Source organism: Spirosoma sp. 48-14, assembly GCF_001898575.1.
Taxonomy (GTDB): Bacteria; Bacteroidota; Bacteroidia; order Cytophagales; family Spirosomataceae; genus Spirosoma.
Genome location: NZ_MKUD01000049.1, coordinates 1 through 56,561, shown reverse-complemented (window position 1 = coordinate 56,561; position 56,561 = coordinate 1). Strand labels below are relative to the sequence as shown.

Genomic DNA, 56,561 nt, shown 5'->3' with positions numbered 1-56,561 from the left:
CGAGCTACCAGCATTGGCAGCGGCCTGGATGGCGAACACCGACTCTGAACCGTTGTCCTTGGCAGCATTGAAGTTGTCCGAATAGTTAGCCAGCAGAGCGTACTTCAAGCCATTGCTGGTCACGCCATTGGCAATCACCTGATCAAACAGAGCCTTGGCCTCGGTGTACTTCTTCTCATAGAGGTAGGTCTTGGCCAGATAGGCCATGGCGGCCCACTTGTTGGCCCGGCCTACGGACGACTGGGTAGCAGGCAGGTTATCCTGAGCGAATTTGAAATCGGCTTCGATCTTGGGCCAGATGTCGGCGTTGTTGGCTACTTTCTCGATGCCGGTGCCATAATCGACGGTTTCATCGATGAAGGGCACCATGTTGAAGTTGCGCTTGAGCTCGAAGTAGTAGTGCCCCCGCAGGAAGCGAGCTTCGGCCTGAAGTCCCGTTTTCTGAGCAGCCGTTACATCCGAACCAGCCGAGCCGAGCGAGCGCAGGACGGAGTTGCATCGGGCGATGCCTTCGTACATGGCATTCCACTTGGCGTTGACTTCACCACTGGAAGGCAGGAGCTGGTAGGTTTCGTAGGGGGTCAGGGCGTTGAAGTCACCGGAGTTGGAGCCTTTATTAGCTTCGCCCCCCGAGACGCTACCCCGCACCCAGTTGAAGGAGGAGGCTGACTGGGAGAAGCCCCGGGCGTTGAGCTGGGCGTAGGCCCCCATCAGCAGACCATCCAGACCCGCTTTGGTTGTAAGCTGGGCACCGGAAAGTTGTCCGGTGGCGGGCACTTCCAGGAATTTGTCGGTACAGGCAAAGGAGACGGCCATCAGCAGGGTGGCGGTCAGTGTGCCTTTGGTAATCAGTGTTTTCATTGTGCGTATATGCCTTTGAAAGAATATCGGTTGAATCTTTGGTCGGTTCATTACTTTTTATTGCAAATAACGAACCGACTCATTGCCTATTAGAAGCCAAAGCTTAAGCCTACGTTGTAGCCACGCTGAACAGGGTAGTTACCCACATCGATACCGAAGTTGGTATCCGCCGAACCACCTACGCCTGGGTCCATACCCGTGTATTTGGTGATGGTGAACAGGTTGGTAGCTGACAACGATATCCGCAGCCGATTCATGTTGATCTTGTTGAGGATCGTTGATGGGAAGGTATATCCCAGGGTCAGGTACTGCATCCGGGCATACGAACCGTTCTCTACGTAGTAGGAGTTGGGCTGGGTGTTGGTGCTGAAGTTAGACGCACTTTCGAAAATGGGCACCGTCGTGTTGGTGTGCGTAGGCAACCACGAATCTTTCACCCGAGCTCCCATAGCTGCTCCCGTGAAGGAAGGATAGAAGTCGGTGAACCAACGCTGGTTGTTGAAGATCTTGTTGCCCAGCGAGGTGTACAGGTTGGTGTTCAGGTCGAAGCCTTTGTACTTCAGCGTCAGGGTGATGCTACCCGTCATTTTCGGGATCGGGCTGCCCAGATACTGCCGGTCATCAGCCGTGATTTTGCCATCCCCGTTCGTGTCGGCATAGCGGAACCGACCTGGACCAGCGCCGTCTTGCTGAGGAGCAGCGGCCACTTCTTCCTTGCTGTTGAACAGACCGATCACTTTGTAGCCATAGAACGACGACAGGTCATGACCAGGCTCGTTACGCACTACGTTACCGCTCAGGCGGGTACCGCCACCGTAGAAGTAAGGCACTAATGGGTCGATTGCCACGATCTTGTTGTTGAGGAAACCGGCAATCGCCGTCACTTCGTAGCTCAGATCGCTGTTGATGTTACCCCGGTTAGTCACTAAGATGTCGATCCCTTCGTTGCGCATGCTGGCCAAGTTTTTGAACGGAGCACCTGAACGCACGCCGACTACACCGGGCAGGGCCAGTTGGTAGAGCAGGTCTTTGGTGTCACGGCGCCAGAAATCGAGCACCACTTCAAGTTTGTTGTTGAAGAAGGCTCCATCGATACCGATGTTGCTGGTCACGTTGGTTTCCCATTTAGCACCTGGGTTACCAATCTGGCTCCGGTAGAAACCAGCGGCAATGGAGTTGTTGGTTCCGTTGATGTCATAACCTTGACCAGCGCCACCAGCATAGAGGCTAAACTGGTTGGTCGCATTCAAGAAGTTGGAGTTACCCATGGTACCGTATCCCCCCCGAACTTTCAGGTCCGACACCCAGGGCAGGTTCTTCATGAACTCTTCCGACGACAGACGCCAGGCGGCCGACACGGCGGGGAAGACCCCGTAGCGGTTAGCAGCTGCGAACTGCGAAGAACCATCCCGACGAACTACGCCCGTGATGATGTACTTATCGTTGAAGGTGTAGCGCACCTGACCGAACAGCGAGTAGAACTTGTTACCCAGGCTATAACCACTACCAACGCCACGCGTAGCTCCGGGTGTGGTAGTGCTGATGGTGACGTAGTTCGGGTCGGTTGAGAAGGGGTTCTGACCCGATCCATCAATATTACGGCCTAATCCGGTGTTGAGGGCTTCAATACCCGCCAGGGCGTCGATGTCATGGATACCAAACTTCTGCTTGAAGTGGGCCGTGTTGGTAAAGGTCCACGCTAGAGCATAACCAGCCCCTTCGTTATAGGTATACGTCGTGTTGTTTTCCGAGTTCTCATACTGCACCCGACCATAGCTATTATAGTAGGTAGAGACAAAAGTACCACCCAGGCTACTGCGCAGGGTCAGGGAGGGGATCACATCATACTCCAGGTAGGCATTACCAAACCCGAAGATGTTGAATCGGCTGTCGTTCTGGCGTGCCTGACGATCAGCAACTGGGTTGCGAGGGTTGTTGAAACCCGGTGCAGCCGTACCCGCATACCCACCAAAGGAGTTGTACACCGGAATGATCGGAGGCATCCGGTAAGCGGACAGTACTTCGTTTTCATCGGACGATGACGACGAGTTGTTGTTGGTCGAGTTACCCAGGGTGCTACCAACGCCACCTAGAAGTCCCTTGGTTTTAACATAAGCGAGTTGGAAGTTTTCGCCGAAACGGAGCTTCTTGGTAATGTCAAACTCGGTGTTGGCCCGTAGTGTATAGCGAGTATAGTCGTTATACAGCACGATACCGGCCTGTTGCTGCATACCCAGGGCTACGTAGTACCGGCTCGATTCGGTACCGCCCGAGAAACCAATGTTGTGGCGCATCAGGGGAGCAACCCGGGTGATTTCCTTGTACCAGTTGGTACCCGCTTTGTTCGACGGAATGACGTTGTAAATCGCGCCGTTAGCAGGGTTTACGTTGTATTTGGCAGCTTCTGCCGTCAGGTCCACCTGCGAAGCCGACAAGCCTGAACGACTGCCCACCAGCAGATAATCGGGCAATACGGGCGTAGCGCCTTCCCCATACTGACCTCCGGCTAAGCCTTTGAAGTCGTTGGTGGGGTAGGTGCCCTGGTAGATGTCATTTTTACGGGCCTGCCAGGTCCAGTCAGCCTGTTCCTGCGGGTTGAGGATGGGCAGGCTTTTGCCCGGATCGGTAGCACCATAGAGACCATCGTAACTTACGCTCAGTTTTTGGGCCCGACGCTGACCTTTGCGGGTGGTGATAACAATCACCCCAGAAGCGGCCCGCGCTCCATAGATCGACGCCGAAGCGGCATCTTTCAGGACCGTGGTTGATTCAATATCATCAGGTGCCAGGAAGGCAATCGTCTGAGTAGGTACGCCATCCACCACATACAGCGGCTGGTTACCCCCGAACGAACCAAAGCCCCGAACCCGTACCTGAGAGGAGGTACCCGGCTGGCCATTGGTGATAACGGTGACCCCAGCCACGCGGCCCTGCAACTGCTGTTCGACGTTGGTGGAAGGGACGACTTTTAATTGAGCCGGTTTAACGGTGGATACGGCTCCGGTCACATCCCGGCGATTTTCGGTAGAGTACCCGGTAACGACGACCTCGCTTAGCGCAGTGGCTTCGTCTTCGAGTCGGACGTCAAGATTGCTTTGATTCCCCACATTAACTTCCTGGGTTTTGAAGCCGATTGCTGAAATCACCAGCACTGGGCTGCTGCCCCGGACGTTGATTGAAAAGCTACCACTGGCGTCCGAGGAAGTACCTGTTTGGGTTCCTTTGAGGACGATGTTGGCGCCGGGTACGGCTCCATCGGCCCCCGTAATTTTACCCGTCACTCGACGGTCTTGGGCTGAAGCATGGAGGCTCCAAAGCAGTAGGACTGCACCCAGAAAAGCGGTCTGCAGAAACCTGTAGAACGATGCTTTCATGAAGATTAGGTTGGTTTGAAAAATGAGTAAACGCATCAATATTAGGTTAGTTAAATTATATTTCAAAAAGAAATCGTAATAAAAAACATGCCTAAAAAGTGGTTGAATTAATTTTTTATTAATAAAATTATATTGTATATTATATTAACTTACTGATTATCAATATATTATTTTAAAATAATTATATAGTATATTATTTTAGTTATATAAGTGCTGAGTTTTCGTGAGTTTTTTAAAAAAATTGCCTCAAAAAAAACTTGAGCACTTCTAACGTTACTTTTGTAACACTATGCATACAAACTATTACTTTCTGCGGCAACTTACTCAGGCTCTTCAAGTACGGCTGATAGGTAGTTTTACCCCCTATTTTGATGGTGTGTCAGAAGAGAAAACACCATTACGATTTATGGAATGTTATAGCCAGGATCGGGATGAAGTCGTACTGGTTTTCGCAGAAGCTAAGGGCAAAGTCAATTACTATAAACCGTTTTATATTAAAGCTACCCTTCGACCGGATTTCTCAGGGATGATGTTTCCTGATCGTGTACAGCGCGCCCGTAACAACAGCGTTGACCTGTTTGAAACGGTGATTGGAGATGAAGGTAGCGAACGGGCTGTTATTGGCGTTCGGTCTTTTTTAAACGAGCGCTGCCTAGCCATTGAACTGGAGGATAACTTCACATTGGTATTCAAATTTTTCGGCAACCGCCCAAATCTACTCGCCTTTCATCATGATAAAGTTATAGATCTGTTCAATCGCCAATTGTTGACGGATGAGAAGTTGATACTTTCTGCATTTGATCGACCAATCGACCAATCTTATGAAGCGTTTGAGCAGACTGGGTTTGAGTATCGCAAACTGTTTCCAACGTTTGGTAAACTGGTAAATCGATGGATTGACGAGCAATGGCAACAGTTGACTCAGGTTACCCCTCAAGACAAATGGGCTATTATTCAGGATGTGCTTCGGCAGTTGGAAAAGCCGCAGTATTATCTTACCCGCTTCGACCATAAGCCTGCGCTTAGTTTGTTACCGTATGGCCATGTGGAGCAGGAGTTTTCAGACCCGATTGAAGCCGCTAACCGATTTTATAGTCGTTATAATGGCCTGAGTGTATTTGAAGCCGAGAAAGCAAACTTACTTCGGCTACTCGAAAAACGTCAAAAACGGGCCGAAGCGCAAATGGAATCGACGCTTCAACGAATGATTTTGCGGGAAGACGGCATTAGCCATGAACAGATGGGACATATTCTGATGGCAAATCTGCACGATATTCCGCCAGTTCCTGGTGCCAGATCGCCTGAACGAGTAACCTTATACGATTTCTACCACGATCAGCCTGTCACACTCAAACTCAAGCCCGACTTAAGTCCTCAGAAAAATGCAGAAAACTTCTACCGTAAAGCGAAGAATGAAAAAATAGAGGAACAACATTTGACGGACCTGATAGCCACACGGGAGGCTGATGTAGCCCGGATCACTCAGCAAAAGCAGGACATCCTGTCTGTGCAAACACTAAAAGATCTGCGTCGGTATGTAAAGCAGCACGAACTGCTGGCGGATGGATCAGAAAAGGCTGGGACACCGCAAGCTATTGACGCGCTTTTTAAGCAGGTAACTGTTGACACGTTTCGTGTTCTGATCGGTCGAAATGCGAAAAATAATGATCTACTAACCCAGCGGTATGCCTATAAAGATGACCTTTGGCTACACGCTCGTGATGTGGCGGGGTCGCACGTAATTATTAAATACCAGGCAGGTAAACCGTTTCCTAAAAATGTGATTGAGCGAGCTGCTGAGTTGGCTGCCTGGTACTCGTAACGACGGACTGACAGCTTATGCCCGGTGACAGTAACTCCCAAAAAGTTCGTACGTAAACCCAAAGGCCTTGCCGAAGGACAAGTGATTATCGAAAAGGAAGACGTCGTATTAGTTGTCCCTCGGGGTGAGTAGTAGTGAGCATTTAATGCTTGGCATTACTCACTTACTTAGCCCGAATCGCAATAACGGGGTCCATACGTGCAGCCGAAAAAGCGGGGATAATTCCCGACAATATGCCAATGACACTCGATACGGCCAGTCCCAGCGTAATATTGCCAGGAGTGAGCTGAAGGTCAAGGCTTCCTAAATCCATAAATGATAGTAGGTATACCAGAAAAATACCTGCTATCCCACCTACTAAACTAAGAAGAACTGCTTCGAACAGAAATTGGCATAGAATAAAGTAATTCTTGGCTCCCAGCGATTTCTGAATACCGATTATGTTCGTTCGCTCTTTCACACTGACAAACATGATATTGGCAATTCCGAATCCGCCAATCAGGATGGAAAACCCGCCGATTATCCAACCGGCTATGGTTAGAACGGAGAAAATACCACTGATGGCCTGGGCGGCTGCTTCGGGCCGATTAATCGCAAAATTATCTTCCTGTAATGGGCGCAGACCGCGTCGGGTACGAAGTAAGCCTCGGATTTCGCTTTCCAGTTCTACCAATCCTTCGTCGGTGTCGTAACCTTTGATAGCAATATCAATGTCGGGTTGAACGGAATGGAACATCTTGGCAAAAGCACCGTAAGGAATCAGGCATTTAATATCGGGATTGCCACCCACGTTCAGGATGCTCTCTCCTTTCTTTCGCTGTACCCCAATGACGGTGAAATTATGGCCACTGAGTTTGAAGGTCTTGCCAACGGGATCTTGGCCAGGAAAGAGATTTTCGGCAACATCGGCTCCGATGATGGCTACGTTACGGGCAACGTCGATCTCCTGCTGGGTGAAGTAGCGGCCTTGCTCGATGGGTACCTCCGAAATCTTGTTGTAATCCAGCGTGGTTCCCTGAATAAGCGATGCCATGCTGTTATTGTCGTGCTTTATGGTTACTCGCCCTTTAAAATCCATAGCCACGATGGCTTCGGCACTTTCGAGTCGATCACTCAGAAAACGGTATTCAGAATAAGTAGGTACAGGTCGCTGGAAGTATTTCCACCATTGAAATTCCCCGCCGAAAATCCAGGGCCATTTCTGCACATACACGACTTTGTCGCCAATAAAGGATAGGCTATCCTTTATGTTTCGTTCGAGCGAATCAACCAGGGTAAACACGGCAATGATGGCGAAAATCCCGACCGTTACGCCCAGTAAGGAGAGCGTGGTACGAAGCAGGTTTGAGCGCAGGGCCTGCCAGGAGAACCGGAAGCTTTCAAATATCTGACGAAGGAATCTCACCCAGGTAAAGCGTATAAGTGTGAACGAACAGAAGAGCGTGTTCAGTAATAGACTATTTCATTTGGTGAATGTACTCGCCCTGTCGGCGTTCACCAACTTTTTTCGGATAAGGGTCGGGTTATGAAGGATAAGTGGTCGATTTGGTGATCTGCCGCCGTCGGTTATTTTTGTAGTTTGCCAACCGATTACGATTTAACCTGAAACATACCTATGAACCAACGTATTATCCGATATGCTCTGTGGCTGCTTGTTGCCGGTGGCTTGCCAGCTTGTAAGACGCAGTCTCCGTCGACCACTGCGAGCACCAAAGTCAGCCAAAGTCAGGGCGTTTATCAGTACCGTGATGAAGACCCATCCGTAAAGCCATTCTTCTCCGATCGAGTGGGGATTATTGGGCGTAACGGAATGGTCGCGTCGGCACACCCCGAAGCATCGCAGGTGGGGCTAAACATCCTGAAAGTAGGCGGTAATGCGGTCGATGCAGCTGTGGCTGTGCAGTTTGCACTGGCTGTAGTGTATCCCGGTGCGGGTAATATCGGTGGAGGGGGCTTTATGGTGTATCGCGACCAGACGGGCAAAGCCTACACACTCGATTATCGGGAAAAAGCCCCCGGCCGAGCTACACAGAATATGTACCTCGACTCCCTGGGGAATGTAATTCCCGGACTGAGTATCAGCGGACATCTGGCCAGTGGCGTTCCCGGATCGGTCGATGGCATGGTCGAAGCCCATAAGCGATTTGGCAAACTAACCTGGGCGCAGGTGCTGCAACCCGCTATTGATCTGGCCGCTAAAGGATTTGCTCTAACAGAGCGGGACGCTCTCGGCCTGAACCGCATCAAAACCGATCTGCTCAAGATTAATCCGGGTAAAAATTACTTTTTGAAAAGTGTTGTTCCTGCCGATACCATAAGCTGGCATAAGGGCGATCTGCTGGTGCAGACGGATCTGGCGAAAACCTTACAACGGATTCAGGCTCAGGGCCGGGCTGGTTTTTATGAAGGTGAAACGGCTAGGCTACTGGCCGAAGAAATGGCGCGGGGAAAGGGATTTATTACCGAAGAAGATCTTAAAAACTATCATGCCACCTGGCGGGAGCCTATTCAGGCAAAGTATAAGGAATACAATGTGATTACGATGCCACCAACGTCGAGTGGGGGAGTAGCTCTGTTGCAGATGATGCGGTTTACTGAGCCTTACCCCTTGCGTAAATGGGGCTGGAACCGGGATAGTACGGTACAGGTGATGATCGAAGCTGAACGACGGGTGTATGCCGACCGTGCTAAATTTCTGGGTGATCCCGACTTTGTGAAAGTGCCCGTCAGTCAACTGATTAGCCCGGACTATCTGCGTAATCGGTGGACAGATTTTTCGTGGGCCAAAGCGACTGATAGCCGAAATGTAAAAGGCGGAACCATTCCTGGTTACGAAAGTCTCGAAACCACGCACTTCTCTATTGTCGATAAAGAGGGGAATGCAGTCAGTATTACCACAACGCTCAATGGGGGGTATGGGAGCCGTGTGGTAATTGGTGGAGCGGGCTTTTTTATGAACAACGAGATGGACGATTTCAGCGTGAAGCCGGGGGTGCCAAATATGTTTGGTCTGATCGGTAATCAGGCAAATGCCATTGCGCCCGGTAAGCGGATGCTCTCGTCCATGACGCCAACCATTCTGGAAAAAGATGGCAAGCTCTTCATGGTTGTTGGCACGCCCGGTGGTTCAACGATCATTACATCGGTTTATCAAACGATTTTAAATGTAATTGAGCATGGCATGACTATGCAGCAGGCCGTTAATGCACTTAAATTTCACCACCAGTGGCTGCCTGATAAAACGACGTTCGAAAATGGGGCTTTCTCCGAAGCCACAGTTCAGGCACTCCAAAGCCGGGGGTATATTCTGGAAAAACTTACCAATACGCTCGGACGAATGGACTGTGTGCTCGTCCGACCCGACGGGGCCTACGAAGGCGCATCCGATCCTAGAGCTGATAATACAGCGCGTGGCTATTGAACTCCCAATGTGGTTAACTGGTCTTTTACTAGGCTGGAAAACGGAAGAGAGCGTCAATAACATTAAACTAAGGCCAATAAAATTAAGACGTTGTACACGTAAATGACTAGATCGTTTATTGCTAAATGGTTTCCTGTAATACAGGGAGCGATTATTTTAATCAATGGCTATTTCTTCCTCAAATATCCTTTGGTATCCTTACCAGGAGTTTTGTTATCTCTGCTTTTCGCTTTGCTATCTGTTATTTACTACAGTCATAATGGTATTGTAATTTATAGCCTGCGATGTGTAAAGAGCTATACATATCAAGAGTTTGTTTCAATACGGCCATATGCTGATGGTGTTAATTTATACAAGATTATATTCACGGACGGCATGGAATATTTAATTGGTAACGGGGGTAAGTACCTCTTTTCAATTGATTCTGTTCAAACAGCAATGAATATGGAGAGGAAGTTACGCGTATTTTTTGAGACAATGGATAGTAAAATAAATTAGCGCTAGGCCGGCTCAAGAAACTGATTGGGTGATGTTTTACGACTTCGTGCTTCGTTCGGTTTTGAGAAACCTCACTATGTCAGATGTGAGTATCTGACACCACTGCGGAGCGGACAATATAGTAACCTGTATCAGTTGTTCATAAACCGCGAGGACGCAACAGGCGCAGAAGTAAACTACTCTTTGCGTCTATTGTGTCCTCGCGGTTTGTATAAAAATATTGTTGAGAAGGAGGGCGGTTAAACAACGGCCTGCTCAGCTTCCAGATAGGTTAGTACGCCCTGCATCGTAGCCAGTTTGTGGTGGTCCTCATCGGGAATGCGGATACCGAATTCCTGCTCTAGTTGCATAATCAGGTCAACGCTATCGAGACTATCTAAACCAAGATCACGCGAGAAATGGGTCTGCTCTGTAACCGATGATTCAGAGACGCCAAATTGCTTCAGGATATCAATCACTCGTTCTTTCATAACATGGCTCTTTGTTTAGTTCAACCTACTATACGCTTATAAAATCCTTTTTTGGGCAGTTTAGTATGTGGATTTATGAAATTTTAATGAAGCCAACAGTATCAAAGCAGGCTCTCGCCCAGGAGTCGTTTTAATTCCAACTGATTGAGCAGTAATTGATACTGGAAATTCAGACGGCCTAATTCAGCTTCTTCTACACCCGTTTCGGCGCTTTGTAGCTCCACATTGGTGATGACCCCATTTCGTAAACGAGCGTTGGCAATCTCAAGCGCTTTTTTCGACTGGATGACCTGCGTTTCCAGATTGGCTAGCCGCGTCAGGTTGCTTCGGATGTCGGCATTGAGCTGGGCAATACTCTGGCGTACCTGTGCATTTGCGCTTTCCAGAGCATATCGGCTCGCATTCAGGTTCAATTGGGCTGCCTGGTTCTGTAACTTATAACGGTTTCCTGAGTAAATTGGTACAGCTAGTGATACGCCAGCCGCAATATTGAACCGAGGGGTATTGATTTCGGGTAGATAGCCGTTTCGGTAACCCGCTGATCCCGAAAAACTAAGATTCGGCCGACCCGATAAGTTGTTGGCCAGGATATCGGTTTCGGCCTGGCGAATTCGATCCTGTGCTAGTTGCACCTCTTTATTGCCTGCCAGTGCCGATTGGGCATCATTGGCCAGCGTGTAAGGTTGCGTAGTTACATTACTGCCTGCTGTTTCCAGATTGAACTGATTCACAGCCTGACTAATATCGGGATTCGGATTGCCGGTCAGATAAGTTAACAGAGCGAGTTGCCGCTCCAACTGGTTCTGAATCTCAATTTTACGGTTTTGAGCCGTTTTTACCCGAACCTGTTGCGTTAGTACATCATATTGAAGCGCATCGCCATTTTGCAGGCGGGTAACCAGTAGTTGTACATTCGCGCCCGCCGTGCGGATCACCGAATCCTGAACACTCAGGCTCCGTTGCAAAAACCCTATGCCATAATAGGCAGCGGCAACCTGATAGGCCAGCGATTGCTGGGTGATCTCCAGGTTTCGGCGGAGTACTTGCACATTATCAGCAGCTTGTTGTACCGAGGCTTTGGTTCGGCCCCAGTCATAAATGGTTTGGCCAACGCCAACATAGGCATTTACGTTGTGATTCGGCTGAAACTGAATGGTTCGGTTTACACCATCGACCGGCAACGTGGCCTGTGCCACGGGCGTAAGGTATTGATAACTCGCATTACCGGATATGTTTGGTTTCAGGGCCGATCGGGCGATATCGGTCCGTAAATCACCCGCCTGAATTTGCTGCTGTTGCTGTTTCAGCACCGGGTAATACGTATTAGCCTGCTGGATCAGGGCGCGCAAATCGTCAGGAACTGGCTGATTCTGTGCCTGAGCCACGCCGATCGCCAGCAACGAAGTCACTATTAGAAGTTTGGTGTTCATGCTTTGAGAGGTTTACAGTTTACGGTTTACGATAGGCTAACGAATGCATTTTTTTGCACAGCAACCTACCGAAAATCGTAAACCTGAAAATTAGTGTGCTGACTCGGCTACCGCTTTGGCGGCTGCAGCGTCCATTTTTTTCTTTTGTAGTAAAAACAGAAGTGGGAACGAAACCACGAAGAATAGCCCCGCGAGCCGGAAGGTATCAAGGTACGAAATCATCAGTGCCTGTTTGGTAATAATCAGGTCAAGATTTTTATACGCACCTGTCACGGCATCCATTGCATTGATCCCTTTGGCAACCAGGGCTTGTGTCATGACATTTACGCGTTCGGTGGTCAACATCTCGCCCGGTTGCAGATTCGACACCAGATCCCCGCGATGAACAGCTGTGCGTTGCGTAACATAGGTGTTGGTAATGGCTACTCCGAACGCACCCCCTATTTGCCGCATCATGTTCACAATAGCGATACCGGTAGGCATCTGGCGGGGTTCCAGCGACGAAACCGACTGGTTGATGAGCGGCACGTTTACCAATGCCAGGCCAATACCCCGAATGATCAAAGCCGTGATGAAATCGCCATTAGACGCATTCATATTGTAGGTCGACATCAGGAAACAGAAAGAGGCAAAGGCGACATAACCCAGCGTGACAATGAGCCTGGGCGAGACCCCTTTAGCCAGCATTCGACCCGTAATGGCAAACATCGGAAGTGTTACCAGGCCGCCCGGAATCAGCAATTTACCCGTTTGAGTTGCCGTTAAGCCAACAATACGCTGGGCAAATAGCGGGTAGAGCAGGACAGATGTAAATAGCCCATACCCAACGACGACGACCAGAATCGACCCGATAAATAGGTTTCGATTTTTCATCACACGCAGATCCACGACAGGCTCTTTGGTGCCTCGCAGCTCCCACCAGATAAAGGCTGGAATAGCAAAGACTGATAGGGCTGTTAGCCAGCGGATTACGCTATCATCGAACCAGTCATCGGCTTCACCGCGCTCCAGTACATATTGCAATGCACCAATGCCCACGGCCAGCAGCAAAATGCCGATCTGATCAATTGGAATTGATTTTCGATCGATGTTGATTTCGTCTTCTTTTTTCTCGATAAAGGTCAGGCTAAGTAGAACGGCAATAATCCCGATCGGAACGTTGATGTAAAACATCCAGCTCCAGTGGTAATTATCGATAATGTAGCCTCCCAGCGTTGGCCCGAGCGTTGGCCCCAATACGATTCCCATGCCAAACAGCGCTGAGGCTACTGCACGTTGCGAAGGTGGAAAAGCATCGTACATAAGCCCTTGTGAGGTCGAAAGTAAAGCCCCGCCCCCGATCCCCTGTAGGAACCGGAAGAAAACCAGGGTCCATAGATCACTGGCGAAACCGCACCCATAAGAAGCCAGGGTGAATAAAATAATGGAAGCGATGTAGTAGTTTTTGCGCCCAAAATACCGTTGCAAAAAGCTCGTCATGGGAATTACGATGACGTTGGCAATGGCATATGACGTTACAACCCAGGCCACATCTTCGATCGTTGCGCCCAGATTGCCCGCAATGTCATTGAGGCCGACATTGACAATCGACGTATCGATCAGTTCCATGATCGCTGCAGATACGGCCGTGATAACGACGATCCAGCGACCAAAGCCACTTTGTTGTGCCATAAATTTTTTAAGTATTAGGAGCGAGAAATGAGGAGTGAGAATGCTGATGCGAACGGGCTAAACAGAGTATTCTCACTCCTCGCTTCTCGTTCCTCACGCCTAATACTGATTAATTAGCTACCCGAACTTCAGCGTCTACACTTAAGCCGGCACGCAGTTGATTTTTGTACGTTTCGGGGTTGAGGATTTCGATCTTCACCGGCACACGCTGGGTGATTTTGACGAAGTTACCCGATGCGTTATCGGCAGGAAGCAGGGCAAAGCGGGCACCAGTCGCGTCAGACAGCGATGCAACACGGCCTTTTATATCCAGTTCAGGATACGCGTCCAGTTTGATATCGACCTGCTGACCGACCTGCATCTTCTCCAATTGTGTTTCTTTGAAGTTAGCCACGACCCAGAAGGTGGAGTCGGCTACGATTGTAAACAGGTTTTGCCCCGGTTGGACGTACTGACCTACAACCACATTTTTCCGGCCGATTTTTCCGGCAATTGGGGCTGCAATGTGTGCATAGCCTACTTTCAGCTTGGCATTGTCGATAGCGGCCTGCTTTACTTTCAGCACGGCCTGTATCTTCTGAATGTTCGCCTGGGCTTTAGCGATACCTGCCTGAGCGACTGACTGCGACGTTTGGGCGAGGGTAATCTGCTCGACGTTTGCATCGTACTGCCGACGTTGTACTTCGGCATTGTTTTGAGAATCTTCTAACTGCTTGCGCGTCAGCGACTGTTCTTTGTAAAGGTTTTGATCACGTTGTAAATCTTGTTGAGCTTTGTCCCGACGAGCCGCCTGTACCTGTGCGTTCGACTGCGCTACGCGGGCATTTTGGGCTACATTACGGGCGTTCGCCTGTGCGTTTTGCAGGTCGGCGCGGGCATTTTCGAGGTCTGCGAGTGACTGCTGATAATCGGCCTCAGCCTGAGCCAGTGCTACGTCATATTCCTGAGGATCGATGGTTATTAATTGTTGACCCTGTTTAACGGTAGCATAATCATCAACGTTGACAGCGGTGACATATCCAGCTACGCGAGCCAGTACGGGGGCTGAGTTGCCTTCAACCTGTGCATTGTCTGTTGTTTCATACTGTTGGCCATGCCGATACGCCTGATAACCAAAATACCCTCCTACCAATAACACCACACCAATAATGATGCGGGGTAGAAAAGTACGAAGGCCGCTTTTTTCTTCCATTGTTGTTTGTTCCTGAGTTAGAGTTGCCATATGTACTGCGTTCAATAAAGTGATAGGCAATCGATTTGGGTACGTAGTGGATGTCGAACCATTCACTTAGTCAACTTGTTTGACTATCGAGGCAAAAGTAAACTAGGTTGACTATAAAGTCAAGCAGGTTGACTATATTTGTACAATATTTTGTAAAGAATTGTTTCTGATTTTCCTATTTTGCTTTCATGATAGTGGAAACGCATAAGAATTCCTTTGATTTTAACCAATTTCGGCTAATTCGGGAGCGGTCGGTAGGACGGTTGTTCTGGCGACTAAAACGATTTACGTCTAGTTACATAGAACCCCGCCTGCACGCGCTTGGTTACACGGATTTCAAAATGAGCTACCTCATGTTCCTCTCGAATATCGAAGAACAGGGGACTACAAATAATGAATTAGCCAAGCGAGCCTGCGTAACGAAGCAAATGATGAGTAAAATCGTCGGTCTGCTGGAAGAAGAGGGGTACATTTATACGCAGAAGAACCCAAGCGATTCCAGGTCCAGCATTATTTTCCTGAACGCACGCGGCAAAGAGTTGTTCGTGGCGCTGGAAGGCTGTATGCAGGAAGCCCGCACTAAATTTGATTCGATTGTTGGCCACGACCGCATGGAGCAGGTAATCGAAACTATGTATACGCTGGTTACTGAATTGGAAAAAACAGACCAGTGACGTAGGATGTATGATATAATTGCCTCTGATGAACTACATCATACACCTTACATCCTATATCATACATCCTACGTTCTTACTCAGGAATCTTTTCCGTTTTTTTTTCATTGCGGGCATTCAGATACCCTTTTACAACGGTAAACGTGGTGATGGCCAGGAAGAAAATGATGATGTACTGCACATAATCTACGATCCAGGGAAAGCGTTCGCCAAAATAAAAACCGCCACCTACTAGCGTCAGTACCCAAATAGCTCCACCAATAATATTATAAAGCATAAAATACTGAACGGGCATATGGATAAGCCCAGCCAGAAGAGGAGCAAACGTACGAACTACCGGCAGAAAGCGTGAGATGATTAAGGCGCTGTTGCCATACCGCATGAACGCATCTCGTGTGTTATCAATGTATTTCTGCTTGAAAAATAGGGAGTCTGGTCGATTCTTGATTCTGGCGCCAAAATAATAGCCTGTCAGATAGCCCGTCGCTGATCCCAGCACTGCTGCGCCAAAAATGCAGGTAAGCAATAACCAGAGGGGAACATTCAGTAGCTTGGTACCGGCAAACACACCCGATAAAAACAGCAGATAGTCGCCGGGGAGGAAGAAGCCGAAAAAGATACCATTCTCAACGAAAATGATAAGCGTGATCAATACCAGTCCGCCCGTACGAATAACTTCCTCGGAATTAAGTAGGTAGCGAAAAAACTCAAGAATCTGATCCATGTCTAAAGAGTGAAAGAGTGAAAGAGTGAAAGAGTAGTGGGTTAGCTTTTCACCCTTTTCGCTCTTTCACTCTTTCGCTCTTTACATATATTCTGCCAGTTCGAGCCATCGATCCGATTTCTCGGCGATGCTTCGATCGAGCTGTTCAATTTCAAGAGCCCAGGCCATGAGTTGTTCATGGTGACCACCCGCGTTCAGAAGACCCACTACCTCGTCTTTTCGTTGCTCCAGCGATTCGATTTCTTTTTCAAGAGTTTCGTATTCGCGCATCTCTTTGAACGACAGTTTTTTCTTAACAGTACTGGGCTGAACCGTTGCGGAAGAAACTACAGCCGAGGGAGATTGGTTCTTTGAACTACTCGAAGTAGGTTTATCATTTTGTAAAGTTGATTTTTTGGGCTGGCTATCCCGCCATTCGCGGTAGTCGGTATAGTTGCCCGGAAAGTCACGGACTTTCCCTTCGCCTTCCAGCACAAATACATGCTCCACGAGTCGATCCATGAAATAGCGGTCGTGGGTTACGATGAGTACACAGCCCGAAAAGCTCTGTAAGAAATCTTCCAGAACGTTCAGGGTTGTGATATCGAGGTCGTTGGTTGGCTCGTCCAGAATCAGAAAGTTGGGGTTCTGCACCAGTACCAGCAACAGTTGCAGCCGTCGTTTTTCACCACCACTTAATTTGGAGACGTAATCGTATTGTTTATGACGATCAAACAAGAATCGACTTAGCAACTGAGAGGCTGTAACGGTATCGCCATTTTCCAATTTCATGACCTCTGCTACTTCCTGTACTACGTCGATGACCCGCTGGTTTTCGGGCATGTCTAGCTCCGACTGAGTATAATAGCCGAATTTGACCGTACCTCCCGTTGTAATCTTGCCCGAATCAGGACGAAGTTGATTAGTAAGCAGGTTGAGCAGTGTGGTTTTACCCATGCCGTTTTTGCCAATCAGCCCTGCCCGGTCGAACCGTTTGAATGTGTAATTAAAGTGATCGAGCAATACCTTATCGCCGAAGCGCTTGCTTAGGTTTTCGACCTCCAGAATTTTGCTGCCTAGTCGGGTCGTGCGCAGATTCAGATCGAGTTCACCATCGTTGCGCCGTCCGCTTGTTTTTTCTTTTAATTCTTCAAAGGCATCAATTCGATACTGAGCTTTAGTGCCCCGCGCTTTGGGTTGACGACGCATCCATTCCAGCTCACGACGAAAGGTATTCCGGTCTTTAGACAGTTCGGAAGCCGCTGCCGTTTCACGCTCGTCTTTCTTCTCCAGGAAATAAGCGTAGTTGCCCTTGTAGGTATAGAGCTGGCCGTTGTCCAACTCCGCAATCTGATTGCAGACCCGATCCAGAAAATACCGATCGTGCGACACCATCAGGAGCGTACCATTATTAATATTCAGGAAGTTCTCTAAGTATTCAATGGCTTCCAGGTCGAGGTGGTTGGTGGGCTCGTCCAGAATCAACAGGTCGGGACTCTGGATCAGTACACGGGCGAGGGCTACCCGTTTTCGTTGCCCACCCGATAGCGAACTAACAGGCTGTTCCACATCATGAATACCTAACTCACCCAGAATTTGCCGGATTTGGGCTTCGTAGTCCCAAGCTTCGAGTTTTTCCATATCGACCATTGCCCGTTCCAGTGCTGCATGATCGTCATGGGCAAGGGCAAGTTCATAGGCACGAACGGCGTCGAGCTGGGCACTTTCACCAGCTAATACCACCTCCATAACGGTGAGGGCATTATTCAGATCGGGTTGCTGATCGAGGTAGCCGATGGTAATATCTTTCCGATGGCTCACAATGCCGGAGTCGGGCGGAACGGCTCCGGCCAGAATGGAGAGTAACGTCGTTTTGCCAGAGCCATTAGCGCCTACAATCGCAACTTTATCGCCCCGATTGATACCAAACGTCAGGTTTTTAAACAGAATACGGTCGCCGTACGACTTCGTTAAATTTTCGGCTGAGAGATAATTCATAACAGATAATTAGGTGCCTGTTGCAGAAAGCGTTAATTGTCTGGGAAAAGTATTTTCTGAAACTGGGCACGCGTTCGCACAGGAATGCGGGGGAACGGAATTGTTTCCAGGATTTTATAATGACTATCTTCTGTAATGAGAAAGTCTGCTCCACAGGCTACAGCACAATCTACAAACTTGTTGTCGTCAGGATCTTCTGTAATTAATGACCAGAAATAATAGGGTGAAACTTTCAGGACATTAGGGCGATTGGCTAATGTTTCCAAAACGTTTTTTGCCAGTGTTGGTGAATTATAAAATGTACCAATGATTTCCTCATACTCTTCTAAAATATCAGTTGTTACGGCCATTTCGACGATTCCCGCCAATATGGCGTCAAATAACCAGCGGCTTTTCGCTATTTTCGGAATACTGACCAGTAAGCAGTTGGTATCGATAACTATCCTCATCGTTTAACATGATAAGGCGTTCGGCGATGTACGGTTGCTTCTTTTTCTAATTGGTCGGCTGTTATACCTTGTTCCGCCACAATATGATCCATTTCATCGTCAACTAATTTGGCAAAGTAATTCGATAGCAATAACCGAATTTCAGTTTCCTGTTGGGGCGATAATTCCCGGTCAAACAAATGCAGCATGTACTGTTGCATCGAATTAAGTCGGGTTGGCTGATTGTGCTCCATAAGGCATAGGTTATAATGATTGACTTCGCAAAGGTACAAGAAAGAAAATCGTTCGTACTTTTACCGGTCAATGATGGTTTCTTTCTACATAACCAAAAATGCTTCCTAAACATCTCCTGTCCATTCTGGCATTAACAGTTGGGGTAAACAGTCTGACGAGTGCCCAAACCACTACTGAGTTTAAATCATACACCCAAATCGTTCCTGGAAGTGACCAAACGTATGCGATGGTGGCAATTCCGGGTGGTAAGTTTCTGATGGGTAGCCCCGCTTCCGAAAAAGGCCATAAACCCGACGAAGGTCCACAGCATAGTGTAACCATTGAGCCGTTTTACATGGGTAAATTCGAGGTGACCTGGGACCTTTATGACCTGTTTGCCTTTACCAATATGGAAAAGGAAATGGCTGCCAAATACCCTCAGACCGATGCCAATCTGACGAAGACTGATGCAACAACACGGCCTAGCCCGCCCTATGTCGATATGTCGTTTGGTATGGGAAGAGCAGGCTATCCGGCTATCAACATGACTCAGTATGCGGCCATAAAATTCTGTGCCTGGCTGTATGCCAAAACGGGTATATTTTATCGCCTGCCGACCGAAGCGGAATGGGAATATGCCTGCCGAGCGAATACAACAACGCCCTATTCGTTTGGCGCGGATGTGAAAAAATTAGGCGAGTACGCTGTATTTAATGGCAATAGTGGGGGAGGGTATAAGAAAGTCGGGACGAAAAAACCAAATCCATTCGGGCTATACGATATGCACGGTAATGTAATGGAGTGGACGAAAGACCAGTACATCGAGGATTATTATAAACAGGTTGCCAGTGGTAAAGTTAAGGAACCATACGCACCAACGACTACATTATACCCGAACGCTGTACGGGGCGGCTCCTGGGACGATGAACCGGACGTGTTACGATCAGCTGCCCGAACGCCTTCGGCCCCAGCCTGGAAAATCCTCGATCCACAAAGCCCTAAATCGGACTGGTGGCTCACGTCGGCTTCCTTCGTGGGTTTCCGGATTGTACGGCCAGCTAAAATGCCTAGTGAGGATGAAATTAAGGCCTATTACGATATTAAAGTGATCAAGGACTACTGAGAATGTATGATATAGGGTGTATTGACGTAATCGCCTTATATCATGCATCTTATATCATACAGCCTACATGATACTGCTACTTCTCGGGGCCAATTTGGGTGACCGGATAAAAACTTTACATCGGGCTAGTGAGCTACTTGCCGACCGGGTAGGGGATGTAGCCAAAAGGTCAGCTATTTATGAAACGGCTCCCTGGGGCGTAACGGATCAGCCGACTTACCTGAATCAGGTTTTAGGGGTGGAAACAACCTTACCGCCTGACGAACTTCTGCGGCAAACGCAGGCTATTGAGCAGGCCTTGGGTCGGGTTCGGTTGGAGCGATGGGGTGCCCGCTTAATCGACATTGATATGTTGTATTATGATCAGCTCATTATACAAACTCCACAACTGACCATTCCCCACCCGTATTTACATCAACGTCGGTTTACGCTCGTACCACTTGCCGAAATTGCCCCCAACTTTCTCCATCCGATTTTGCAGAAAAAAACGCTCGAATTACTGACGGAGTGCACAGATACTAGTGAGGTTAAAATTTTTAATTCTTAAATAATAGAGCCGCTCCAATGAAAACATAGTACCTTTGCTGCCAGTTTGTTATCATTTTATTAAAACTACAACAAATTTATGTCTGCCACGCTTGACACCGTGAGTTTATTAGCCGACCGCATCAACGCGCTGGAAGAATCGTCCACGCTGGCGATGACCAAGAAAGCTCGTGAATTGGCTGCTCAGGGCCACAAAGTAATTAGCCTGAGCGTAGGAGAACCGGATTTTAAAACCCCACAACACATTTGCGAAGCCGCTAAGAAAGCCATTGACGACGGCTTCCACGGGTATTCGCCAGTTGCGGGCTATCCTGACCTTCGTAAAGCCATTGCTGATAAATTCAAGCGCGACAATAATATAGACTGGAAGCCTGAAAATATCGTTGTGTCGACGGGTGCCAAACACTCGCTGGCCAATGTGATCCAGGTGCTGATCAATCCCGGCGACGAGGTAATTATTTTTTCGCCGTACTGGGTTAGTTACTCCGAAATGGTGAAGCTGGCCGAAGGTAAGGCGGTTGTCGTTGACGGATCATTTGAGAACAACTTTAAAGTGACCCCCGAGCAGTTTGAGGCCGCCATTACGGATCGGACTAAAATTGTGATGTACGCGTCGCCCAATAACCCAACTGGCTCTATTTACTCCGAGGCCGAGTTGCGGGCCATTGGCGAGGTAGTGGCCCGTCATGAAAATGTTTATGTACTGGCCGACGAAATTTACGAATACATCAACTTCACTCCCGAAGGCCATTTCAGCATCGGATCAATCCCGGAGATTGCTGATCGGGTTATTACCGTAAATGGTGTTGCTAAAGGTTTTGCCATGACGGGTTGGCGTATTGGGTACATCGGTGCTGCCAAGTGGATTGCCGATGGCGTTGAGAAATTGCAGGGGCAGGTTACGTCGGGTACGAACTCTATTGCTCAGAAAGCCACGGTCGCTGCTCTGACGGGCCCACTAGAGCCCTCCATGGAGATGACCAAAGCATATCACCGACGTCGTGATCTGGTGGTTAAGCTGTTGAAAGAGGTACCTCACTTCCGTACGAATGTTCCCGAAGGAGCGTTCTATGCATTCCCGGATATTAGCTACTACTATGGTAAATCGGATGGAACAACCACGATTGATAATTCCGATGATTTTGCCTTATGGTTACTGAATAAAGCCTTTGTTGCTACTGTGGCGGGATCGGGTTTTGGGGCTCCTAATTGTCTACGTATCTCGACGGCTGCATCCGATGAGTCGTTGGTCGAAGCAATCCAGCGTATCAAAGAAGCGGTTTCTACCTTGAATTAAGCAAATCTGGCGAAAAACCATCCCTACAGGGGCCAGCTTGACTAGTAATTGACCTGATTACTAGTCAAGCTGGTCCCTGTAATTGTATACAGGGAGGCTATATAAATAATCCACTGAATTTATATGAATTATAGGATAATGGCGTGATGATGTATAGTTTCTAAAATAATTTAAGAATAATTAACCAACGACAATGAATGTTCGCTGTAGATTAATTAAATTAGGAAAGGATATAATATTGGCATTAAAATTGACAAAGGGTAAGAGTAGGTTAGGCAATTGACAGCACATTAACTATAAGAAACCGTAATCCCCTTTACGTGATAGAAAACTTTTTCATATTGATCTTGTTTTTGTATTAAGTCAAGTTTAATTTTGAATAAGAATAGAATGGCGGATTAAGTGTTTAGTGAGTAAGTTGTTGATTTGTCCGTAGCCGTAACTTTAATCGTTAAAATTATTCCTTAAACCAATGAGAAATTTTCGCTTATACATGATTTTTCAATGGGTTTTCTTTCTGCCCATTATATTACCGCTATGCATCATCTTCGGAGCGTTGCGTGGGATCGTGCAGATGATTGAGCGTGTAATGGAGCAGATTATCCTGGATGTTGCCCCTACGGAACAGCCAACTACATCGACGGTAACAGAGCCCTGATTTATTTATACAGACTGACGAGTTGGTGTGGTAAGCACGCACCTGCTTTCAACATAAACGGCCGCATTTTCTGGGGATCAGAAGGTGCGGCCGTTTCCTTTCAGGTAATATCTGCTAAGAACGTTATTCAAAAATGTAGTCGAGATTCTTGTCTTTAAAGTTCTCATCATCCAACTCCAGAAACTCTTCCCAAAAAGGATCGTTTGGGAGCCCTGCTTTGCAAATGAGGGGCTCTTTTCTGACGGGATGAATAAAGTAAAGTCGGCGTGCGTGTAAATAGATTTTTTTGTCGGCCACAGCCCGATCGTAACCATATTTAACATCGCCCCGAATCGGGCATCCCATGTGTGCCAATTGGGAACGAATCTGGTGAGGGCGGCCAGTTATTGGGTTTACTTCCAGTAAATAGTGTTCGTTAATTTTGCCCAGTACCCGATACGATAACTCAGCTTTCTGAGAATTTGCTACTTCATAATCGTAGACCGTTACCTGGTTTTTCTGTTCATCTTTGACCAGCCAGTTGACGAGCTTATCCGCATTTTTGGGAGGCTTTTGGCGGACTACAGCCCAGTAGGTTTTCTGTACCTGCCGCTTGCGAAATATTTCGTTCATGCGCTCCAGCGCTTTCGAAGTTCGGGCAAACACGACCAGACCACTAACCGGGCGATCAAGTCGATGCACAAGCCCCAGAAATACCTCCCCTGGCTTATTATACTTCTCTTTAATGTAGTCTTTCAACACGTCCAGCAGCGTAATATCGCCGGTACGGTCGCCCTGTACCAGGATGCCCGGCTCTTTATTGACGATCAGCAGGTGGTTATCTTCGTAAACTACCTGATATGGTTTTCTTTTCATGTGTAACGTGGGTGGAAACCCGCATTTTTTTGTTACTACGGGTTTCCACCCGCGTTACATAACTCAATACGCTTCTTTCTCGTTCGGAAAGTCGTTCGCTTTTACATCATCAACATAATGAGCAATGGCCTCAGTCATGATCTGGTGCAGGTCGGCGTATCGACGAAGGAAGCGGGGTTTGAACTCATTATTGATACCCAGCAAATCATGAATAACCAGTATTTGCCCATCGGCATCGGGTCCTGCACCAATTCCGATCGTCGGTATGGTCAGGCTGGTCGATACGGTTTTGGTGAGCTTAGCGGGTATTTTTTCGAGAACTAGGGCAAAGCAGCCCAGTTCTTCAAGCATATGGGCATCGGTCATTAACTTTTCAGCTTCAGCCTGCTCTTTAGCTCGTACGGCATAGGTGCCAAACTTATAAATGGACTGAGGAGTTAGCCCCAGGTGACCCATTACCGGAACCCCAGCGCTTAGAATGCGAATGATCGATTCCTTGATTTCGAGGCCGCCTTCCATTTTAACAGCGTGGGCCCCCGATTCTTTCATGATGCGAATAGCCGATTGTAAGGCTACTGACGAGTTGCCCTGATAGGAACCAAACGGCAGGTCGACTACGACCAGTGCTCGCTTGACGGCTCGAACAACAGAACTGGCATGATAAATCATCTGGTCCAGTGTGATCGGCAACGTAGTTTCGTGCCCAGCCATGACATTGGAGGCCGAATCGCCAACCAGAATCAGTTCAACACCAGCCGCATCGACTACCCGCGCCATCGAATAATCGTAGGCGGTCAGCGCCGATATTTTTTCACCCTTATTTTTTAGTTCCTGAATGGTGTGCGTCGTGACGCGCTTGATATCGGGATTATGAACAGACATTTTTGAGTGGTAGAGTTATAACGCTGTAAAGTTATGGACCGAGCCGACGATTCGCTTCTGACTAGTTAAGAATACACGACACAATTCGATTATGTTATGACGTTACAACGTTATGCTGTTTACCTCGGAACCAGCCAGGACTCAGGGTTAAGCTTAGTAAACTCTTTCCAGATTTGAAACTGCATCTCAGAAATGCCGTTTTTGTCGGTGGCTACCGTACCAATGTTTTCCCGCGCTTTTATGCGTTGTCCAGCCCGGACAGATACGCTTTTCAGCTTAGCGTAAATGGTGAAGTAATCGCCATGTTGAATAGCCACCACATTGTTCATACCAGGTATGTTGGTCACATCCTGAACAATGCCATCATAAACGGCCCGGACGTCTTCTCCTGCATTCGTTTGAATATCAACGCCTTGGTTCTCAACATAAATTCCTTTCAAGACGGGATGGGGCTTCCGGCCAAAATGGTCCGAAATAAAGCCTTTAGTTACCGGCCAGGGCAAATGAGCCCTCGACGCTGTAAATGAGGAGGCCAGTGCTGTCTCTTCGTCGTTCAGGTTGTTATTCCGTCGCTCGTCGGGCTTTTTGGCAACGGGTTCGGGTTCGACCGGACGTTCTACTTTGGCTACGTCGGCCGGAGCGGGTTTTTCACCTGCTTTTTCGGCAGCTGCTATCGCTTCTTCGGCTCGTTTGCGTTCGGCTGCTTTTCGGGCGGCTTCCACACGCGCCAGGCGTTCGCGTTCAGCGCGTTCACGGGCTTCTCGTTCGGCACGTTCTCTGGCTTCCCGAGCAATCAGCCGGGTAATCATAGTTTCCAGTCGGTTGATGGCCCGTCGACTTTCGGCAAGCTCAGCCTGTAACTCAGCTTCTTTCTTACTTAGTTCTTTTACAACGACATTTTTCTCCACCTTCAGCGTTTCAAGCTTTTGGGCTTCTTTTACTTTGGCGCCTAAAGTGTTTTTTTGCTCAGCGCGTTTGTGTTGCGTTGCTTTTTGTTTACCCTGCAACATCGTCTGAACGTTATTCATCTGCCGAACCTGACTTTGCCGGGCATCCGAATACTGGCGTAAATACCGATACCGAGCTACTAACTGATTGAAATTGTTGGCGGCAAACAAAAAACCAAGAGGGTTGACCTGCTGCCGTCGTTTGTCTGCTGCATAGACCATAGAGCCATATTCAGCTTTTAACTTGTTCAGATCGTTCGTTAACGCCTGACTCGCCTGACGTAATTCGGCAATTTCGGATTCCGTGAGTTTAAGGTCTTTATTCAGAAGGCCGATCTGCCGGGATTGTGTCTGAATTTGTTGCTCAATGGCTTTTAACTGGCCCAGACCGACCTGCTTTTCCGATGCGGTTTGCTTCAGGATGGTGCGGATCTGGTTCATCTTTTCCAGATTCTGCTTTTTCTCTCGTTCGAGCACCTGTCGATTCCGCTGCGTCTGAGGAGCCTGTGCTATAGCAACAAACCAACCCATACTAAACAAGATCAGGTTAAATACTGACCAGTATAGAGTACGGGAATGGGAGGGGAATTTGGGGAACATGGCTGTTAAGACCAACAAATGTGCAGTGGGTTAAGGTCGACGAGTATACGAAGCCGGGATCGAAAAAGGAAATCCTGGGCTTTTATCAACTAGTTCAACTTTGTTATGCTTAATACGAAGTAAGGTCTGATAGAATTGCCCGTCGGTTTTCGATTGATAATCGAGGGTGACTAGACTTGTGTATGGAAACAGGAAGTTATTGAGCGAGGTAAAGTCCTCATAATCCAGTCTGAGTGTGTTTTTGGTTGGCTGCTCTGTAACCATCAGTTTTTTCAACTTTCGATCGTTTTCGCCAATATAGTTTTCGACTAGTACCTTGCCTTCGCTCTGACGGAGCAGCAGGTAATCCCGTTCGTTTTTGATCTTTTGCGCCGGGCGTTTAGGAAGGGGTAGATTCCCAACAATCAGCGCCTGGAGCAGCTCAAAATTCATATTAAAGTTAAACTGTCGACTCAAGGTCGGGAAGTCGTAAACAGAGTATTCTTTATGAATCTTGTCGATTATCGTGATGGAATCCTTTGTAATCTCACCGCGAACAGCTTCGATGCCCAGTTTCGAAACGGATACCCAGATCAGGCTGTCTTTCCGAACCCGAATTGTTACGTTGGCATTGTCGATATCCTGCTGCTGGCTCTTGAATGAAATCTTCGATTTAGCCGTGAGGTAGCGGAAATCAATTTCGGCTACATTAGCCCTGGCTTCTTCAATACCCGGACGAGTTGGCCGGGTTATCGTACTTGAATCAGTCAGCGTGGTTGATGAAGGGCGGCTTGCCAGAGTCGAGTCAGGTTGGGATGTAGAAACTGACGTGGGAGAACTAACCGGATTGGCAGTGCGCGACATATGCTGCCGTCGACAACCTTCCGAAAACAGTACGACAATCAGTGATGCTATGAAGCACAAAAAATTATTCATTGGGACTAGTTTCGATTTACGATGTACGGTATTCGGTTAACGGTGGGCTGATACAAATGCTATTGGTGCGTCAGCTATCCGAAAACCGAATACCGTACATCGAAAACCGTTTTACAACTTTCCTGTTGCGATCTTCTTATCTAAATCAGGACCAGCACCACCTTTGGTCTTGGCCTGTTTCCACTGTTCAATGGCTTTGTCGTGCTGGCCGAGCTGATACAGCACATCACCATAATGTTCAATAATAGTTCCGCTGATATTTGCCGGATCGGCCAGAGCTTTTTCCAGGTATTGGCGGGCTTTTGCATAATCTTTCGAGACGTACAGCACCCAGGCGTAGGTATCTAAATAGGTAGCGTTGGTTGGGTTCCGTTCAACGAGTTTCTGTGCCAGCTGTAAAGCACGTGGCAGGTTTTCTTTCCGTAGCGACAGAAAATAGCTGTAGTTGTTCAGTACATGATCGTTTAGCGGATCAACTTTCAGGACGGATTCGTAGGCTTCGTCCGATTTGGCATGATCGCCCAGACCGTTGTAGGCGTCGCCTAATTGGGCATCAATGCCACGCTTCAATTCAGTATTTGAGCTGGCTGCCAGTAGTTTCTTGCTTTCTTCAAGCGCATCGACGGCTTGCTGATACTTTCGCTTATACAGATTAGCCGAACCATTGGAATACCAGAATAAGCCTTGTGTAGGGAATACTTCCAGCGCCTGTTCGGAGTGTGCCAGTAAACTATCTACCTGATTTAGTTCGCCATCCAGTTGGAGTAAAGCCCCCCATACTTCATAAACGGAGCCATCCAGACGGGCAGCTTTGGCATAGGCATCGCGTGCTTCTGCCTTCTTGCCTTGCTGCATCAGCAGATCGCCCAGCATGACCTGCGTTTTTGGGTCATTGGGCGAGGTTTTAGCTAAGTTTTGAGCCATCAACAACGCATCTTTCTGGCCATTGGGGCTTTCACTGGTCATCCCCACATAGCTCGATAAGACGCGGGCTTTCAACCCTGCTTCCAGATTCGGATTGGATAGGACAAGGTTCAGTTCCTGACTGACACGAGTCATATCACCTTTCCTGCGATAAATGTCGGCCAGGAGCACATGGGCCTGGGGTAAATCGGCATTGAGTTTAAGGGCTCGTTCAATCCAGCTAATCGCCTGATCGGTGCGGTCGTTGGCAACCAGCAATTCGGCCCCTTCAAGTAAGTAGTCAGGCTCGGTAGGCTCCGAAGCCACTAATTTTTCGGCCTCCTCAACGGCTTTGTCAATCTTATTCTGTTTGAGATAAATGCGCTGTTTCTGCCGGATAATCTCTTCGTTAAGACCTAGTTCGCGTTCGACATTGTTATACGCTTCCAGTGCTTTATCGGGCTTGTCATTAAACAGATAGATCGCGGCTAACTCAACGCCATATTCGGCATTTTCAGGGCCCTTTTTCAGGAGCTTTTCGTATAACTCCTCAGCTTCACTATACCGCTTCTGTTTGACGTACAACTCGGCCAGCAACAGGGCATAATATTTATTCTGATTATCCAGCGAGTAGGCTTTTGTTGCGTGCGGCAGAGCTTCAGCAATTTTTCCGGTTTTTTGCAATGCGTTGGCAAGCGAATACTGGGCTGCCGCATTGGTAGGTTCTTTCTGGAGCAATTTATTGAACTGAGCAATGGCTTTGGCGGGCTCATCGGTCATCAGGTAGCGGACACCTTCGGTAAACTGTGTTTCGGCCTCAATGCGGGCGGTAGTAGTGGTAGCCGCTTTGGCTAACGTCGTATCTGGACCAGCTTTTTCGCGTCGTCGCTGAGCGGAGACTGGTAAGGTGCTGAACCAGAAAAGCAGACTAATACTACCAATGAATAGTCGACTCCAGAAAAATTTATATAACGTGTTCATACTGGTCGGCTTATAAGCAAACATACTTACCAAAAACGTGCTCTACCTCGATCTATTGCAGCTTAAGTCTGAGTAAGTTGCTTAGACAAAGGTAGTTCAAAATACGAAACGATTTGCATTGGACAAAGGGGCAGAGCATTGGACGGACGTAAAGCCTATCCGATGCCCTAACCCGATTGATCGCATGCAAATAGTTTGCCCTTCTCTGTAAAGATGAGTCAAATAATGCAAGGTTGCCTGTATAATCCATGAATAAACATCTAACTTTTCGGTCAGCAGTACGTTTACCTTGACATAGCCTAACGCTACGTAGTTTAAAACAGATTATTCTATTCATGGAAACAGTATACACTGCCACCGTCAGCAATGTTGGGGGCCGCGATGGGGATGTGAAATCGCTCGATGGAATTTTGGAGATGGATCTCCGAAAGCCAGTTGAAATGCACGGCGAGGGGAAAGCCGCCAATCCAGAAATGCTCTTCGCTGCTGCGTATAGCTCATGCTACAACAGCGCCCTGATGACGGTAGCTTCCCGTCGAAAAATTATCCTGCCCGAACACGCTGTTGAGGTTAGCATTTCGCTCAACAAAGATGGCAACTCGATGTTTCTAGCGGGCAAAATTGTGGTGAAAGCACCGGGTATGGACCACGATGAATTACAGCAATTAGCCGAAACGGCCCACGCGGTATGCCCCTATTCGAAAGCCATAAAGGGCAATATGGAGATGAAGATTGAAGTGATGGTGTAGAGACGCAATACCTTGCGTCTCCTGAGCGTCAGCTAAATATCTTGCGTCTCCTGAGCGTCAGCTAAATATCTTGCGTCTCCTGAGCGTCAGCTAAATACCTTGCGTCTCCTGAGCGTTAGCCAAAACCATCCGGTCAGGAGACGCAAGGTATTGCGTCTCTACTCGACCATGTCATACACCTGCACACGCTGCCACAGATGGGCACACTGGTCGACGAAGGCCAGGTGGATAGGGTGGGTTTGGTAAGTATCGTGAGCGGCTTTATCGGCAAAGACAAAGGTCAACGAGAAATCGTACGTGTGGTCGATAACGGGCCGACGGGTTTCGGCGGGTGTACCGATGTAGGCAGCCGAAATGTCGGTAACGGCTTTGAGGGATTCAAGTCCTGCACGAAGAGCGTCGTGGTCGGCCTGGCTTTCAGGATGGTGAAGCCAGAAAAAGACAGTATGTATAAACATGAGATTAATTGGGAGGAACTGAATTAATGTTCCGTAAAAGTAAGAATACTTTCCAGAAGCGTAAGGCAAAGGTCTTAGCTCTCTCCGCCCCGGCCCATCAGTTTCTCTGCGAAATGCTCATCAGCTAATAGCTTCCGAATAATATCCAGATCACTATCATTCAGCAGATCACCAAGGCTAACCTGGTATAAATTCGCCAGATCTTCCAACTTGTTGATAGGGGGTTGGGTTTGGCCACTTTCCCATTTGCAATAAGCCGGCTGGGTCATTCCAATGTTGAAGGCAATGTATTCCTGCGAATAGCCGAACAATTGGCGTAACCGACGAAGCTTCTCTGATAGTACTGGCATATACTTACTAATTTATGAATTGAGGTACACAAATAAGTAAAGCGTCGGAGCATAGGTATAGTATTCTATGGTAAATCGGTAGGTAAACTTACGAACTTGGGCCGTGGTTCAGATTTATTTTTTTGCAGATTTCTCGAAAAACCTTGTACTATGCTGGTTATGAAGTTATAACTGAGAGCTATTATTTTATAAAAACCAGTTATCAGCCCGCATGCATCCATCCCACAACTTTGTCCCAGGCAAACGGCGATTGAGTCCGGCGTAATTTGAATCGTGGCTCAGCCTGATGCCTAGCGGTCGCTGAAAAGCTTATAGAGTAGGCATTATTAATATATATCGTTATGAAAACGTTCGATTTTGCTCAACTTGGTGTTGAGGAGCTAACCAATCAGGAAATGATCAACAACCACGGTGGTGGCGACAGTACCAGCATCGGGAATATTGGCGGTATTGCCATTGGCGATTTAATCGATGTCAGTGGAAACAGTCTGTTCAATGGGAATTATGCACTGTTCAGTGGGAATACGACAGACGTTAGCCCAATTACCAGCACGCTCTTCAACTTCAGTACAAGCAGATCATAATTGACGGGCTTACTTTGAATAAAACGAGTCGGATCGTACTTCGGGCCGACTGGTAATGTCTCAACTTAACTTTAAAAGCATTATGAAAACCTTAGAACTGGCTCAATTCGGTGTCGAAGAGCTGACCAATCAGGAAATGATCAACAACCATGGTGGTGGTGATAGTACCAGCCTGTTGAATATTGGTTCTATTACCATTGCTGATTTAGTGGATTTGAGCGGAAATAGCCTGTTTAATGGCAACTACGCCCTTTTTAGTGGAAATGGTACCAGTGTTAACCCAGCTACTGGCATTGGTGTTAGCCTGACAACCAAAAATTCCTAAGCAACTGGCCATCCAGGCTAGTTGTGGACATGATTAATTGAGATTCTTTTTCACTTAATTTTTATCGTTATGAAAACGTTCGATTTTGCTCAACTCGGTGTCGAGGAGCTAACCAATCAGGAAATGATCAACAACCACGGCGGTGGCGACAGCACGAACATCGGGAACATTGGTTCCATACTCGTGGCTGATCTGGCCAATGTCAGTGGAAACAGTCTGTTCAATGGCGATAGCTGGCTATTCAGTGGCAATAGCACCAGCGTAAACCCTGTGACAAGCGCACTGTTTAACTTCAGCTCGCAGAGTTCGTAGAATTCATAATGAACAATGGTTAAGGTACATTGAATCAGGACGACTGGTCGATTCCTTTCCTTGTACGTTATCCATTGTTCGTGTAGACATCAGCAGAGGTTTTGCCCGGAGAGCAGGAAACTATTTCCTGCCTACAGGCGAAATCTCTGTTTTTTAGTTATACGTATAGTATTCAGGAACGACTCAACGAAACCATGAACGAAACCGATTTCTCGTATGGTCTGGTCACATACCTACCTCGCGTCAGTGTGCGAAGCCAGATTATTTATACAACCGTATTGGGCGTTGTTTTTCTGACGTTACTGGCTCTGCCATTTATTTACGTCGATATTTCTGTGCAGGCGAATGGCCTGGTCCGCCCTGTTTCGGAACGAAGTGAAGTGAAGGCAACGGCTGGGGCCGTTGTTGAGAAAGTAATGGTGAAAGAATGGGAGCCCGTCAAGAAAGGTCAGCCCTTGTTTCAGCTCCGTTCCGATGCGCTGGATACCCGTAAGCAGCTGATTGATAAACAAGTCCAGGAAAAGCAAGTGTTCATCCGCGACCTGGATCAGTTGACTGCTAAATCCTGGAAAGCGGTGAGTAGCCTGGCGGCTCCGCTATATCGGCAGGAATATAATCAGTTCAGGGCCATCGTCGAAGAGAGCTGGAATTTGCAGGAGAAACGGAAGCGTGAACTGGAAACGGCCAAACTCCTGTATTCGCAGAAAGTGATTGCCCGGCTCGAATACGAAGACGCACTATATGCCCACAAAGCCGCATTGGCTCGCTACAATACACTTGTTCAACAGCAACGCAGCGACTGGCAGACGGACCTGACGCAGGTCCGGCGTGACTTAGCCAATCTGGAGTCAGAAGCCCAGCAACTTCGGGAAGAGCAGGAACTCTATACGCTAAAGGCGCCCGTAGGCGGTACCGCTTCTCAGTTATCAGGCCGGTACGCTGGTAGCTATGTGCAGCCAGGCGATGTCCTGGCTATCATCTCTCCCGATTCAACGCTAATTGCCGAAGCCTATGTATCTTCCAAAGATATCGGCCTGCTAAAGCCTGGACAGCCAGTACGCTTACAGGTCGATGCCTTCGATTACAATCAGTGGGGCCTGCTGACCGGACACGTGATAGACATTGCCAACGACTTTACCACATCGAATGGGCAACCTGTTTTTAAAGTGCGTTGCCAGCTGGATCGTCCTTACCTCAAGCTCTCTAATGGCTATCAGGGACGTTTGAAAAAAGGAATGACGGTTCAAACCCGCTTTCAGGTGGCTCGTCGGTCGTTGTTTCAGTTGCTGTATGACAAAGCCGACGACTGGCTAAATCCGGCCACTAGTGGGCAGCCAGTCACGGCTTCGACCCCGCAGAAGGAGGGCGGCAAAACGCTATGAACGGACCGCATCAGAACCAGACCAGCCACCTGTTGGGAAGCCTGCAACGAATGCGGGATTGGATAGCCGAGAAAGGTATTAGTGCCCGGGTTCGAGTCAGGCAGCGGGATATTACGGATTGTGGAGCGGCTTGCCTGGTGTCCGTAGCCGCTTACTATCGGTTATTGGTACCCGTAGCCCGAATCCGGCAACTGGCGGCTACCGACCAGAAAGGAACCACCGTACTGGGGATGGTCGAAGCGGCCCAAAAACTGGGTTTTCAGGCCAAAGGCGTTAAGGCACCCTTCGAAAGTTTGTCGAAGATTCCGCACCCAACTGTTGCCCACATAACCATACCCAATAGCCAGTTACAGCATTATGTGGTTATTTATCGGGTGACTCACCAGCAGATAACCGTGATGGACCCGGCCGATGGACTGATGCACCAGCTATCGCCCGAAGCGTTCAAAGCCGTCTGGACGGGATTGCTGGTTTTACTGATCCCTGACGAAACCTTTAAGGTCGGTAATGAAAAAGTACCCGTATTACAGCGGTTCTGGCAACTGTTGCAGCCGCACCGTTCGGTTATGTATCAGGCCCTGTTTGGCGCGTTGATCTACACCGTACTTGGCCTTTCATCAGCGATCTACATTCAGAAGATTGTCGATAATGTGATTGTAAATGGCAACCGTAATCTGCTGAATCTGCTCAGTGTGGTAATGATTGGCCTGCTGGTATTGCAGATTTTTATCGGGGCAACGAAAAGCTTTTTCAATTTGAAAACGGGCCAGCGGATCGATGCTGCGCTGATTCTGGGATACTATAAGCACCTGATGACCCTGCCGCAGTCGTTTTTTGATACCATGCGGGTAGGGGAAATCATTTCGCGGATCAACGATGCCGTTAAAATCCGAACATTCGTGAATGATATCGCCCTTGGTCTGCTGGTGAATGTGCTGATCGTGCTCTTCTCGTTCGTGCTTATGTTTTCCTACTACTGGAAACTGGCCTTGATTCTGGTTATGGTCGTGCCTTTTTATGCCGCTATTTATTGGGCCATGAATCGGTTCAACCAGCGATACCAACGGAAACTGATGGAGAACTCGGCTGATCTGGAAGCCCAACTGGTCGAATCATTGAATGCCATGCCTACGATCAAGCGCTTTGGCCTGGAACAGTTTGCCAGCCAGAAAACGGAGAGCCGATTCGTAGCGCTGTTGCAGACCATTTTCCAGACGGGTAGTGCGGGTATCTATGCGGGTAACGCGTCGGAATTTGTTACCCGGTTGTTCACCATTGTTTTGCTCTGGGTAGGAGCAGGTTATGTGCTGCAAAACGACCTGACCCCCGGCGAGTTACTTTCGTTTTATGCGTTGATCGGTTATTTCACCGGCCCCGCTGCCAGCCTGATCGGAGCAAACCGAAGTATTCAGGAAGCCCTCATTGCGGCCGACCGATTGTTTGAAATTATGGACCTTGACCGCGAATCGAGCGAGAATAAAATGCAGCTACAGCCCGATATGGTGGGGCCAATTCGATTTCAGCATGTTACCTTCCGCTACGGCTCACGTGCGACCATTTTCGATGACCTGACCTTAACGATGCCAAAGGGGAAAATTACGGCTGTCGTTGGCGAAAGTGGGTCCGGTAAATCGACTCTCATGTCGTTGGTGCAGGGGCTTTATCCTTTACAGAATGGGTCCATTTTTATTGGCGATTACGATATAAAACACCTGCATCCTGATAGTCTGCGTCGGGTGGTCAGTGTAGTGCCGCAGAAGATCGATCTGTTTGCCGGGAATGTCATCGAAAACATTGCTATTGGGGAAGAAACGCCTGATATGCAGCGGCTACTGGCCATTTGCGATCAGCTAGGTATTACCGACTTTATCGAACGAATGCCGAACGGGTTTAAGACCTACCTGGGCGAAAACGGCGCAACCCTCTCGGGGGGGCAGCGGCAACGAATAGCGATTGCCCGTGCCCTCTATCGTGATCCCGAAGTGCTAATTCTGGATGAAGCGACCTCCGCTCTGGATTCCGTTTCGGAGCAGTATGTGCAGCGGACTGTTCAGCAACTGCGGAAAGCGGGCAAAACCATTATTATCATTGCTCATCGACTCAGTACCGTTCGGAAGGCCGACAAAATTATTGTGCTGGAGCAGGGGCGCGTGATTGAAGAGGGAAAACATGTCGATCTGCTGAAAAATGGCAAGGCGTATTCGCAGTTCTGGCAGCAGCAAACGGAGGTCGTTTAGCTACTCTTCAATGAGTCGATAGAAAGCATCCCGATACGTTTCGCCAATAGGGACAACAGCCTGGGCATGACCTGGCTGATTAATGTATATACGGTTTCGTTCGATGGATTCAATTCGATTGAGAGCCACAATATAGGATTTATGAACGCGGACGAACTGAATGGATGGTAGCTTTTCTTCCAGACTTTTCATCGTTTGAAGCGCCAGAATACGTTCGGTTACCGTATAAATCGAGACATAATCCTTTAGCCCTTCGCAATACAGAATGTCACTCAGGCTAATGCGTTGCAAACGATATTCCGTCTTGATGAAAATGAAATCTTTTGGGGCCGATTCTGTTTGGGTATGTTGGCCGTTCTCACTAATCGAACTGCTGACCGAAACGGCTGACTGGGCTGGCGAATACAGTTTCTGGACAGCTTTGTAGAAGCGCTCGAATGAAACGGGTTTGAGCAGATAGTCAACCACATTGTGTTCGTAACCTTCCAATGCATAGCTTGAGTAGGCCGTGGTCAGAATAACCCGACATGTATGGTTATCAACGGCTCGTTCAACTAATTTCAGAAACTGCATTCCTGTGAGTTCAGGCATTTGAATATCCAGAAAAACCAGGTCTACTTCACCCCGTTGCACGTACGTTAAGGCATCGATTGGGCTGGTTGTTGCGCCAACCAGTTCCAGGAAAGGTACTTTTCGAATATAGTCGCTCAAAACAGCGTGAGCGAGCGGTTCATCGTCAACAATAAGGCAGCGCATAACAGTGCAGGTCGGGTTATTATAAAGTTAACTCCAGCGAACAGGCATAACTATCCCCATCATTTGTAATATGGAGTGTGTGCTGATTAGGGTAGAGCAGTGCCAGCCGACGTTGTACATTCGTAAGCCCAATTCCACCAGATGCGTCGGTTTGTCGGTTTGCTTTTTTATTGAGAGTGTCGAAACGCAGGCGACCGTTTCTGATGCTTAAATCAAGCACGAGCGGTTGGTTAGGATCGGCAAGATCGCCATGCTTGAAGGCATTTTCAACAAATGAAACGAGCAGTAAGGGTTCGATTCGAAATAAATCGGTATTCCCTTCTACGCTAAATAAAACGTTAGCGTTGGCTACCCGAAGCTTCTCCAGTTCTACGTAGTTTTTTAGATAATCCACTTCTTTCGATAACGGGACCCGTCCCGTTCCTCCATGCTGTCCGTTGCTGTCGTACAGCATATAACGCATCAATTCCGATAGTTTCAGAATGGCACCTGGCGCAGCATCCGATTTGGTGTAGGCCAGGGAGTAAATGTTGTTCAACGTGTTAAACAGGAAGTGGGGGTTCACCTGCGACTTCAGAAAGGCTAGTTCGGCTGTGTTACGTTCGTTGACAAGTTCGCTACGTTCCTGTTGGTGAACAAACCAGTCTTCAATGACCTTAAAGGCTAGCCCCAGACCAACGGCATAAACGGCATAAAACCGATTATCCCAGGCATAGGCAAGTTTGGAAATATTGGGGTCGTAGTTGGTGAAGCCAAACACATGCCAGAAGAATACCTGTTCAAGTAGGTAACGGGTGACGATAAAGCCTGCAACGACACCCATTGAACTTAGAAGGGCCCATCCGATTTGCCGTCGATTGAGGAAAAGGGTGAGCACAATAGCATGCTCAAACCAGGCCGCTAACCAGAAAGTCAGACTGAATGAAATCTCCAGCGGATCAAAAATCAACGTATGCTTTTTCGGGTCTTCGGCATTCAAAAATACCATCGTTGCCCAAAGCGTGAGGTAAAGCAGATTTCGGATGCGGGTGCGGTTGTTAAAAAAAGCAGGTATATGAAGAGTCATGACATAGTCGATTAGGCGTACGAAATACTGAAGCCAACCCGGAAGCTGCAAGTACAATCGACCAACACCTGATTTTGACCGACCAACCCAATTGGATGGCTAAATGGCCGTTGGTCGATGGACGAAACGGTTAGCCGACTCAATACTGGCGTTGGTCGAATAGAGTTGACTGGGACAGGAGGGAGGCCACAATTTTGGATCATCAATTCACGAACACATATACAAACGCCATGAAGTTACTTGTTTCCTGTTTCCTGATCACCATCTCGTTTCTGGCTTCTGCTCAATCGAAAAAAAACGACCAGCCACTCGAAATCCTGTTTATTGCAGCGTCTCATGACTATGGTCCCAAACCAATTGAAGACTTCTCGTATCCGATCGATAAAGCGCTTGCGTTTAAACCGGATGCCGTATTTGGTGAAAACCTCTCGCCCGAAGACTACGATGCGCTAGACCGACACTGGAATAAAGAGGCCATTGATAAACGACTGGCTTATCTGACCAAAATTGGTTATCCACTGCCGAAAAATCCAAAGGCGTTCATTGCCCGCCAGTATAAACTGCTTCGTAAATACCCGAATTATCATCAGGAACGGATGAAACTGGCTCATGCGCTTTTCCTGACGCATGATTTTGGGAACGCTTCGTACCAGTTTTATTTACTTGATAAACTGCGCCCGGTCTTTGGTGCCGAAGAGGTGGCTGCGTTTACACGTATACTGGGTCCCGCTGATTCGCTCAAGCAGGTTGGATTTCGTCGAACAAATGAGTACTATAACATCTTCCATCCCATTGCTCAGACATTCAAACTGGAGAAAATTATGCCGATGGACTGTCAGAAATACAATACGCCCTGGAGTGCTGCCTGGGAGAAAACCGATTCGCTGTATAAAATCTTCGAGAAGGCAATTGAAGCGGATACGAACACTGCCGATTACCGAACCTATTCGCGATTGATCAATGAAAACAATGACCTTCAGCGCCTACTAAATAAGGCTAACCGAGCCGGTAAATCGACGGAGTTTCTGAATACTGCCGATTGGGACAAATACACCGACTTTGGTAATTTTTACGGGAATCATTACCTGTTTGGCTTAAAAGGTTTCCCTGAAGAGGGCGTTCGGGATATGCTGAAATACTGGACATTACGGAATGAAGGAATGTGTCAGAATATGGTTGATCGGGCTCGGGAAATTGGCGCAAAGCGAGTAGTTGTGGGAGTGGGTGCTTCGCATAGAGAGTTGATGGTGAAACTATTAAAAGCGATGCCAGGCGTAACGCTATATACGCTGAACGAGTATCGTCCATAAGCCAATCAGACGTTGGTATTCCTCTGGTTTATACCCCTCAGGGAGGGTGTAGATCAGGGGAATTATCGCTTCTTAGGAAATTTTAACAACAGATACGATTTCTGGCAAACATTTCGCTATCTTCAAAACGTTTAGAAGGTAAACGACACCTGTTAAGTAACACATACATGGAGGATCGAGTAAAAACGACTGATGATCAGCCTGAACGTCAGCCTCAAGGGGGTGGCAATCATATACAGAATGATAAAGCAACGGTTCGTTTACCAATGCTGTTGGGCATTACGCTGGCTGGCGGTATGCTCGTAGGGGCTACATTTTTTGGGGGGACGAAGAGCCTGAATAACATTGGCCGGGGCTACACCAAATACCGGGAAATTCTCCAATTGATCGAAAATAACTATGTCGATACGGTCAATACCGACGATCTGGTTGATTATTCGATCACGAAAATGCTCGAAAAACTTGATCCGCATACGGCTTATATGAACCCGCAGGATGCTGTGGCTGCTCGTTCACAGCTGGAAGGTGGATTTGATGGCATCGGCGTTGAGTTCAATATCTACAAAGACACGGTGTATGTGGTAACTCCGCTGGCTGGTGGCCCTTCGGAAGCAGCTGGGATTATGAGTGGTGATAAGATCATCAAAGTAGATGACAAGCCGCTGGCGACGGCGGGCAAAATCGAAAATAGTGCGGTATTTAAAGCGCTAAGGGGTAAACGGGGTACCGAAGTGAAACTGACAGTTCTGCGGAAAGGCGATAAGCAGCCCAAGGACTTCATGATTACCCGCGATCGGATACCAACCTACTCCGTAGATGCTGCGTACATGATCGATGGTAAAACGGGGTATATTAAAATCAACCGCTTCTCCGAAACCACCTACGACGAGTTCAAATCGGCTCTAGGATCGTTGAAGGCAAAGGGAATGACGCAGTTGATGCTTGACCTTCGCAACAATCCGGGTGGGTATATGGACCGGGCTACCAACATTGCCGATGAGTTCATTTCGGGCAATAAGCTGCTGGTATATACCGACGGGAAAGACAATCGCTACGATCGGAAAACCTATGCCCACATTGCCGGTCAGTTTGAAGAGGGTGCCCTGGTTGTGTTGATCGATGAAGGGAGTGCGTCGGCATCGGAAATCGTATCGGGTGCCTTACAGGACCATGACCGGGCTCTGATTGCGGGCCGTCGGTCGTTTGGTAAAGGACTGGTACAGATGCCCGTAACCCTGTCAGATGGTTCGGAGTTGCGGCTAACCATTTCGCGCTACTATACGCCGAGTGGTCGGAGTATCCAGAAACCTTATGTGCCGGGACATGAGGGCGATTATGAGAAAGATCTCGAACAGCGGTCGAAACGGGGTGAATACTATATCGCTGATTCGATCAAGAACGACCCAAAGCTGAAGTTTAAAACCGATGGTGGCCGGACGGTATACGGTGGTGGAGGCATTACGCCCGACTACTTTATTCCCCGCGATTCGACCTGGCAAACCATGTATCTGGTGCAGCTATATGGTAAAAACATCATCCGGGAATACGCGATGGAGTATGCCAACGACAATCAGAAAAAGCTGGAGAAGATGCCATTCGAAGAGTTTAACCGTTCGGTTACTATCACCGATGAGCAGATGAACCAACTGGTGAAACTGGCGACCAACGAGGGCATTAAGTTCAACGAGAAAGAATACAATCGCTCGAAGGGCTATATCAAAAATCAGATTAAAGCCCTGGTGGCTCGCTCGGTTTATCAGAAGGCCAATAAAGCCGGACAGAATAACGAGTTCTTTAAGGTCATCGGCCAAAGCGACGATACCTATCAGAAAGCGCTCAAACTGTTCGACCGGGCCGACAAACTGGAACACAGCCCGATGACTTATAATCAGAAATAAAGGAGGAAACAATCCGCAATAAAGCAAATAGGGGCGCCGGGACTACGAAGAACTCTTCTCCCAGCACCCCTATTTGCTTTATTGCGTGACGAGTTTTTAGCGTTCGAACAACGCTAAAAACTCGTCACGCTTCGTACGGGCCAACTTAGCCTGTAAGCCATTGGCCATCAGGATGAAATTGTAATCGCCACCCACGTATTCACGAATGTGTCTGGCGTTGATAATGAATTGCTTGTGCGTTCTGAAAAAACCCTTCTCCTGAAGTATATCCTCGTAGTAGCCGAGGGTTTTAGAGGCTAGTACAGTTTCCGGGCTTGTCAAATGAAAGCGCGAGTAATTGCCATCGGCCTCAACGGCTATAATCTCATCAAGATCCAGAAACCGAATGCCTTTTACACTCGCAACAGTCACTTTGTTGAAATTGGTTTGCCAGTAATTACTTTTTAGAAACTGAATCTGCTCTTTGTGACTTTGTCCGGCTCTTATTTTTTGGACGGTGGCAGCGAGCTCTGTTTCATCGATAGGCTTCAGCAAATAATCGAAAGCACTGTATTTGATTGCTTTAATGGCAAACTGATCGTAGGCTGTCGTAAAGACGAGCGCAAACGTTAACTCGTCGCCCGTTAGTTTTTCCAGCATCTGAAACCCATTCATGTGCGGCATTTCTACGTCCAGGAACACAATATCCGGCTTTTTTCGGCGGATGTATTCCAGGCCTTCCTGCCCATCTTTACAATCAAAAGTAGCCGAAATTTCCGGGCAATATTTTTTCAGAATCTGGGTGATTACATTTCGGCAATGGGGTTCGTCGTCGATAATCAGCGCTTTCATACAGGTATCTCCAGGGTTATTTTCGTGCCTGCCGGTTGCCCGGCTGTATCGAATAGGTCATCGATATGAACGGTAGCGTCTATGTCATAGAGTTGCCGGATCATATCCAGTCGTTCAGAAGTAATTTTCATCCCGAAAGACTTCTTCTGAACGGCGGTTTTGCTTTTAATCTCGCTGGCTTTTGCCCGTCCAATGCCATCGTCTTCAATGCTGATATGGAGTAGATTATCGGCTGGTTGCCTTACCCGAATGATTACGTTTCCTTTGCCGCGTTTGTGCATCAATCCGTGCCAGATCGCATTCTCGACATAGGGCTGAATAAGCATAGGCGGTACTTCGATAAACTCTGTTTCCAGGTCGCTGGCAAGGCGAATGTCGAAGTCAAACTGATCGCCGAAGCGAAGTTTTTCCATTTCCATGTAAAGCCGTAGCGTTTCCAGTTCAACCGCCAGATTAATGCGTTCGCTTTGGGAGTTCTCCAGCACCAATCGAATCAGTCGGGAGAAACGCGTCAGATAAAGTGACACATTTTCGGTGTCGTTGTTAAGGGCATAGCTTTTAATCGAGTTCAGACAGTTAAAGATAAAATGCGGGTTCATCTGCGACCGTAAGGCCGTCATTTCCATCACACTGATTTTCTGTAGTAAGCTGGATTCTTTCTGTCTAGACAGTTCTTCCTGCTGATGCCGAATAACTTCTTCCTGTTTCAGATTCGTTTTTAAGGTTTGATGAAGCTGGTGGTTTTTATAGGCCGCGTATCCCAGGCCCAGGCAGGTCGTCAGGATTAGTGCATAGAACCAGCCAGTTCGCCAGAAAGGGGGAACAATGGAAATTTGTACGGTTGTTTCGGTACTTGGCAGGCCCTCGCTATTCATGGCTTTGACCTGAAACCGATAATCACCCGGATCGAGGTTGGTATAGGTTGCGAAATTTTGGGTACCGGTTTGCTCCCAGTCTCGGTCTACGCCTACCAGTTTATACTGATAGGTTGTTTTGGCCGTCTGGAAAAAGTTCAAAGCAGAAAAATGAAGGGTAATAAAGTTCTGCTGGTAGTTCAGTCTGATTTGTTTCGTAAAGGCACTGTTGGCCGGGAGCGGGAATTCGTTATTCATGACCTCAACGTCGGTCAGCAAGGGAGGTGGCGAAAACGTATTCGGTTTAAGGGTTGTTGGCAAAAATGTGACAACCCCTTTGGTACTACCAAAATAGAGCCGATTGTCGTTGCCGACACACGTTGCCGCCGTGTTGAACTCGGTACTGCTAAGGCCATAGCTTGCGCCATAGGTAGTAAATCGCTTTTGGGCTGTATCGAATTTGCAAATTCCACGACTGGTGCCTACCCATATCGCCCCCTGTTTATCGGTTTGCAGGGAATAGACAACGGCATCTGGTAATCCCTCCTTTTCGCTAAATAGTTGAGCCTTCCCTTTAGGGGTCGTGGGTAGTTTGATGAGCCCATTGTCGGAGGCCATCCAGATCGTACGATTGACCAGTTGGGCATAACGGATGGTAGGCGATAAGGCGCTAACGGGCGGAAGTTCCTGAAAAATCCCCGTGAGGTAATTGTACTTTATCAGTGACGTTGCTTCAGTACATAACAGCACAGTGCCCGTCTGGAATAGGGTTGGGTCGTCAGGTTCCAGCATATATCGGGCTGTAACCGTATGTTTTTTGGCATAATTGCTCCGGTCGGCCAATTGGCTCCATGTACGAGTGGTCAGGTCAAATAGCGATACCCCGCTCAGCCCACTCAGGAGTAGTGCATTCTGATGACGCAAGAGCAGGGCAGTGTAAAAATTGGGGTATTTGCTGGGGTCTTTATAGGGATAGGCAGTAAAGGCTTCGGACGGTTTTTTTTGCGGATCGAACAGACAAAGCCCTCCGGCTCCCACCACCCAGAGGTTGCCCGCATGGTCACGAACAAAGGCATCGACCCGATTGAACGGTAACGAGTGGGGCTGCCCCGGTTCGTTGCGGTAAAATGAGAGTTTCGAAAAATTGGCTTCGGCCCGAATCATGCCACCCGTTAACGTACCTATATAAAAGATACTGTCGTCGGGCGTAAAGATGCCCATGGTCATATTGTCGGGTGTGGCGGATTGACTTTGCGGTTGAGCTGAAAATGAGATGGTTTGAAAAAAGCTTTTTTCGGGATCGCAACGCGCAATGCCACCACCCATCAGACCAGCCCATAAGATGCCCTGTTTATCTTCAAAGAGTGAAATGACGTAGTTAGTAGGCAACGAATACCTGTCGGGGGTAGCTGTCTGGCTGCTCCTTACCTGCTGAGTCGAAAAATCATAGTAAAACAGACCATCGTTGATGGAACCGATCCACAAATTGTTTTTACGGTCTTTCAGAATACACTCAATGGTATTGTGGGTCAGTTTCCACGGGCTGGTTTTCGTCGTGATGTGTTCAATAAGCGTAAGCCGGGTTCCAGTCCGAAATCGGAATATGCCTTTGAATGTACTGCAAACCCATAATTCTCCGTGCGTGAAAGCAAACTCCCGAATATAGAGGGGTGGCGATTCGTTTTTTATCCATGCTCGAATGCCAAGGGGTGTGAAGCGTTGCCCATTGAACACGTGGATGTCGTTCATGGAACTTACACAGATTTGGCCCTCTTCGTTGAGGGCAGTACTCCGCAATGGTTCGCCGAGGTCTTGGTCGGTTATGTATTGCCGGATTGTCTTTTTGTTTTTAGGACAGCCGTACAAACCCTCCGTGGTAGTGAGAATCCAGATGGTCTCGTCCCGGTCTTTCAGAAAGCGTATGGCTGCCAGACTATCGGCTTTTCTAGGCAGTTTATACAGTTCGGAGGGTTTATAGAATCGGTCGCTCGTAGGCTGATAAATGCAAATACCCTGCGGAGTGCCTACCCAAAGATTGCCCCGATCGTCGGTTAGTAAGGCGCTAACTGTATTGGCGCAAAGAGAGTGGGGCTTCCCTGCGGTTTTCTTATACGGTTTAATCTGGTAACCGTCAAAGCGATTCAGGCCGTTTGGGGTCGCAAACCACATAAACCCTTCAGGTGTCTGGGCAATATCGTAGCCAATATTTCGGGTCAGACCTTGTTCGGTCGAATAACTTTCGAAGCGTAGAGGCTGGGCATTACTATTCAAAGCGGGGAATAGCAGTATCCAGACGAAAGCCATAAGCCCGATCAATTGCACACTGCGTTTCATGAGAATGCTTTGTTACCCGTTTCTGTAAAGTACATCAATTCGATCCGCTCGCCCAAAACGCATACTCAACCAAAACCAACCTATACTCAATCGTTAGGCAGGTTCAGCCATTTGTTAAAATGAAATTAAAAAAAATGTACTGATTTGATAAGGTAATGCTCTGATAATAAACCCATAATTGATTTGGATACATCTATTTGCACATAGTATGGAAAACAATATAATCAAGTTGACACCCCGTGAGTATGAAGTACTTTGCTATTTGGTAGAAGGGTATAGTTATAAACAGATAGCTGATCAATGCATGGTTAGCTTTTCTACTACCAATACGCACCTTAAGCATATTTACAAAAAGCTGAATGTTCGTTCGGCGACGGCTGCCGTCAGTAAGGCGTTACGTGAGCAGATGCTCTGAGTTGACCGTTTACTCATATCCCTAATTCTAGCGATTGACGAGTGTAGGGTGATTCCTGAATTTTGTCCTGAAAGAAAAACAGGATTTTGCGGATGCCTATCCCTTCGGGAACGAATGGAGGTGGCTGCTCCGGCCGTGTTAGGGGACATCAGGAAAGCATACTGATGGTAGGGCGAAAGTCAGAACGGTAGCCTTATTGGGCGGATGGAAACGTTGACGAGTTGGGGTAGACATAACGCTTGACCACCTCGATTTTATTAACTACATGGTGCTGGCTGGCAGGCAGGTAGTCTGGATAGCCTTTGCAGTAGCATTAAGCAACCAGTGTACGGCTGAATAATAGGGATGACTAGCGCGCAAAAGCTAGTACGGGATTTCTGTGTACCATAACTAACCCATTGGTAGGCGAAGCAGATGAAAAAAGGCTACGGTATTCTTTGCGTGTGGCTGAGCGTATGGTTCATGCAAAGCCATGCTCAGGACATTCAGACAATTCGGAAACAGCAACCGTTTCGGATCAAAGGGACTTTGTCGGCAGGTATGTGGCTTTACAACACCAGTGGTATCGCCAACCGCAGGCAGCCGTTTAGCTGGTATTTGACAGGCTCGCCCAGCGTAACCATCTATGGTGTGACATTCCCCTTTACGCTGACAGTTAGTGAGCAGGAACGTCGATTCACCCAGCCATTCAATCGATATGGTGTGAGTCCTTATTACAAGTGGCTGACCATTCATGCGGGGTATCGAAATGTCAAATTCTCGGATTTTACCCTGGCCGGGGTAAGTATGCTCGGCGGAGGTTTTGAGATGAATCCGGGTAAGCTGCGGCTGGGCGTTATGGTAGGGCGTATCAATCGGGCGGTAGCCGAAGATTCTGTGCTGGCCGATGGGAAAGTGTATAATGCTTATCCGGTCTATAAGCGGATGGGCTATGGTTTGAAAATTGGTTATGGAAAACCGAATAACTATATCGATCTATCCTTTTTCAAAGGCTACGACGATTACCGATCGATTGCCCGGCCCATTCGCAACACGCGTGTTACCCCCGCCGATAACGCCGTTCTTGGCCTTAAAACACACGTGACGCTGCTTAAGCACCTGACCTTGGATGCCGATGTGGCCATGAGTGCCTTTACCCGTAATCTCTACGCCAGTTCTTTAGACAGTACAACACTCAATACGCAATTGTCATTTCTGAAAGGAGTGCCTGCCATTCTCGAAGTGAATTCATCGACTGGGCTTTATCAGGCCATGCGGGGTTCGCTTTCGTATGGATTTGCCAATGGTAGCATTGCTGCCCGGTACGAACGAATCGATCAGGATTTTCAGTCGCTGGGTTCATTCTTTTTCAATACTGATAATGAGCAATGGACATTGACGCCTTCGTTTTCATTTTTCGAAAACTTCATTTCCATCAGCGGTTCCTATGGCGTGGCGCACGATAATCTGAATGGGAAGAAATATGCGACCACGTTTCGTTCGATTGGAGCGCTGAATCTGGGTTTGCAGCTAACGGACGAGCTGAATGCCAGTCTGTCTGTTTCCAATTTCGGTACCAACCAGAACCGGGGTTTGGGCGATCTGTTCAATGATACAACGGCCATAAGCATCGTCAATAGCAGCTATGCGCTTAACGCGTCGTATAATAAAGCCGATCAATATCAGAGTCATAGCGTCAACTTATCGGCTGGTTACCAGAATGCCAACGATCAGAACCGCTTTACCCGAGACCTGACCAATGTCAGTTCGCTATATGCTAACCTGAGCTATACCCTACTGGCCATTGAACAGGAATCGAACGCCAGTCTGACCCTCACCTACAACAATACCCAGACGCCTACTCAACGAATAGTTACCCTTGGGCCGTCGCTGTCTGTTGGCATCCCCTTTCTGGACAAAGCCCTGCGCCCTGTGCTGAGTGGGAGTTATTACCTCCGGCGAGCCGACGGAGCGTCGGACGGTAGTACGCTTTCGGTAAACGGCACTGTGAGCTATAGAATTGAGAAGCAAACGTTTTCGGTAGGCGGAAGCCTGTTGCATAATAGCAGTTACACGAGTCTGACCCCCAGCTTTACCGAAACTCGCCTGAATGTTACGTATGGATACAGTTTTTAACCCTCAATGGAACGGAATATGCCACACTATCGCTACCGTTTGAGTTTGATGCTGTTCTGCCTTATGTCGTTGCCGATATGGGGGCAGCAGGTTAGCAATCAGGTACAGATTCGAATCCTTCAGCCAGTTCAGAACCGGAGCTTCGAGGGCACCTTAAACGACCTGACAGCCATTGGCGATCAGCTTCAGGTTCAAATTCAGCAACTGACGGGTACCAATCGTCGGCGGGTCAATCTGGTGGCTACGCTGGAAAATCTGGCTCAGACTGTTCGGATTCGTACCGTTACCAACACCGCCATCGAACTGAACGGCACTACGCCCTTTGTGCTCTATGGCCGCAATCTGACCAACTTTTTCGATGCATCGTCTATCGAAGTCGAGGGTATAGATCGAAACGAGCTGATCCAGGGAGGCTTCGTTTCCGAGGGGTTTTATAAGCTGTGTGTTATTGCCTACGACGCTGATATTCAAGGAGGTTTTAGCTCGCAAATCTCCAGTCCGAATCTGTCGGGGTGTGTTACCTTACGGGCGCAATATCCCGAACCACCCCGTATCAATCTGATTGCCAACAGTTCCGTACAGCCTGATACGGGGCTTATTGTTACCCAGGCCCTGTTCAACATTCTGTGGTCACCTACCACGGGCAATGGCACTACGTTTCAGTACACGCTGCGAATTGCCGATATGGGTGATGGATCACTCAACCCCGAAGTGGCCTTTATGGACCCAAATATTGCCTTTCAACAGGTCCGGCAGCCTACCTATGAGCAAACCACCCCCTCAACAAATATGATGGTAGGCATGGGCGGTATGCTCGTAGTTCAATTGGAAGAAAACCATCGCTATGCGGTTCAGGTACAGGCGGTTGCTGCCAACGGCTCAGGGGTGAAAAATGACGGATTTAGTCAGGTGGTGGCGTTCTGGTTTGGTAATAAACCGAATAGCAACCAGGCCGTAGCGCGGATGGCCCCCTCGATCAACTACGTCGCCTATCCGCAGGGCGGATATATGCCCTTCCGGGGAATGCCCGTTGTTGTAAAATACGACCCATATAGCGACGATTATAAACGGTTTGACTCGGAATTTACTATTTCAGGACTCCCGGTATTTAAGCGAGCACTGGGCTGGGCTTCGGGGCCGTTAGTGTCGCAGCGGAACAATATCGGTGATAACACCCTTACCGAAGAAGACGCTCAGTACGTTGCCATTAGCCAGAATAAAAGCCATGCGAACTATAGAAGTTTTTTTGTAAACGGGTTAATGCGTGGGCAGACGTACAACTGGAATGGTAGCGTCTGGCTTTCGGATTGGTCGGAACGGGACAATGACCGGAAACAGGATATTTCTGGATCGTTTAAAGCCGGAATGGGGTCGCCTGTACTGCAACTGCCTGCTAATAAAGATACGCTCAAAGGTGGGGAGATCAGTTTTCAATACCGCACGGCTGAGGTGCCGACAGTCGGTGATGGATTCAACTTTAGTAAGTGCTTCGATATTGTTCAGGCAAGCCGCAAGCAGGTCGAAGGGTTTACGATTTCCATTAACGAAAAGGCCGTTCTTGAGGTCGCTGATACGCAATCGTTTACGAGTGTTATGTTTAGAGATAGCGTCTCGTTAAAAAAAGCATTCGATCAGGGTGAAAACGGCGAGGGTATTCAGGCATACGTTTATGCAAGTCAGGCCAAAAAATTCACTATTACGCAAAAAGGCACATACTACTGGCGGGTGCGTTGGCTCACCAACCCCGATGGTCCTGTTACAGGGCTTTCCTACAATCAAAGCGAAATCTGGCAGTTTACCATCGGTGAACCTACCAGTACAACCAGTACGACAGCCACAACTGGCGATACGCCCCCACAGGTAGCGAAAGACTGCAAAGCCAACTGCGATGTGCCATTGCCAACCAGCCCGGTTGCCACCGGCATCGCGAAAAACGTAGCGGTAAAAGTGGGCCATTTTACCATGCTTGTCACGGTCGCTACACCCAAATCGGGCAACACTTACGATGGCGAAGGTATCATTAAGAATTTCTCAATCTGGGGCTATGAACCCGAACTGAAAGTTCAGTTTACCAACCTGAAAGTCACCAAAGTTGATACATACCTACAGGCGTTTGCGGGCGAGGTAAATACATTGACTGGCGGTCATGAACTGCTCAACCTGGCCGAAGTGGCATTGGGCCAACCACTGACTTTGCCGCTGGGCTTCGATTTTATGCTACAGGGCAATCGGTTCATTCTGCAACTGACCGGGCTGAAGTTTCTGACGACAAAAGCCGAAGCTTCCTTCCGAATTGCCGGGCATATTCCCGGTGCTGAGGGCGACGAACGCAAATATGACATCGTGGCCGACAAGGTATGTATGGTGCCCGGAGGCTTTGGCGGAACAGCTCGCTTCTTCCTGAACGCAAACATATATGGTAGCGCCGAAGCAGACGCCTACCAATTCTACATCAAAGGCAAAGAAGAAGGGGCTGTTGAGCGAAGTTCGTACGTTGAGTTCAAGTGCGATACATTGAGTCTGCAACTGGCGGGAGGGCTCCGGTTTCCGCGTACTAAACTGCTTCCTGAAGACGATCAGGGGCAGATTATTGCGGGTAATGTGGACGCTGAGTTTCTGTACCGGATCGATCAGCGAGTTACTAAAGAGGCTTCACCAGCAGGCGTAACCACGACAGGCATGGTGGTTGGCCTGACGTTCAATCATCCGTTTCAGGTGGTAGGCTTCGAGGGCTGGGGCTTCAAGATGCAGGATGCGTTTGTCGATATGTCGGATATGAGTAACCCTCCCGATATGCAGTTTCCGGCGGTCTATAATTTTGCCTCCTGGCTGCCGGCCGGACAAACTGCCAATGAGCAACTCCGAAAGACCTGGAAAGGCGTATATGGTAGAACGTTCGCGCTGCGAATGCCCAAAGAACTGACCGAAAACCGCAGGTCGTTTGGGGTTCGCGACCTGATTATTGATAAAACGGGCGTAACCCTTTCGGTCGAAGCCGAGAACGTGCTGAGCCCTGAAGAAGCAGGCTGGGGTTTTTCAATTGACAAACTAACGTTGTCGATGATTCAGACGTCTGCGTTTTCGGGCAATATGAAAGGAAAAATCCAGCTACCGATTTTTGACCCCGGCGACCGGCTCGATTACAATATGGTGTTGTCTTCGCAACCTATCAGCAGTACGGCTGGTCCAAATTACATCTGTACCGTATCGGTTCCGGCAGACGAGCCGCTGAACATGAACCTATGGCTGGCAAAAATGCAGTTGGACCCCAGCTCGCAGGTTGAATTTAGCCTGGGCGGAGCCAGCAAAATCCGGTTGAAAGGGCACCTGAACGGGAGTTTAGGCATTTATCCCGGAGGCCGCGACGAGTTGATGGGCTTGAAACTCACCGATGTTCGGTTTGAGAATTTCTCGTTCGATACCGATTCGTCAGGCTTTTTCACATTCAAAAATGCCAGTTATAGCCGGGCAAGCGGCCAGCCTGTTGTATCGTTTGCGTCGCCCCAGCACAGTGCGGCTAAGTTTCCGCTGACCATCAACGAAATCGATTTCAGGAAGGATAATACGGGAGGAGTTCCCAAACCGGGTTTGCATATCGACGCTGATCTGGCCCTTTCAGACGAAATCACGGCCGGTCTGGCGCTAACGATCTATGGAAAACTGGAACTGGCAGGTGTCCGCCCTGTCGATGTTGGCTACGATCATACCGATCTGGAGGCCATTCGGCTCGATGTGGAAACGAAAGGATTCACGCTGAAAGGCATCGTAGAATTTTATAAGAACCACGAAACGTATGGCGATGGCTTTTACGGCGATGTGGCCGTAACGATGCCGATGAAAATTGGCGGTCGGCTTACGGTTCGGTTTGGGACTGTGGGAGAAGCCGGGCAGGCCGATTACTATTCGTACTGGTTCGTAGATGGCATGATTCACCTGAAAAACGGCATCGCCATTGGCCCACTATCCCTGAATGCCTTTGGCGGAGGAGCTTACCACCATATGCGGCTCAGCAATCCAAACGACATGACCGCCGAAAAGGCCAGTAGACTAGCCCGCGAAGCGCTGGCCGAACCCGACGTAACCCCCGATAAGATTCCCGCATCGGGGTTGAAATTCGTGCCCGATAAGACTGTTTATCTCGGGATTCGGGCGGGTGTTGTGGCCAGCATGACGGGCGAATCGACCATTTTCAATATGGATGTGGGCCTGACTGCCGAAATCTCAGGTAGCGGTGGCCTGAACACGATTTCGCTCAATGGGAATGGCTATTTATTGCAGGAGTTGGACACCCGCCCCGAAGATCCACCGATGAAAGCGTCGGTCCTGATTACCTACGACCGAACGGGCGAGAAGTCAAAGCTGGATGGCAATTTTCAAGTCATGGTCGATTTCTACGATATTCTGGTTGGTCGCCGGAAGGATAATATTGCCGGCGAAGCCCAACTTCATATCGACGACGAGATGTGGTACTTCTACCTGGGCAATCCCTCTGACCGGGCGGGGCTGAAAGCTAGTCTGAAAGTGGGAAAAACCGATGTTGCCAGCCTGAACATGGATGCGTATTTCATGGTTGGACACGGGATTCCACCTGAATTGCCACCCCTGCCTGAGTTCGTGCGGAACATGATGAACCATAGTTCGGGTGATAATCTCGACAACCAGGTGACGTCTGATAGCCGAACCCCCCGCGTACCGACTACCTACGAAAACGGAAAAGGGATTGCCTTTGGCGGTAGTATCGACTTCCAGACTAAGCCTACATTCCTTGTTTTCTATGCTGATCTGCGGTTGGTCGTTGGGGCTGATATTACCATAACGAAAAATGAATCAGCGGTTTGTGCGGGGAGCAACGAACCACGGGGCGTCAACGGCTGGTACGGGCAAGGACAGGCCTATGCAGGCATCAAGGGGGCAATCGGTATTCATGTTGACCTGGGTTTTACGGAAGGCAATTATGAAATAGCCAGCGTTGGAGCCGCCATTGCTATGACGGCTAAACTGCCCAATCCCAACTATTTTTCAGGCCGGGCCGCGTTATACTACTCTATTCTGGATGGTTGGGTAGATGGTTACTGCAATTTTAACCTCGAATTTGGCGAAAACTGCGTATTGGCAGGCAACAATCCCCTCGGCGAACTGAATTTTATCTCCGATATGCAGCCCGACGGAGGGCAGGAGGTAAGTCCGGGAACCGACATTACAACCTCGTTCTATTTTCCGATGGACAAGGAGTTTGAACTGGAGGAAGTGAGGCCCGACAACAGCGTGGTTATCCGCAAGTTTAAGCCATTCATCAAACGCTATGAACTGTTTGAAACCAAAGGCAACAGCCAGACGCTGGTAGCGAATCTGTCGCAACGGTTCGAGCGGAATAATGTGGTGGCAATCCTCTCGCACCGCGATTACCTGAAAGGCGATACGCCCTACAAAGCCATCATTGAGGTGCAGGTGTACGAGACCACGAGTGGTAGCCCGGTACTGGTTAAAAAACCGAACAGCAACGAGCCTTTCAGCGAAGAAAAACCAGTATCGTTTACAACAGGGCCACTGCCAAAAATGCTGGAGAATGTGGTCGACTCGTGGCCGCTGCAAAATCAACGCTTTTTCCTCCAAAATCAGGGACTTGAAGCGGCCGTGTCGAGAATTACGCCCGGTGTTGAATCATTTTGCCAGGAAGCAACATCGCGCGGAAAAAAAGGCTACATTAAAGTTGGCGGGCAGGCCTATTTATTCACCAATTCAACGGAGCAGAATACGCAGAATGCAGCAACGGGAGGAGCTAGTGCCGTTGGCCGGTCGGTGGGATACAAGGCCATTTTTACGCCAAAAGATGGTAGTTCGGCCCCCATTGAAGCGAATCTGACGTATTATGGCGATGCGATGGCGGTTGAGTTTGATATCCCTAAACTAGCCAATAGCACCACCTACCGATTGGACATTGTGCGGAGAGTACGGCAGGGAGCCAACGCGTCTCCAGCCACGGCCATGGCATTTTCGGAAGGCCGGAGTGTGACCACGTTTAGCACACAGAACAAACAGGGGCAGGCCGTTGCTATGGACGGTGGTCGTTCGACGCTCAGCCGTCGGCAGTTTGGGATACGGGGCATTCAGGGTACGAGCGAACCGCCGGAGTTTGTCGTTTTCAGCTATACCTTCCGAACGAGCCGCTACAATAGCCACCGTGAAAAACTGGCAACTCTGACTTTGACGCCCGGCCAGACAACCTTTTTGGGTGTCAGAACCTGGACTGTGGAAACAGATGAGGCTTTTGAAACGGTCGATTTCCCGTCGACGATCATCGCAGCCGCAAAAGGCTCACAAACGGCTTCTGAAGCATGTGGGGCTATTCAGATTCCTCTCATGCAGCTAATTCTGCCCGATCAGAGCAATACGTATCTGGCAACCGCCCACCGGAAGTTTCAGGTTATTGGCGAGCTTATGACCGACTATAATCGGCTGAAATTCCCCGGTATTCAGCACGAAAAAAACATAGCGAATGCCACCGACAATCAGATTCGGAATACCGTCGGGTTGGGCAGTTATGAACGGGGGTTGGTCTTGTCACTCCGTACAGGCCCCCAGCGTATGGCATCGTCGGCATTTGTGCCTGAATTAACGGTAATGCCCAATTTACTGGGAAGTGGGTCTAGTGTGCCGTTGCCTTTCACAACGCCGTATTATGTGTCGAGTGGCCTGGTAGCTGCTCTCGATCCATCGGCTAGCCCAAGGCCCAACGTAGCAGCATCGGCGGTGGCCGTCAATGTGGGGGTAGCTACGGCATCTACATCGAATGGCCCATCGTTTAGTGGCGCACCGTCGGGAGCATCAGGAAGTGCCGGAAACGGAAAGCCTAGGCTAGCCATCATGGATATGACCGATCTGGTACTGACTTCGCAGAATTACCAGCTTATCTCCAATCTGCTGACGTTCAGGCAAACGATTCCGCCGACACTCTCGACGCCAGTTGGTGAACTGACGCTGTACAATACCAGTGAAAAAAATCGGCTGGAGTATCTCATCCGGCAGGAGCCCATGCTGGATAAAGTGATGCGTATGCAGGGGAAACAGCGCATGCAATTCATCTATCGGGTGCCTACCATGTATGGGTCATACTCGACTGCACCCGTCACGTTTGAAGGAAATATTAACTAACTGAATGGCTGGACCATGATGCGAATTCTGTTACTACTCATTCTCTTTTTGTGTACCGGCGCATACGCTCAACGGCCTGTGCGTCCGGCAAAATCAGACTCAACCGTGCGATTGGCCCTCTCCAGCCGCTACACAGGTAAGGAAGTTCGGTTACGTTGGGCACCGGCCAAACCGGGAGCCTGGACACTCCTGAATCGGTCGGGGTATATACTGGAACGATTTGAACTGGACTCTATGGGCCAGCGAGTTAGGATTACCCGGCTATCGACCCAGCCGCTCAAACCCGAACCGCTCGACAACTGGAAACGCTTTGCCCGGCCCGAAAACAAATACGCACTGATTGCGGCCCAGGCTATTTACGGAAAAACATTTGCCATGTCGGGTAATTCGGGCGGTCTGCTGACCAAAGCCGACGAACTGACCAACCGTTACTCGTTTACGCTGCTTGCCGCCGATCTGTCGTTCGAGACAGCACAGGCCGCTGGCCTAGGGTTTGTTGACAAAACCGCCGAACCGAACAAACGCTACTATTATCGGGTGTATTCGGCCCAGCCACTTGTAAACTATCTGCCCGTCGATACCGCTCAGTTGCTGGTCGATACCCGTAAGGTGTCGGAATTGTCGCGCCCATTCTGGCAACCCCCGCTTGAAGAGGAACACAAAGTCAATTTGCAATGGCCAAAAGACCCGCATCGGCTTCTGTTCACGGCTTATCATATTGAACGTTCGACAGATGGGCGAGCATTTACGCGGCTCACGCAGCAGCCCTACATCAACATGGAGTCGGATGTGCAAACGAAAACAAACTTCTCGTATACCGATTCTCTGCCCGCCAATTACCGGCCCTACTATTACCGACTGGTCGGTATTACGTCGTTTGGTGAAGAGAGTCAGCCTGGTGAACCGATCCGGGCAATGGGCCGCGACCGTACCCCACCACGACCCCCTGTAAAGGTAAAAGCTACGCATCTGGGTGGAAAACGGGTCGAAATTCAATGGGAAGCCACACCGGCGGGCGATTTGGGCGGTTTTTATATTGGTCGCGGAACGGGATCGCTGACGGGTTTTCAGCCGCTTTTCGATAAGCCTTTGCCGCCCGGCATCCGACGGTATATTGACGAACAGGCTGCTACCGATACCACGAATTACTATGTGGTGGCGGCTGTCGATACGTCGCGCAATGCAGCCGCTTCGCTGTCGGCTTACTGTATCATTGTGGATACCATTCCACCGTCGAAGCCGACCGGATTGGTGGCCAAACTCGATACGAACGGTCGGTTGGTGTTGCAATGGAAAAAGAACCCGGAGCGTGATGTAAAAGGCTATCTGGTAGTCAAGGCCAACCAGCGCGACCATGTGTTTACGGCGGCTGTAAAACGGCCTGTTTCCGGTACTGTCTTTCGGGATACGCTTCAACTGCGGACGCTGACCGAGAAAATCTATTATCAGGTGAAGGCGGTCGATCAGAAAGATAATACCTCAGTGGCTTCTGACATATTAGAAGTAACCAAGCCCGACATGGTGCCGCCTAGTATGCCCGTTTTCAATGATTTTAAGGTGACGGTCGAAGGTGTAACGCTAAGTTGGGTACCCAGCAGTTCAAAAGATGTCGTCCGGCATCGGTTGTATCGAAAAAAGAGTAAAGAGCCTGGCTACAAAGAGATTGCCCAGTTTCAGCAGGGTACCCCGCCAACATACCTGGATGCGACCGTTGAGCCTGAACAATGGTATGAATACGCACTTCGGGCCGAGGACGATGCCGGGTTACGCTCCCCTTTGTCAAAAAACCTGACGGTAAAAACCCCTGATTTTAAAGGGAGAACGGGTGTAGTGAGCTTCACGGCTACGTACAACCCCACCCAAAAGGCCGTTGCTGTGAATTGGCGCAATCCGCCCACTGCCGAGCGCGTGGTCATTTACCGGGCCGAAAACGATGGGGCATTTCAACTCATTGCGACCATTCAGAAAGGAATGGCCCAGTACCAGGACAAACAGGTAAAGCCCGGAGCCCGCTACGGCTATACGGCGCGGGTGTTCTACCCCGACGGTCAATTATCGCCCTTTGGTTCTATCGTCAACGTATCATTTTAATCGCTAACCACAGACAATCATGAAAAAGCTAGCGTATATTCTCGTATTGATTGGGCTAGTTAGTAGTGGGCTGTTCGCGCAGCGTACCGTTCCGAATGCCCCAACCAAATTAGGTGCAACTGCCGCTTCGTACAGAAGTATCGACTTAACCTGGACCGATAATGCCACGAATGAAATAGGCTTCGAGATCGAACGATCCACCAACGGGACTACGTTTACCAAGCTTGTCGAAGTAGGCCAAAATGTAACGACATATACCAACACTAGCCTGTCCGAAAATACGAAGTATTATTATCGGGTGCGGGCTATCAATACAGTCGGCAATTCGGGTTACACCAATGTCGCGGATGCCACTACACCGCTGCGGTGGCCTCCACCAACCGATCTGAAAGCCGAAGCTGTCTCTGCCACACAGATTACTCTAAGCTGGACCGACAACGCAACGTCCGAAAGCAGCTTTGATATTGAGCGGTCGACCAATGGGACTACGTTTACGAAAATTGGGTCAGCAGCCAGTAATGGCAAAAGCTATCAAAGTACGGGTTTATCGGCCGATACGAAGTATTACTATCGGGTGCGGGCGGTCTTCAATGACCCGGATGGAACGACCTATTATTCGGCCTATTCGAACGTGGCCACTGCCACAACACAAAGTGGTACGCCTGCTGCGCCCACTAACCTGAATGCTACGGCTGCATCGACCTCACAAATCAACCTGAGCTGGACCGATAACGCGTCGACCGAAACCGACTTTGAGATCGAACGCTCCACCGATGGCAACAACTTCGCCCGAATCGCTACCGTTACGGCTAACGTGACTACGTTCCAA

The 56,561-nt window shown here is 48.7% G+C and carries 42 protein-coding genes; 20 read left to right on the top strand and 22 right to left on the bottom strand.

Annotation, left to right across the window (positions count from 1 at the left end):
- Together BGO59_RS24535 and BGO59_RS24530 are read right to left on the bottom strand one after the other, a co-directional pair.
- The coding region (locus BGO59_RS24535) for a RagB/SusD family nutrient uptake outer membrane protein (RefSeq protein ID WP_293687743.1) at window positions 1-861 on the bottom strand (861 nt) is incomplete at its 3' end.
- Between the two features lie 89 nt (window positions 862-950).
- A complete protein-coding gene (locus tag BGO59_RS24530; RefSeq protein ID WP_293687741.1) occupies window positions 951-4,235 on the bottom strand; it encodes a TonB-dependent receptor in 3,285 nt (1,094 codons plus the stop codon).
- Between the two features lie 289 nt (window positions 4,236-4,524).
- Here BGO59_RS24530 and BGO59_RS24525 point away from each other — a divergent pair, with 289 nt between their 5' ends.
- Window positions 4,525-6,057 carry an NFACT RNA binding domain-containing protein gene (locus tag BGO59_RS24525; protein ID WP_367120207.1) on the top strand — a complete coding sequence of 511 codons (1,533 nt, stop codon included), beginning with the start codon at window positions 4,525-4,527 and terminating at the stop codon, window positions 6,055-6,057.
- Between the two features lie 163 nt (window positions 6,058-6,220).
- On the opposite strand, the gene BGO59_RS24520 is transcribed toward BGO59_RS24525, so the two are convergent.
- Window positions 6,221-7,462 (bottom strand): ABC transporter permease, encoded by a 1,242-nt coding sequence (locus BGO59_RS24520; protein ID WP_293687738.1) that lies wholly within the window; start codon window positions 7,460-7,462, stop codon window positions 6,221-6,223.
- Window positions 7,463-7,672: 210 nt separating this feature from the next.
- On the opposite strand from BGO59_RS24520, the gene ggt reads away from it, so the two are divergent.
- On the top strand, window positions 7,673-9,478 hold the full coding sequence (gene ggt, locus BGO59_RS24515; RefSeq protein WP_293687735.1) for a gamma-glutamyltransferase: 1,806 nt from the start codon (window positions 7,673-7,675) through the stop codon (window positions 9,476-9,478).
- A 737-nt stretch (window positions 9,479-10,215) separates the two neighbouring features.
- On the opposite strand, the gene acpP is transcribed toward ggt, so the two are convergent.
- From acpP to BGO59_RS24495, 4 genes are all read right to left on the bottom strand, one after another.
- Complete coding sequence (acpP, locus tag BGO59_RS24510) at window positions 10,216-10,446, bottom strand: acyl carrier protein (protein WP_080058234.1); 231 nt, start codon at window positions 10,444-10,446, stop codon at window positions 10,216-10,218.
- Between the two features lie 101 nt (window positions 10,447-10,547).
- A complete protein-coding gene (locus BGO59_RS24505; RefSeq protein WP_293687732.1) occupies window positions 10,548-11,876 on the bottom strand; it encodes a TolC family protein in 1,329 nt (442 codons plus the stop codon).
- A 90-nt stretch (window positions 11,877-11,966) separates the two neighbouring features.
- Complete coding sequence (locus BGO59_RS24500) at window positions 11,967-13,547, bottom strand: DHA2 family efflux MFS transporter permease subunit (protein WP_293687729.1); 1,581 nt, start codon at window positions 13,545-13,547, stop codon at window positions 11,967-11,969.
- Window positions 13,548-13,656: 109 nt separating this feature from the next.
- A complete protein-coding gene (locus BGO59_RS24495; protein WP_293687726.1) occupies window positions 13,657-14,769 on the bottom strand; it encodes an HlyD family secretion protein in 1,113 nt (370 codons plus the stop codon).
- A gap of 341 nt (window positions 14,770-15,110) precedes the next feature.
- Here BGO59_RS24495 and BGO59_RS24490 point away from each other — a divergent pair, with 341 nt between their 5' ends.
- Window positions 15,111-15,443: a MarR family transcriptional regulator gene (locus tag BGO59_RS24490; RefSeq protein ID WP_293687724.1), complete on the top strand. Its 333-nt coding sequence runs from the start codon at window positions 15,111-15,113 to the stop codon at window positions 15,441-15,443.
- Window positions 15,444-15,519: 76 nt separating this feature from the next.
- Here the strand turns inward: BGO59_RS24490 and BGO59_RS24485 are convergent, their stop codons facing one another.
- From BGO59_RS24485 to BGO59_RS24470, 4 genes are all read right to left on the bottom strand, one after another.
- On the bottom strand, window positions 15,520-16,167 hold the full coding sequence (locus tag BGO59_RS24485; protein ID WP_293687722.1) for a VTT domain-containing protein: 648 nt from the start codon (window positions 16,165-16,167) through the stop codon (window positions 15,520-15,522).
- Window positions 16,168-16,248: 81 nt separating this feature from the next.
- On the bottom strand, window positions 16,249-18,144 hold the full coding sequence (locus tag BGO59_RS24480) for an ABC-F family ATP-binding cassette domain-containing protein (RefSeq protein ID WP_293687720.1): 1,896 nt from the start codon (window positions 18,142-18,144) through the stop codon (window positions 16,249-16,251).
- Window positions 18,145-18,176: 32 nt separating this feature from the next.
- Window positions 18,177-18,593 carry a putative toxin-antitoxin system toxin component, PIN family gene (locus BGO59_RS24475; protein ID WP_293687717.1) on the bottom strand — a complete coding sequence of 139 codons (417 nt, stop codon included), beginning with the start codon at window positions 18,591-18,593 and terminating at the stop codon, window positions 18,177-18,179.
- A complete protein-coding gene (locus tag BGO59_RS24470) occupies window positions 18,590-18,826 on the bottom strand; it encodes a hypothetical protein (RefSeq protein WP_293687715.1) in 237 nt (78 codons plus the stop codon). The genes BGO59_RS24475 and BGO59_RS24470 overlap by 4 nt, the downstream gene beginning before the upstream one ends.
- A 98-nt stretch (window positions 18,827-18,924) precedes the next feature.
- On the opposite strand from BGO59_RS24470, the gene BGO59_RS24465 reads away from it, so the two are divergent.
- From BGO59_RS24465 to BGO59_RS24450, 4 genes are all read left to right on the top strand, one after another.
- Window positions 18,925-19,929, top strand: coding sequence for a formylglycine-generating enzyme family protein (locus BGO59_RS24465; RefSeq protein WP_293687712.1), 1,005 nt, complete (start codon window positions 18,925-18,927; stop codon window positions 19,927-19,929).
- 67 nt (window positions 19,930-19,996) lie between these two features.
- Entirely contained in the window at window positions 19,997-20,476 is a 480-nt protein-coding gene (gene folK / locus BGO59_RS24460) for a 2-amino-4-hydroxy-6-hydroxymethyldihydropteridine diphosphokinase (RefSeq protein ID WP_293687709.1), read from the top strand.
- A 78-nt stretch (window positions 20,477-20,554) separates the two neighbouring features.
- The gene (locus tag BGO59_RS24455; RefSeq protein WP_293687706.1) at window positions 20,555-21,772 is read left to right on the top strand and encodes a pyridoxal phosphate-dependent aminotransferase; all 1,218 of its coding nucleotides are present in this window, start codon (window positions 20,555-20,557) and stop codon (window positions 21,770-21,772) included.
- A 472-nt stretch (window positions 21,773-22,244) separates the two neighbouring features.
- Window positions 22,245-22,430, top strand: coding sequence for a hypothetical protein (locus BGO59_RS24450; protein WP_026261842.1), 186 nt, complete (start codon window positions 22,245-22,247; stop codon window positions 22,428-22,430).
- 123 nt (window positions 22,431-22,553) lie between these two features.
- Here BGO59_RS24450 and BGO59_RS24445 read toward each other — a convergent pair whose 3' ends face one another.
- From BGO59_RS24445 to BGO59_RS24425, 5 genes are all read right to left on the bottom strand, one after another.
- Window positions 22,554-23,285: an RluA family pseudouridine synthase gene (locus BGO59_RS24445; protein WP_293687703.1), complete on the bottom strand. Its 732-nt coding sequence runs from the start codon at window positions 23,283-23,285 to the stop codon at window positions 22,554-22,556.
- Between the two features lie 63 nt (window positions 23,286-23,348).
- Window positions 23,349-24,167, bottom strand: a complete 819-nt coding sequence (gene panB / locus BGO59_RS24440; protein WP_293687700.1) for a 3-methyl-2-oxobutanoate hydroxymethyltransferase — start codon at window positions 24,165-24,167, stop codon at window positions 23,349-23,351.
- A 119-nt stretch (window positions 24,168-24,286) separates the two neighbouring features.
- On the bottom strand, window positions 24,287-25,645 hold the full coding sequence (locus tag BGO59_RS24435) for a peptidoglycan DD-metalloendopeptidase family protein (protein WP_293687696.1): 1,359 nt from the start codon (window positions 25,643-25,645) through the stop codon (window positions 24,287-24,289).
- 99 nt (window positions 25,646-25,744) lie between these two features.
- Entirely contained in the window at window positions 25,745-26,629 is an 885-nt protein-coding gene (locus BGO59_RS24430; RefSeq protein WP_293687693.1) for a DUF4292 domain-containing protein, read from the bottom strand.
- Between the two features lie 111 nt (window positions 26,630-26,740).
- A complete protein-coding gene (locus tag BGO59_RS24425; RefSeq protein WP_293687690.1) occupies window positions 26,741-28,513 on the bottom strand; it encodes a tetratricopeptide repeat protein in 1,773 nt (590 codons plus the stop codon).
- A 335-nt stretch (window positions 28,514-28,848) separates the two neighbouring features.
- Between BGO59_RS24425 and BGO59_RS24420 the strand changes: the two genes are divergently transcribed.
- Complete coding sequence (locus tag BGO59_RS24420; RefSeq protein WP_293687687.1) at window positions 28,849-29,262, top strand: Ohr family peroxiredoxin; 414 nt, start codon at window positions 28,849-28,851, stop codon at window positions 29,260-29,262.
- Window positions 29,263-29,420: 158 nt separating this feature from the next.
- Here BGO59_RS24420 and BGO59_RS24415 read toward each other — a convergent pair whose 3' ends face one another.
- Window positions 29,421-29,720, bottom strand: coding sequence for a Dabb family protein (locus tag BGO59_RS24415; protein WP_293687684.1), 300 nt, complete (start codon window positions 29,718-29,720; stop codon window positions 29,421-29,423).
- Between the two features lie 74 nt (window positions 29,721-29,794).
- The gene (locus BGO59_RS24410; protein WP_293687682.1) at window positions 29,795-30,070 is read right to left on the bottom strand and encodes a helix-turn-helix transcriptional regulator; all 276 of its coding nucleotides are present in this window, start codon (window positions 30,068-30,070) and stop codon (window positions 29,795-29,797) included.
- Between the two features lie 341 nt (window positions 30,071-30,411).
- Here BGO59_RS24410 and BGO59_RS24405 point away from each other — a divergent pair, with 341 nt between their 5' ends.
- The 5 genes from BGO59_RS24405 (at window position 30,412) to BGO59_RS24385 (ending at window position 34,910) form a co-directional block, all read left to right on the top strand.
- Entirely contained in the window at window positions 30,412-30,654 is a 243-nt protein-coding gene (locus BGO59_RS24405) for a hypothetical protein (protein ID WP_293687679.1), read from the top strand.
- An 82-nt stretch (window positions 30,655-30,736) separates the two neighbouring features.
- Window positions 30,737-30,979 carry a hypothetical protein gene (locus BGO59_RS24400; RefSeq protein WP_293687676.1) on the top strand — a complete coding sequence of 81 codons (243 nt, stop codon included), beginning with the start codon at window positions 30,737-30,739 and terminating at the stop codon, window positions 30,977-30,979.
- 69 nt (window positions 30,980-31,048) lie between these two features.
- A complete protein-coding gene (locus BGO59_RS24395) occupies window positions 31,049-31,291 on the top strand; it encodes a hypothetical protein (protein WP_293687674.1) in 243 nt (80 codons plus the stop codon).
- Between the two features lie 194 nt (window positions 31,292-31,485).
- Window positions 31,486-32,673, top strand: a complete 1,188-nt coding sequence (locus BGO59_RS24390; RefSeq protein ID WP_293687672.1) for an HlyD family efflux transporter periplasmic adaptor subunit — start codon at window positions 31,486-31,488, stop codon at window positions 32,671-32,673.
- Window positions 32,674-32,723: 50 nt separating this feature from the next.
- On the top strand, window positions 32,724-34,910 hold the full coding sequence (locus BGO59_RS24385) for a peptidase domain-containing ABC transporter (RefSeq protein WP_293687749.1): 2,187 nt from the start codon (window positions 32,724-32,726) through the stop codon (window positions 34,908-34,910).
- On the opposite strand, the gene BGO59_RS24380 is transcribed toward BGO59_RS24385, so the two are convergent.
- Together BGO59_RS24380 and BGO59_RS24375 are read right to left on the bottom strand one after the other, a co-directional pair.
- Window positions 34,911-35,666, bottom strand: a complete 756-nt coding sequence (locus BGO59_RS24380; protein WP_293687669.1) for a LytTR family DNA-binding domain-containing protein — start codon at window positions 35,664-35,666, stop codon at window positions 34,911-34,913. It lies immediately after the preceding gene.
- 19 nt (window positions 35,667-35,685) lie between these two features.
- Window positions 35,686-36,732, bottom strand: a complete 1,047-nt coding sequence (locus BGO59_RS24375; RefSeq protein WP_293687668.1) for a sensor histidine kinase — start codon at window positions 36,730-36,732, stop codon at window positions 35,686-35,688.
- Between the two features lie 230 nt (window positions 36,733-36,962).
- Here BGO59_RS24375 and BGO59_RS24370 point away from each other — a divergent pair, with 230 nt between their 5' ends.
- Together BGO59_RS24370 and BGO59_RS24365 are read left to right on the top strand one after the other, a co-directional pair.
- The gene (locus tag BGO59_RS24370; protein WP_293687665.1) at window positions 36,963-38,042 is read left to right on the top strand and encodes a DUF5694 domain-containing protein; all 1,080 of its coding nucleotides are present in this window, start codon (window positions 36,963-36,965) and stop codon (window positions 38,040-38,042) included.
- A 266-nt stretch (window positions 38,043-38,308) separates the two neighbouring features.
- Entirely contained in the window at window positions 38,309-39,940 is a 1,632-nt protein-coding gene (locus BGO59_RS24365; RefSeq protein WP_293687746.1) for a S41 family peptidase, read from the top strand.
- A gap of 96 nt (window positions 39,941-40,036) precedes the next feature.
- On the opposite strand, the gene BGO59_RS24360 is transcribed toward BGO59_RS24365, so the two are convergent.
- Together BGO59_RS24360 and BGO59_RS24355 are read right to left on the bottom strand one after the other, a co-directional pair.
- Window positions 40,037-40,771: a response regulator gene (locus tag BGO59_RS24360; protein ID WP_293687662.1), complete on the bottom strand. Its 735-nt coding sequence runs from the start codon at window positions 40,769-40,771 to the stop codon at window positions 40,037-40,039.
- Window positions 40,768-43,959, bottom strand: coding sequence for a two-component regulator propeller domain-containing protein (locus BGO59_RS24355; protein WP_293687660.1), 3,192 nt, complete (start codon window positions 43,957-43,959; stop codon window positions 40,768-40,770). Before BGO59_RS24355 ends, BGO59_RS24360 begins: the two co-directional genes overlap by 4 nt.
- A 208-nt stretch (window positions 43,960-44,167) precedes the next feature.
- On the opposite strand from BGO59_RS24355, the gene BGO59_RS24350 reads away from it, so the two are divergent.
- The 5 genes from BGO59_RS24350 to BGO59_RS24330 form a co-directional block, all read left to right on the top strand.
- A complete protein-coding gene (locus BGO59_RS24350; protein WP_293687657.1) occupies window positions 44,168-44,374 on the top strand; it encodes a LuxR C-terminal-related transcriptional regulator in 207 nt (68 codons plus the stop codon).
- A gap of 414 nt (window positions 44,375-44,788) precedes the next feature.
- Window positions 44,789-46,489 carry a hypothetical protein gene (locus tag BGO59_RS24345; RefSeq protein WP_293687655.1) on the top strand — a complete coding sequence of 567 codons (1,701 nt, stop codon included), beginning with the start codon at window positions 44,789-44,791 and terminating at the stop codon, window positions 46,487-46,489.
- A 6-nt stretch (window positions 46,490-46,495) separates the two neighbouring features.
- On the top strand, window positions 46,496-53,641 hold the full coding sequence (locus BGO59_RS24340) for a hypothetical protein (RefSeq protein ID WP_293687653.1): 7,146 nt from the start codon (window positions 46,496-46,498) through the stop codon (window positions 53,639-53,641).
- Between the two features lie 15 nt (window positions 53,642-53,656).
- Window positions 53,657-55,732: a hypothetical protein gene (locus BGO59_RS24335; protein ID WP_293687650.1), complete on the top strand. Its 2,076-nt coding sequence runs from the start codon at window positions 53,657-53,659 to the stop codon at window positions 55,730-55,732.
- A 19-nt stretch (window positions 55,733-55,751) separates the two neighbouring features.
- Window positions 55,752-56,561, top strand: an 810-nt coding sequence (locus BGO59_RS24330) for a fibronectin type III domain-containing protein (RefSeq protein WP_293687648.1), incomplete at its 3' end; no start/stop codon positions are given.

Bases quoted from the DNA above. Each gene is read 5' to 3' on its own strand.
- BGO59_RS24525 (WP_367120207.1), top strand. From the start codon at position 4,525: ATGCATACAAACTATTACTTTCTGCGGCAACTTACTCAGGCTCTTCAA.
- BGO59_RS24390 (WP_293687672.1), top strand. From the start codon at position 31,486: ATGAACGAAACCGATTTCTCGTATGGTCTGGTCACATACCTACCTCGC.
- BGO59_RS24360 (WP_293687662.1), bottom strand. From the start codon at position 40,771: ATGAAAGCGCTGATTATCGACGACGAACCCCATTGCCGAAATGTAATC.
- BGO59_RS24500 (WP_293687729.1), bottom strand. From the start codon at position 13,547: ATGGCACAACAAAGTGGCTTTGGTCGCTGGATCGTCGTTATCACGGCC.
- BGO59_RS24420 (WP_293687687.1), top strand. From the start codon at position 28,849: ATGGAAACAGTATACACTGCCACCGTCAGCAATGTTGGGGGCCGCGAT.
- BGO59_RS24495 (WP_293687726.1), bottom strand. From the start codon at position 14,769: ATGGCAACTCTAACTCAGGAACAAACAACAATGGAAGAAAAAAGCGGC.
- BGO59_RS24465 (WP_293687712.1), top strand. From the start codon at position 18,925: ATGCTTCCTAAACATCTCCTGTCCATTCTGGCATTAACAGTTGGGGTA.
- BGO59_RS24450 (WP_026261842.1), top strand. From the start codon at position 22,245: ATGAGAAATTTTCGCTTATACATGATTTTTCAATGGGTTTTCTTTCTG.
- panB (WP_293687700.1), bottom strand. From the start codon at position 24,167: ATGTCTGTTCATAATCCCGATATCAAGCGCGTCACGACGCACACCATT.
- BGO59_RS24380 (WP_293687669.1), bottom strand. From the start codon at position 35,666: ATGCGCTGCCTTATTGTTGACGATGAACCGCTCGCTCACGCTGTTTTG.
- BGO59_RS24480 (WP_293687720.1), bottom strand. From the start codon at position 18,144: ATGAATTATCTCTCAGCCGAAAATTTAACGAAGTCGTACGGCGACCGT.
- BGO59_RS24370 (WP_293687665.1), top strand. From the start codon at position 36,963: ATGAAGTTACTTGTTTCCTGTTTCCTGATCACCATCTCGTTTCTGGCT.
- BGO59_RS24430 (WP_293687693.1), bottom strand. From the start codon at position 26,629: ATGAATAATTTTTTGTGCTTCATAGCATCACTGATTGTCGTACTGTTT.
- BGO59_RS24485 (WP_293687722.1), bottom strand. From the start codon at position 16,167: ATGGATCAGATTCTTGAGTTTTTTCGCTACCTACTTAATTCCGAGGAA.
- BGO59_RS24355 (WP_293687660.1), bottom strand. From the start codon at position 43,959: ATGAAACGCAGTGTGCAATTGATCGGGCTTATGGCTTTCGTCTGGATA.
- BGO59_RS24395 (WP_293687674.1), top strand. From the start codon at position 31,049: ATGAAAACGTTCGATTTTGCTCAACTCGGTGTCGAGGAGCTAACCAAT.
- BGO59_RS24335 (WP_293687650.1), top strand. From the start codon at position 53,657: ATGATGCGAATTCTGTTACTACTCATTCTCTTTTTGTGTACCGGCGCA.
- BGO59_RS24385 (WP_293687749.1), top strand. From the start codon at position 32,724: ATGCGGGATTGGATAGCCGAGAAAGGTATTAGTGCCCGGGTTCGAGTC.
- BGO59_RS24425 (WP_293687690.1), bottom strand. From the start codon at position 28,513: ATGAACACGTTATATAAATTTTTCTGGAGTCGACTATTCATTGGTAGT.
- BGO59_RS24445 (WP_293687703.1), bottom strand. From the start codon at position 23,285: ATGAAAAGAAAACCATATCAGGTAGTTTACGAAGATAACCACCTGCTG.
- BGO59_RS24365 (WP_293687746.1), top strand. From the start codon at position 38,309: ATGCTGTTGGGCATTACGCTGGCTGGCGGTATGCTCGTAGGGGCTACA.
- BGO59_RS24490 (WP_293687724.1), top strand. From the start codon at position 15,111: ATGAGCTACCTCATGTTCCTCTCGAATATCGAAGAACAGGGGACTACA.
- BGO59_RS24400 (WP_293687676.1), top strand. From the start codon at position 30,737: ATGAAAACCTTAGAACTGGCTCAATTCGGTGTCGAAGAGCTGACCAAT.
- BGO59_RS24350 (WP_293687657.1), top strand. From the start codon at position 44,168: ATGGAAAACAATATAATCAAGTTGACACCCCGTGAGTATGAAGTACTT.
- BGO59_RS24345 (WP_293687655.1), top strand. From the start codon at position 44,789: ATGAAAAAAGGCTACGGTATTCTTTGCGTGTGGCTGAGCGTATGGTTC.
- BGO59_RS24475 (WP_293687717.1), bottom strand. From the start codon at position 18,593: ATGAGGATAGTTATCGATACCAACTGCTTACTGGTCAGTATTCCGAAA.
- acpP (WP_080058234.1), bottom strand. From the start codon at position 10,446: ATGAAAGAACGAGTGATTGATATCCTGAAGCAATTTGGCGTCTCTGAA.
- folK (WP_293687709.1), top strand. From the start codon at position 19,997: ATGATACTGCTACTTCTCGGGGCCAATTTGGGTGACCGGATAAAAACT.
- BGO59_RS24405 (WP_293687679.1), top strand. From the start codon at position 30,412: ATGAAAACGTTCGATTTTGCTCAACTTGGTGTTGAGGAGCTAACCAAT.
- BGO59_RS24435 (WP_293687696.1), bottom strand. From the start codon at position 25,645: ATGGGTTGGTTTGTTGCTATAGCACAGGCTCCTCAGACGCAGCGGAAT.
- BGO59_RS24340 (WP_293687653.1), top strand. From the start codon at position 46,496: ATGGAACGGAATATGCCACACTATCGCTACCGTTTGAGTTTGATGCTG.
- BGO59_RS24505 (WP_293687732.1), bottom strand. From the start codon at position 11,876: ATGAACACCAAACTTCTAATAGTGACTTCGTTGCTGGCGATCGGCGTG.
- BGO59_RS24375 (WP_293687668.1), bottom strand. From the start codon at position 36,732: ATGACTCTTCATATACCTGCTTTTTTTAACAACCGCACCCGCATCCGA.
- BGO59_RS24470 (WP_293687715.1), bottom strand. From the start codon at position 18,826: ATGGAGCACAATCAGCCAACCCGACTTAATTCGATGCAACAGTACATG.
- BGO59_RS24455 (WP_293687706.1), top strand. From the start codon at position 20,555: ATGTCTGCCACGCTTGACACCGTGAGTTTATTAGCCGACCGCATCAAC.
- BGO59_RS24415 (WP_293687684.1), bottom strand. From the start codon at position 29,720: ATGTTTATACATACTGTCTTTTTCTGGCTTCACCATCCTGAAAGCCAG.
- BGO59_RS24530 (WP_293687741.1), bottom strand. From the start codon at position 4,235: ATGAAAGCATCGTTCTACAGGTTTCTGCAGACCGCTTTTCTGGGTGCA.
- ggt (WP_293687735.1), top strand. From the start codon at position 7,673: ATGAACCAACGTATTATCCGATATGCTCTGTGGCTGCTTGTTGCCGGT.
- BGO59_RS24410 (WP_293687682.1), bottom strand. From the start codon at position 30,070: ATGCCAGTACTATCAGAGAAGCTTCGTCGGTTACGCCAATTGTTCGGC.